This window comes from Robbsia betulipollinis (assembly GCF_026624755.1).
Classification (GTDB): domain Bacteria; phylum Pseudomonadota; class Gammaproteobacteria; order Burkholderiales; family Burkholderiaceae; genus Robbsia; species Robbsia betulipollinis.
Map to the genome: position 1 here is coordinate 1 of NZ_JAPMXC010000006.1, position 56,915 is coordinate 56,915.

47 protein-coding genes, 2 rRNA genes and 2 pseudogenes (1 of these 51 running past the window's edge) are annotated in these 56,915 nt (G+C 67.3%); 19 read left to right on the forward strand and 32 right to left on the reverse strand.

Features of this window, described 5'->3' with window-relative positions; translation table 11 throughout:
* From OVY01_RS16065 to OVY01_RS16075, 3 genes are all read left to right on the forward strand, one after another.
* Nucleotides 1–160 (forward strand): 23S ribosomal RNA (locus OVY01_RS16065); the annotation flags it as partial.
* A gap of 157 nt (nucleotides 161–317) precedes the next feature.
* Nucleotides 318–430 (forward strand): 5S ribosomal RNA (gene rrf / locus OVY01_RS16070).
* 290 nt (nucleotides 431–720) lie between these two features.
* Nucleotides 721–1,866 (forward strand): sensor histidine kinase, encoded by a 1,146-nt coding sequence (locus tag OVY01_RS16075; RefSeq protein ID WP_267848587.1) that lies wholly within the window; start codon nucleotides 721–723, stop codon nucleotides 1,864–1,866.
* Nucleotides 1,867–1,959: 93 nt separating this feature from the next.
* Here the strand turns inward: OVY01_RS16075 and OVY01_RS16080 are convergent, their stop codons facing one another.
* Complete coding sequence (locus tag OVY01_RS16080; RefSeq protein WP_267848588.1) at nucleotides 1,960–3,984, reverse strand: hypothetical protein; 2,025 nt, start codon at nucleotides 3,982–3,984, stop codon at nucleotides 1,960–1,962.
* 549 nt (nucleotides 3,985–4,533) lie between these two features.
* On the opposite strand from OVY01_RS16080, the gene OVY01_RS16085 reads away from it, so the two are divergent.
* The gene (locus OVY01_RS16085; RefSeq protein ID WP_267848589.1) at nucleotides 4,534–5,598 is read left to right on the forward strand and encodes an SDR family oxidoreductase; all 1,065 of its coding nucleotides are present in this window, start codon (nucleotides 4,534–4,536) and stop codon (nucleotides 5,596–5,598) included.
* Between the two features lie 45 nt (nucleotides 5,599–5,643).
* Here OVY01_RS16085 and OVY01_RS16090 read toward each other — a convergent pair whose 3' ends face one another.
* Nucleotides 5,644–6,264, reverse strand: coding sequence for a glutathione S-transferase N-terminal domain-containing protein (locus tag OVY01_RS16090; protein ID WP_267848590.1), 621 nt, complete (start codon nucleotides 6,262–6,264; stop codon nucleotides 5,644–5,646).
* Between the two features lie 37 nt (nucleotides 6,265–6,301).
* Between OVY01_RS16090 and OVY01_RS16095 the strand changes: the two genes are divergently transcribed.
* On the forward strand, nucleotides 6,302–6,757 hold the full coding sequence (locus OVY01_RS16095; RefSeq protein ID WP_267848591.1) for a GNAT family N-acetyltransferase: 456 nt from the start codon (nucleotides 6,302–6,304) through the stop codon (nucleotides 6,755–6,757).
* 36 nt (nucleotides 6,758–6,793) lie between these two features.
* On the opposite strand, the gene OVY01_RS16100 is transcribed toward OVY01_RS16095, so the two are convergent.
* From OVY01_RS16100 to OVY01_RS16160, 12 genes and pseudogenes are all read right to left on the reverse strand, one after another.
* Nucleotides 6,794–7,900, reverse strand: a complete 1,107-nt coding sequence (locus OVY01_RS16100; protein WP_267848592.1) for a catalase family protein — start codon at nucleotides 7,898–7,900, stop codon at nucleotides 6,794–6,796.
* Nucleotides 7,863–8,069 (reverse strand): hypothetical protein, encoded by a 207-nt coding sequence (locus OVY01_RS16105; protein WP_267848593.1) that lies wholly within the window; start codon nucleotides 8,067–8,069, stop codon nucleotides 7,863–7,865. Before OVY01_RS16105 ends, OVY01_RS16100 begins: the two co-directional genes overlap by 38 nt.
* Before the next feature lie 212 nt (nucleotides 8,070–8,281).
* Complete coding sequence (locus OVY01_RS16110) at nucleotides 8,282–9,139, reverse strand: ABC transporter permease (RefSeq protein WP_267848594.1); 858 nt, start codon at nucleotides 9,137–9,139, stop codon at nucleotides 8,282–8,284.
* Nucleotides 9,139–10,083 (reverse strand): ABC transporter permease, encoded by a 945-nt coding sequence (locus OVY01_RS16115; protein ID WP_267848595.1) that lies wholly within the window; start codon nucleotides 10,081–10,083, stop codon nucleotides 9,139–9,141. The genes OVY01_RS16110 and OVY01_RS16115 overlap by 1 nt, the downstream gene beginning before the upstream one ends.
* 16 nt (nucleotides 10,084–10,099) lie before the next feature.
* Nucleotides 10,100–11,626 carry an ABC transporter substrate-binding protein gene (locus OVY01_RS16120; protein WP_267848863.1) on the reverse strand — a complete coding sequence of 509 codons (1,527 nt, stop codon included), beginning with the start codon at nucleotides 11,624–11,626 and terminating at the stop codon, nucleotides 10,100–10,102.
* Between the two features lie 175 nt (nucleotides 11,627–11,801).
* Nucleotides 11,802–12,920 (reverse strand): ABC transporter ATP-binding protein, encoded by a 1,119-nt coding sequence (locus OVY01_RS16125; RefSeq protein ID WP_267848596.1) that lies wholly within the window; start codon nucleotides 12,918–12,920, stop codon nucleotides 11,802–11,804.
* Entirely contained in the window at nucleotides 12,920–13,933 is a 1,014-nt protein-coding gene (locus OVY01_RS16130) for an ABC transporter ATP-binding protein (RefSeq protein ID WP_267848597.1), read from the reverse strand. Before OVY01_RS16130 ends, OVY01_RS16125 begins: the two co-directional genes overlap by 1 nt.
* 277 nt (nucleotides 13,934–14,210) lie before the next feature.
* Nucleotides 14,211–14,738, reverse strand: a complete 528-nt coding sequence (locus tag OVY01_RS16135) for a chromate transporter (protein WP_267848598.1) — start codon at nucleotides 14,736–14,738, stop codon at nucleotides 14,211–14,213.
* A complete protein-coding gene (locus tag OVY01_RS16140; RefSeq protein WP_432422265.1) occupies nucleotides 14,735–15,316 on the reverse strand; it encodes a chromate transporter in 582 nt (193 codons plus the stop codon). The genes OVY01_RS16135 and OVY01_RS16140 overlap by 4 nt, the downstream gene beginning before the upstream one ends.
* A 147-nt stretch (nucleotides 15,317–15,463) precedes the next feature.
* The gene (locus OVY01_RS16145; protein ID WP_267848599.1) at nucleotides 15,464–15,799 is read right to left on the reverse strand and encodes a thioredoxin family protein; all 336 of its coding nucleotides are present in this window, start codon (nucleotides 15,797–15,799) and stop codon (nucleotides 15,464–15,466) included.
* Between the two features lie 119 nt (nucleotides 15,800–15,918).
* Nucleotides 15,919–18,153, reverse strand: a pseudogene (locus tag OVY01_RS16155) (TonB-dependent receptor).
* 503 nt (nucleotides 18,154–18,656) lie between these two features.
* Nucleotides 18,657–19,217 (reverse strand): glycine zipper family protein, encoded by a 561-nt coding sequence (locus OVY01_RS16160; protein WP_432422266.1) that lies wholly within the window; start codon nucleotides 19,215–19,217, stop codon nucleotides 18,657–18,659.
* Between the two features lie 199 nt (nucleotides 19,218–19,416).
* Between OVY01_RS16160 and OVY01_RS16165 the strand changes: the two genes are divergently transcribed.
* Nucleotides 19,417–19,575 (forward strand): hypothetical protein, encoded by a 159-nt coding sequence (locus OVY01_RS16165; protein WP_267848602.1) that lies wholly within the window; start codon nucleotides 19,417–19,419, stop codon nucleotides 19,573–19,575.
* Between the two features lie 130 nt (nucleotides 19,576–19,705).
* Nucleotides 19,706–21,241, forward strand: coding sequence for an amidase (locus OVY01_RS16170; RefSeq protein ID WP_267848603.1), 1,536 nt, complete (start codon nucleotides 19,706–19,708; stop codon nucleotides 21,239–21,241).
* Nucleotides 21,242–21,278: 37 nt separating this feature from the next.
* Here the strand turns inward: OVY01_RS16170 and OVY01_RS16175 are convergent, their stop codons facing one another.
* A complete protein-coding gene (locus OVY01_RS16175; RefSeq protein ID WP_267848604.1) occupies nucleotides 21,279–22,226 on the reverse strand; it encodes a LysR family transcriptional regulator in 948 nt (315 codons plus the stop codon).
* A gap of 149 nt (nucleotides 22,227–22,375) precedes the next feature.
* Here OVY01_RS16175 and OVY01_RS16180 point away from each other — a divergent pair, with 149 nt between their 5' ends.
* The 3 genes from OVY01_RS16180 to OVY01_RS16190 all read left to right on the forward strand — a co-directional run bounded on the left by OVY01_RS16180 (nucleotide 22,376) and on the right by OVY01_RS16190 (nucleotide 28,952).
* A complete protein-coding gene (locus tag OVY01_RS16180; protein ID WP_267848605.1) occupies nucleotides 22,376–23,095 on the forward strand; it encodes a pirin family protein in 720 nt (239 codons plus the stop codon).
* 126 nt (nucleotides 23,096–23,221) lie between these two features.
* Nucleotides 23,222–27,778 carry a DEAD/DEAH box helicase gene (locus OVY01_RS16185; protein WP_267848606.1) on the forward strand — a complete coding sequence of 1,519 codons (4,557 nt, stop codon included), beginning with the start codon at nucleotides 23,222–23,224 and terminating at the stop codon, nucleotides 27,776–27,778.
* A 121-nt stretch (nucleotides 27,779–27,899) separates the two neighbouring features.
* A complete protein-coding gene (locus OVY01_RS16190; protein ID WP_267848607.1) occupies nucleotides 27,900–28,952 on the forward strand; it encodes an NAD(P)-dependent alcohol dehydrogenase in 1,053 nt (350 codons plus the stop codon).
* Nucleotides 28,953–28,994: 42 nt separating this feature from the next.
* On the opposite strand, the gene OVY01_RS16195 is transcribed toward OVY01_RS16190, so the two are convergent.
* Nucleotides 28,995–29,342, reverse strand: coding sequence for a zinc ribbon domain-containing protein YjdM (locus OVY01_RS16195; protein WP_267848608.1), 348 nt, complete (start codon nucleotides 29,340–29,342; stop codon nucleotides 28,995–28,997).
* A gap of 138 nt (nucleotides 29,343–29,480) precedes the next feature.
* Between OVY01_RS16195 and OVY01_RS16200 the strand changes: the two genes are divergently transcribed.
* On the forward strand, nucleotides 29,481–30,506 hold the full coding sequence (locus OVY01_RS16200; RefSeq protein WP_267848609.1) for an aldo/keto reductase: 1,026 nt from the start codon (nucleotides 29,481–29,483) through the stop codon (nucleotides 30,504–30,506).
* 80 nt (nucleotides 30,507–30,586) lie between these two features.
* Here the strand turns inward: OVY01_RS16200 and OVY01_RS16205 are convergent, their stop codons facing one another.
* Entirely contained in the window at nucleotides 30,587–31,513 is a 927-nt protein-coding gene (locus tag OVY01_RS16205) for a 2-hydroxyacid dehydrogenase (protein ID WP_267848610.1), read from the reverse strand.
* 271 nt (nucleotides 31,514–31,784) lie between these two features.
* On the opposite strand from OVY01_RS16205, the gene OVY01_RS16210 reads away from it, so the two are divergent.
* A complete protein-coding gene (locus tag OVY01_RS16210) occupies nucleotides 31,785–32,753 on the forward strand; it encodes a sugar-binding transcriptional regulator (protein ID WP_267848611.1) in 969 nt (322 codons plus the stop codon).
* 55 nt (nucleotides 32,754–32,808) lie between these two features.
* On the opposite strand, the gene xylB is transcribed toward OVY01_RS16210, so the two are convergent.
* The 8 genes from xylB to OVY01_RS16250 all read right to left on the reverse strand — a co-directional run bounded on the left by xylB (nucleotide 32,809) and on the right by OVY01_RS16250 (nucleotide 42,554).
* Nucleotides 32,809–34,296, reverse strand: coding sequence for a xylulokinase (xylB, locus tag OVY01_RS16215; RefSeq protein WP_267848612.1), 1,488 nt, complete (start codon nucleotides 34,294–34,296; stop codon nucleotides 32,809–32,811).
* Nucleotides 34,297–34,345: 49 nt separating this feature from the next.
* Entirely contained in the window at nucleotides 34,346–35,749 is a 1,404-nt protein-coding gene (gene dalD, locus OVY01_RS16220) for a D-arabinitol 4-dehydrogenase (protein WP_267848613.1), read from the reverse strand.
* Nucleotides 35,750–35,844: 95 nt separating this feature from the next.
* Complete coding sequence (locus OVY01_RS16225) at nucleotides 35,845–36,975, reverse strand: ABC transporter ATP-binding protein (RefSeq protein ID WP_267848614.1); 1,131 nt, start codon at nucleotides 36,973–36,975, stop codon at nucleotides 35,845–35,847.
* Nucleotides 36,976–36,993: 18 nt separating this feature from the next.
* Entirely contained in the window at nucleotides 36,994–37,797 is an 804-nt protein-coding gene (locus OVY01_RS16230; RefSeq protein WP_267848615.1) for an HAD family hydrolase, read from the reverse strand.
* Nucleotides 37,794–38,735, reverse strand: a complete 942-nt coding sequence (locus OVY01_RS16235; RefSeq protein WP_267848616.1) for a carbohydrate ABC transporter permease — start codon at nucleotides 38,733–38,735, stop codon at nucleotides 37,794–37,796. Before OVY01_RS16235 ends, OVY01_RS16230 begins: the two co-directional genes overlap by 4 nt.
* Nucleotides 38,732–39,688 carry a carbohydrate ABC transporter permease gene (locus tag OVY01_RS16240; protein ID WP_267848617.1) on the reverse strand — a complete coding sequence of 319 codons (957 nt, stop codon included), beginning with the start codon at nucleotides 39,686–39,688 and terminating at the stop codon, nucleotides 38,732–38,734. The genes OVY01_RS16235 and OVY01_RS16240 overlap by 4 nt, the downstream gene beginning before the upstream one ends.
* Nucleotides 39,689–39,698: 10 nt before the next feature.
* Nucleotides 39,699–41,099, reverse strand: a complete 1,401-nt coding sequence (locus OVY01_RS16245; protein ID WP_267848618.1) for an ABC transporter substrate-binding protein — start codon at nucleotides 41,097–41,099, stop codon at nucleotides 39,699–39,701.
* A 159-nt stretch (nucleotides 41,100–41,258) separates the two neighbouring features.
* A complete protein-coding gene (locus tag OVY01_RS16250) occupies nucleotides 41,259–42,554 on the reverse strand; it encodes a solute carrier family 23 protein (RefSeq protein WP_267848619.1) in 1,296 nt (431 codons plus the stop codon).
* Between the two features lie 291 nt (nucleotides 42,555–42,845).
* Between OVY01_RS16250 and OVY01_RS16255 the strand changes: the two genes are divergently transcribed.
* Nucleotides 42,846–44,030: a class I SAM-dependent methyltransferase gene (locus OVY01_RS16255; RefSeq protein ID WP_267848620.1), complete on the forward strand. Its 1,185-nt coding sequence runs from the start codon at nucleotides 42,846–42,848 to the stop codon at nucleotides 44,028–44,030.
* On the opposite strand, the gene OVY01_RS16260 is transcribed toward OVY01_RS16255, so the two are convergent.
* Nucleotides 43,964–45,328 (reverse strand): TIGR03862 family flavoprotein, encoded by a 1,365-nt coding sequence (locus tag OVY01_RS16260; protein ID WP_267848621.1) that lies wholly within the window; start codon nucleotides 45,326–45,328, stop codon nucleotides 43,964–43,966. The two genes, OVY01_RS16255 and OVY01_RS16260, sit on opposite strands and share 67 nt — an antisense overlap.
* 283 nt (nucleotides 45,329–45,611) lie before the next feature.
* Between OVY01_RS16260 and OVY01_RS16265 the strand changes: the two genes are divergently transcribed.
* Nucleotides 45,612–46,223 (forward strand): superoxide dismutase, encoded by a 612-nt coding sequence (locus tag OVY01_RS16265; RefSeq protein WP_267848622.1) that lies wholly within the window; start codon nucleotides 45,612–45,614, stop codon nucleotides 46,221–46,223.
* Nucleotides 46,224–46,306: 83 nt separating this feature from the next.
* Here OVY01_RS16265 and OVY01_RS16270 read toward each other — a convergent pair whose 3' ends face one another.
* A complete protein-coding gene (locus OVY01_RS16270; RefSeq protein WP_267848623.1) occupies nucleotides 46,307–48,319 on the reverse strand; it encodes an ABC transporter ATP-binding protein/permease in 2,013 nt (670 codons plus the stop codon).
* Entirely contained in the window at nucleotides 48,320–49,147 is an 828-nt protein-coding gene (locus tag OVY01_RS16275; protein WP_267848624.1) for an extracellular solute-binding protein, read from the reverse strand. It abuts the gene before it with no gap.
* Between the two features lie 536 nt (nucleotides 49,148–49,683).
* Between OVY01_RS16275 and OVY01_RS16280 the strand changes: the two are divergent.
* The 3 genes and pseudogenes from OVY01_RS16280 to OVY01_RS16290 all read left to right on the forward strand — a co-directional run.
* Nucleotides 49,684–49,962, forward strand: a pseudogene (locus OVY01_RS16280) (IS30 family transposase); the annotation flags it as partial.
* On the forward strand, nucleotides 49,953–50,291 hold the full coding sequence (locus OVY01_RS16285; protein WP_349293532.1) for a cupin domain-containing protein: 339 nt from the start codon (nucleotides 49,953–49,955) through the stop codon (nucleotides 50,289–50,291). The pseudogene OVY01_RS16280 and the gene OVY01_RS16285, both read left to right, overlap by 10 nt.
* Nucleotides 50,292–50,522: 231 nt before the next feature.
* The gene (locus tag OVY01_RS16290) at nucleotides 50,523–50,729 is read left to right on the forward strand and encodes a hypothetical protein (RefSeq protein WP_267848894.1); all 207 of its coding nucleotides are present in this window, start codon (nucleotides 50,523–50,525) and stop codon (nucleotides 50,727–50,729) included.
* Nucleotides 50,730–50,765: 36 nt separating this feature from the next.
* Here OVY01_RS16290 and OVY01_RS16295 read toward each other — a convergent pair whose 3' ends face one another.
* The 4 genes from OVY01_RS16295 to OVY01_RS16310 all read right to left on the reverse strand — a co-directional run bounded on the left by OVY01_RS16295 (nucleotide 50,766) and on the right by OVY01_RS16310 (nucleotide 55,067).
* Nucleotides 50,766–51,302: a hypothetical protein gene (locus OVY01_RS16295; protein WP_267848625.1), complete on the reverse strand. Its 537-nt coding sequence runs from the start codon at nucleotides 51,300–51,302 to the stop codon at nucleotides 50,766–50,768.
* A gap of 18 nt (nucleotides 51,303–51,320) precedes the next feature.
* Nucleotides 51,321–52,079, reverse strand: coding sequence for a hypothetical protein (locus tag OVY01_RS16300; RefSeq protein ID WP_267848626.1), 759 nt, complete (start codon nucleotides 52,077–52,079; stop codon nucleotides 51,321–51,323).
* A gap of 136 nt (nucleotides 52,080–52,215) precedes the next feature.
* Nucleotides 52,216–53,595: a sigma-54-dependent transcriptional regulator gene (locus tag OVY01_RS16305; protein ID WP_267848627.1), complete on the reverse strand. Its 1,380-nt coding sequence runs from the start codon at nucleotides 53,593–53,595 to the stop codon at nucleotides 52,216–52,218.
* The gene (locus OVY01_RS16310) at nucleotides 53,580–55,067 is read right to left on the reverse strand and encodes a sensor histidine kinase (protein ID WP_267848628.1); all 1,488 of its coding nucleotides are present in this window, start codon (nucleotides 55,065–55,067) and stop codon (nucleotides 53,580–53,582) included. Before OVY01_RS16310 ends, OVY01_RS16305 begins: the two co-directional genes overlap by 16 nt.
* Nucleotides 55,068–55,391: 324 nt before the next feature.
* Here OVY01_RS16310 and OVY01_RS16315 point away from each other — a divergent pair, with 324 nt between their 5' ends.
* The gene (locus tag OVY01_RS16315; protein WP_267848629.1) at nucleotides 55,392–56,639 is read left to right on the forward strand and encodes an arsenic transporter; all 1,248 of its coding nucleotides are present in this window, start codon (nucleotides 55,392–55,394) and stop codon (nucleotides 56,637–56,639) included.
* 113 nt (nucleotides 56,640–56,752) lie between these two features.
* A protein-coding gene (locus OVY01_RS16320) for a thiamine pyrophosphate-dependent enzyme (RefSeq protein WP_267848630.1) crosses the window boundary here: on the forward strand, nucleotides 56,753–56,915 show its start. 1,553 nt of this gene lie beyond the right edge of the window; only the first 163 of its 1,716 coding nucleotides appear in the window; it begins with the start codon at nucleotides 56,753–56,755; its stop codon lies off the right edge, out of view.

Here is a 56,915-nt window from a genome sequence, read left to right on the forward strand (position 1 = left end):
CTGAAAGCATCTAAGCGGGAAACTCGCCTTGAGATGAGATATCCCTGGGAACTTGATTCCCCTGAAGGGTCGTTCGAGACCAGGACGTTGATAGGCTGGGTGTGGAAGCGCAGTAATGCGTTAAGCTAACCAGTACTAATTGCCCGTGAGGCTTGATCCTATAACCAGTACGTTTTAAGACTGCGTGCAATACCGCAGCCAACGTGTGCAGGTTATGCAGCATCGGTCGTGTGCCGATACACTCGCACCCCAGATTGAACTTCTTCCCAGATTCGTGACGCCGCACCGCTGCACCGCGCGCGCCACACCCCTCTTTGCCTGATGACCATAGCGAGTCGGTCCCACCCCTTCCCATCCCGAACAGGACCGTGAAACGACTCCACGCCAATGATAGTGCGGGTTCCCGTGTGAAAGTAGGTAATCGTCAGGCTCCCTAAGCCGTACCAAACGCCCCGCCCCTTAAAAGGCGGGGCGTTTGCGTTTGCGCGCGTCGTTTGCGAGCAGATTCGGACAATGGGGCAGATCCCGGCCGGTGTAGGTCGCCATCGTGGTCATCGGAAATACCATCATGATGTCGGCAACATGCATGCCCCTGGCGTCGATAAGAGAGTAGATTGGAAAGATCTGTGAACATACGCATCGATCAGGCCGCACGCGCAGCCTCGCATCGAAACCGACAATCGGTTAGCCAAGCGCAGCGCTCGAACGAGAGATCGCGCCATGTTGCACAATTTCCTTTCGAACAATCGCGAAGATCTGATTCGCCGGTGCCGGGTGAAGGTAGCCTCGCGGCCTGCTCGCGACGCTTCCGACGCGCAGTTGCAAAACGGCATTCCGCTTTTTATTGAACAGTTGATCCAGACGCTGAAGATCGAGCAAACCGCCGATCCCATGGACAGCCGACAGGTTTCCGGGCCGGTCAGCGGCGCGGCGGCACTGTCCGCGATCGGCATTTCGGCCGCGCAACATGGCAAGCAGCTTCTGGAGCTGGGATTTACCGTCGACCAGGTCGTTCACGACTACGGGGATTTGTGCCAGTCGATCACGGATTTGGCCGTGGAGCGCGATGCGCCGTTCGAAATGGACGAATTCCGCACGCTCAACCGCTGCCTGGACAACGCCATCGCCGATGCGGTCACGGAATTCAGCTACCAGCGAGACGCTGCATCCACCGCCCAGCATGAGCGCGCCATCAACGAGCGGCTTGGGTTCTTCTCGCATGAGTTACGCAACTTCCTGCAATCCGCGACCCTGGCTTTCTCCGCTCTGAAGTTGGGCAATTTGACGTTGTCCGGGGCAACGGGTGCGGTCCTGGGGCGCAGCCTCGCCAGGCTGGGTCTTCTCGTCGACCAGACCCTCGCGGAAGTCCGCTCGGACGAAGGCCAGGCGAACGCGCGTCAGACATTCTCGCTTGCCGACTTCATCGGTGAGGTGAAGGAAAACGCCGGTCTCGCCTCGCGGGTCCGAGGCTGCGCTCTGGCCGTATCGGACGTCGATGCGGAACTTGCGGTGGCCGCCAACCGTGACCTCCTGTTCGCGGCGCTGGTCAACCTGCTGCAGAACGCTTTCAAGTTCACCGAGAACCACACGCAGGTCCGCCTGGATGCCTACGCGTCGGGTGATCACATTCTGATCGACGTAAAGGACCATTGCGGGGGGCTGCCGGCGGGCATGGCCGAGACCCTGTTCAAGCCCTTTCACCAACATGGCGCGAATCGCACGGGACTCGGGTTGGGGTTGTCGATCGCACAGCGCAGCGTGGAAGCCAGCGGCGGCGATCTGACGGTGCGTGACCTTCCCGGGGTGGGTTGCGTGTTCACCATCAGCCTGCCGCGCTATGCGGTACGCGACAATGGTCCGCATTGAGACGATTCATTCCGGATCCCGCGCATGTGTTCGAGCGGGCCGGGAGTCGACCAGTGCGCGGAGCGCAGCGCCGAGGCGCACGCCATCGCCGGTCTACGTCGACGGTGTGGCAAGGCGGCCGCTGCCCGCATCGAAGTCGATCGTATTGGCGATCCTGATCGCCGTGCCCATGGCGACATGATGTACGCTCAAACCCCTGCCATCCGGCAAGCGACGAATCGTGACGGCGCTGGCCGTGGTCATCGCGCTTTTATTTGCCTGGCCCGCGGGCACGCGCATCGCGTCGGGTGCCGGGCCGAAGGCGACAACCGGCCAGCGGGCTTCCACCGACAACGTCACCATGCTGGCGTCGTGCGTCATCTTGAACCGGGTTTGGGGTTCCCTGCCGGCAAGCTGCACGAAGCCTTCGCCGGTACCGATCAGCGGCGGCCCGGTTTGCGGCGTGGCAAATCGCGCAAGCACGGCGGCGGCCATCGCGGAATGCGTGCCTGGGACGTCGAGATAGCGGGTGGCTTCCTGCATGATGCCTTCGTCGCGTCCGCAGGTATTGTAGAGCTGTGTCAGAAGTGCACTGCTATCGGCCGATAAAGTGTCGGTCCTGAAGCCGAGCATGCCCCAGCCGGTGTTCATGGCGGCCATGCCGCCGTTCCACGCCGCATCGGCATAGCCATATTCGCTGGCCGGTAACGACAGATCCAGCGCGTTGTGCTGCATGGCGAAAGCGCTGCCGACCTGGTAATTGCCCAGGAAAGTGGTGTCGCCAGGCAATTGCGCCAATCCGTCTTCGATCGCGCGATTCAGTGCGACGTCATTTGCCAACCAGCGATGACTGTTGGCCTCGATTTGGGTGAGCTGCCCCGTCAGCATCTTGACGACGGCGATGTCGCTGCGCTCGCCGAGCGGGGCGATCTGTTGCGGACTCAGCGTGTCCAGCAGTCGTTGGGTTTCATCGAAACGTTGCGGTGTTTCCTGCGCGATCTCGCGCAAACCGAGCCTGACCTGTGCCGCCGCCATCGCCATCGCCGCCGTCGTGGACGCGTCGGCGCGTTCGGGACGCGTCGTGCCCGATGCCGGATCGTCCGCGGCGCGTGCGACGACCAGTTGCGTAAGGTAGGCATCCGCAATCTGCCGGTCCTGGACATCCACGGGAAAGGACACGCTGGCGGATGACGCCGCGACGCCCGCGCGCGCGGCATGCGCGTTTGCCGCATAGGCCTCGTCCAGCATCCGGGGCTGGAGGCCTATTCCTGTCTTGGTCTGGATGGTGTGGAGCAGCGTGGGCACCGCTTCCTTGACCATATGCGCGGTATCGTTGACCGTCGCGCGCGCCTGGTCGATGCCCGCAGCGACGGTTCCGGCAAGCGCTTGCGTCGCTTGCCAGCCAGCGCTGGCCAGTTGCACGGCCGCGAACGACTTCGGTACATAGTCCTGCAAGCGCGCCAGCATGGCGTCACGGCTGCCACCCGTGACGCCGATGTGTGCAAGGTCCGCAAGGAGACGATACTCCGGGGACGCCTCCTGATTCATGCCCGGTTTTTTGATCACGGCAGGGTCGAGCACGCCCTTTATCTGCCGGATCAGAAAGCCTTTGCCGAAGGTGGTGCCCAATGCCTGCTTCAGACGGGTTTTTATGGGTGCCCAACCATGTCGTGCAACCATCGTGGCGAGGATTTTCTCACCGGCATGCGCGCCGAGATAGCTGTCCGCCAATTTGGTACTGATTGCCGCCGCTGCGTCTCCCAGGACATGCGCCAACGCGTGTTTGACACCGGACGGGGCTTCCCCGTGTGCATCCACCCCGAGTGCCCCGTCCATGCCGATGCGAATCAGCTCGGTGATGGCCTGGTGCATTTCTTCCTGGTTGCCCTTGATCAATGCCGTCGTCAGCAACGGCACCAGCGCCGCGCTGCGCTCGCCCAGACTCTTTGCGGCGATCGGCACGTCCTGCAGCAGGTCGAGGGCGGTATGCCATACCCGCTGTGCGATCACTTCCCGATTGACGCGGGATTTCGTGACCTTGTCGAGCAGGCGATTCAGTTTGCCGGATCCATTCAGCGCGTTGAGCGCGAGGCCATCGGAGATCAGATCGACCTTGGCGCCGAAGGTGAGAGCACGCATTGTGTTCGGGGCTCGATGGAATATGCGTGGGCCACAGGCGTTGTTGCGTACCTGTGGGGCGGCACGGACTCAGGCATCAGTAACCGGCGTGCCCGGCTGGTTCTCGTCATATCGGGAAGCCAGTCCGACGGGCCCGTCAGCCGGAGAACCCTACCGGGCACCTCCGCGGCGAACCCGATGAAACCCCATGTCCACGTGAAAATGCGTGCGGTCGGCGTGCCCGTGCCTGCGGCAGCCGTGCTACGCGGCCGGCGTCTGCACCACCACGCCGAACCACCCCATGCCCCGATACGTCTCGTAACCCGGCGTGGCCGCATAGGACACCACGCTGCTGTCCGGTAGCACGTGGGCTCCGCCGATCCGGACGAGAGGGGGCGAGCAGGCGGTGAGCGCGGGCCGAGACGGGAGATGTGGCCTGTGGTGCGCATGCACCGTATTGCCAGGCGCGTTACACTTTGTGCACTGTTTTCGTTATCGGGCCTGCCGCCGTCAGGCGTGCCACGCTGTCTGCCGCCGTGCCGGGGAAGGGCCCCTTCACCAGGATTCCCCATGCAAAAAGGTATCGCACTCATCGCCGGCGTCACCGGCATCTCCGGTCACAATCTCGCGAACGTGCTGGTCGCCAGCGGCTGGACCGTATATGGTCTGGCGCGCCAGCCGGTTGCGCAGGAAGGCGTGATTCCGGTGGCCGGCGATCTGCTCGATGCGGCATCGATGCAAAAGGCGCTGCACGGGCTGCCGATCACGCACGTGTTCTTCTGCACCTGGACGCGCCGCGCGACCGAGAAGGAAAACGTCGAAGCGAATGGCGCGATGATGCGCAATCTGTGCGATGCACTCACCGATGCGCCATTGCAGCACGTCGCGCTGGTGACGGGCACCAAACACTATCTCGGCTCGTTCGAGAACTACGGCAGCGGCAGGGCCGAAACGCCGTTTCGCGAGAGCGAACCGCGGCAGCCGGGCGAGAATTTCTACTACACGCTCGAAGACATTCTGTTCGCGGCCGCCCGGCAGCACGATTTCACATGGAGCGTGCACCGCTCGCATACGATGATCGGCAAGGCGAAGGGAACCAACGCGATGAACATGGGCGTGACGCTGGCCGTCTACGCCTCGATCTGCAAGGCGACCGGGCAGCCCTTCGTGTTCCCGGGTTCGCGCACGCAATGGGATGCGCTGACGGACCTGACCGATGCCGGTCTGCTGGGGCGTCAACTCGAATGGGCGGCGCTGTCGCCGGCGGCACGCAACGAGGCGTTCAATACCGTCAATGGCGACGTGTTTCGGTGGCGCTGGATGTGGGGCGAGATCGCCGCGTTCTTCGATCTGGAACCGGCGCCTCACCCCGGCACGCCGATGCCGCTCGAGGCACGCCTCAAGGACGTGGCACCGGCGCAGTGGCGGGAGATCGCCGCGGACCACGGCCTGGTGGAAGCCGATGTCGACAAGCTCGCGTCGTGGTGGCACACCGATGCCGATCTCGGTCGCGAGATCGAATGCGTCAACGACATGACGAAAAGCCGCGAACGCGGCTTCCTCGGGTTTCATGACAGCCGCGCGTCGTTTCTCGAGTTGTTCACCCGGCTGCGGGCGGAACGGCTGATTCCGTAACGCGTACGCGTTGCAGCGTGGCCGTCGCTCACCGCGGGCGAGGGCTCAGGCGGATGCCTGAATCTTCATGACCGCCTGTACCGGTTCCCGCTGCCAGAAGGTCGCGAACCACCCGGCGAGTTGCGTGCGGCCATCGCGCCAGCCGAGATCCGCGTAACGGAAATCGAGATAGGAAAGCGCGCAGGCCAGAGCGATCGTGCCGATATCGGCGCGCTCGTCATAGCCCGCTGCCTCGGTTTCGAGCAGGTCGAGCGTGCGGGTTATCTTTGCCATCTGTCCGGTGCGCCACTCGTCCCAGCGATACATCTCGGGGCGGACCATCGATTCGTAGCGTACCAGCAGCGCCGCGTCGAGAATGCCATCGCCAAGCGCCTGGTCGCGCAGCGCACGCCAGCGCGCCGGGCCGTTTTCCGGGAAGATCGCCTGGCCGGTCTGCAGCGAGGCCAGATATTCGCAGATCACGGGGGAGTCGAACAACACGGTGCCGTCGTCGAGGACCAATGCCGGCACCTTGGCGAGCGGATTCACCGCTGCCAGCGCGGTGTCCAGCTGTACCGGACTTGCCGCGCAGGGGAGCCGTTCGATGCGCGGCAGCAGGCCAAGCTCCTGGGCGACGATCATGACCTTGCGCACGTAGGGGGACGTCGCGGAATACATCAGTTGCATGGCACCTATTCCTTAAAAACTTGCATGGGGGACTTTCATGAGGATAGCGTTCGAAGATCCGACGCAGGCGGACGTGCTGACATTGCTGCGGCACGGCGAGGAGGAGTCCGCCAGACTCTATCCGGCGGAGAGCAATCATCACGTCAGCGCGGCGGACCTGCAGTCGCCCGATGTCCTGTTCCAGGTCGCGCGAGATCCGCAAGGGACCGCGCTGGCGACGGGCGCGGTGGTGATTCGGGGCGACTGGGCGGAGCTCAAGCGCATGTGGGTCGAGCCTCCCGCTCGCTGCCGGGGCGTTTCCCGCGCGATGCTGACGTCGCTGATGACGGCGGCGCGCGCGCGGGGCGTGCGCTGGCTGCGGCTGGAAACAGGGGTGGACAGCCATGCGGCGCTGACCCTGTACGCCAGGGCCGGCTTCACCGTCCGCGCGCCGTTCGCCGACTATCTTCCGGACCCGCTGAGCGTGTTCATGGAGCGCGACCTCTCGGCTTGAACGCATCCGTCCATTCCGGGCCGGGAGCGCGCATTCCTACACGGGCAGTTTTTCCTGCGACCGCGGCTCGTGCATCGGGCAGCCGCTGTGCTGGGCGCGGAAGCCCGAGGACATTTCGTAGGCCGGCTTGCGCGAACGCATCACGCCGCCCAACGGGCGATGCGCGGCCAGGCCATGCCACGGGCTGAACGCCAGGCCGTCGTCGACGGCGACCGCGCGCGCCTTGGTCCATGCCGGCTGCGCCGTCACCCTGACGCGTGCCACGGTGACATACGGGCTCTCGTCTTCCGGCCATTTCTTGGACGCGTCCTCGATCGGCATTTTCTCGCTGTCGGTGGCAAGCTGGATGCGGATGTCCCATTCGCCGCCGTGGGTGGCGAAGTAGGCGTTCGTCGCTTCGCGCAGGCCGTCCGGCTTGTCGTCGAGATCCACCGGCGCGTCGGTCAGCGCGGTCAGCGACGGCGACACCGGCACGACGCTCAACTTCGCGTAGTAGGGACCGTACAGGAAGGGCACGACCGTGTTGTACGTTTCGCCCAGCAGGTTCGTCAGCGGATGGCCGCCCAGGCTCTTGATCTTGCCGCTCTCGCCGCCCAATGCCTCGATGACCGATTCCGTACCGCGCAGGACGGCCGACAGCGCCTTCTTCATGCCGGGCATCTTGTCGGTGGTCTTGGCCAGCAGCTTGAGGTTCGCCAGAAAGGCTTTCGGCGTCGGCGCGGTGAACGCTACCGCGTTCTGCATCACGAAATCCTGCGTGACCTGATCCTCGGCGCCCGGCAGGCGCGCGCCTTCCACGCCGATGATCTTCAGCGCGAGGCCGCGCGGCGTGGAAACCTTGTCGTCGAGGATGTCGCCCGGGTTCGTCGAGAAGCGCATGACGACCGGCAATACGCCCGGCTTCGCGAACGCGCCTTGCGCCAGTTCCGGCGGCAGGTCCGCGAGGATCTCGATCTCGCCCTCGATCAACGCATGGCTCTTGGCATGCACGCTGCGGATCGCATGTCCGGAATCCTCGTAGGTCTTTTCTATAATCGAATGCATCGTTTCCACCAGCTCGCGGGTGGTCTCGGCTTCGTCGTCGGGGATCTGCTCGAACGCGGGATCAAAGGGCAAAGGCCGGATGGATAGCGTAGAAGACATGGAAACTCCAGGGGTAAGGTTCTCGCGGCGGATTTTCAAGGATATTTTTTGCGATTTCCGGCAAGGGGCGAGCCGGGAAATCGTTGCGCCCGGCCGTTTTTCCGTCGCGAGAAAAAGGGGATCGATGCAGGCGCCTTTCAGGATGGATTTCAAGCAATTTCCACACCATGCCGCTCTGATTTTTCGGATCGTTTGCGATGCCGTGTCGGGCGGCTCGTGCCGTTCGTCAGGCCGAAACGATTCGGTGCCGTGCGGCCTGGATCGTGGTGGCGCAGGCGCTGTGCGAGGGCGCGCCGCGCCTGACCGCGGATCCGAAACTTTGGCCCTGCCAGCCCACGTTGGTCATTCCCGCGTGACCTGCCTGCCTCCCGCCCGGTGCCCTCACTGCGTTTTCGGATCGAGCGCGTCGCGCAGCCCGTCGCCGAACAGATTGAAGCCGAGCACCGCGGCGAAGATCGCGCAGCCGGGCGCGACCGACATCCACGGCGCCTGATCCATGAAATTCTTCGCGGAATTGAGCATCGAACCCCACGACGGCGCGGGCGGCAATTGGCCGAGACCGAGGAAGGAGAGGCTGGATTCCGCGATGATCGCCATCGCGATCGTCAGACTGGCCTGCACGATGACCGGCGGCAGCGCATTGGGCAGCACGTAGCGCCAGAGGATCGCGCCATCGGTCAGGCCGATCGCGCGCGCGCTTTCGATATAGTCCTCGGACTTGATCGCGATCGCCTGCGCGCGCGTGATGCGCACGAACAGCGGCATCGCGGACAGGCCGATCGCAATCATCGCGTTCGTCAGGCTCGGGCCCAGAAAGGAGGCCAGCGCGATCGCCAGGATCAGGAACGGCACCGCCAGCATCGCGTCGGTACAGCGGCTGATCACGCCGTCGATCAGGCGGCCGTGATACCCGGCGAGCAGGCCCAGCGGCACGCCGGCGAGCATCGCGATGGCGACCGAGATCAGCCCGGCCATCAGCGACGCGCGCGCGCCGAAGAGCAGCCGGGACAGGATGTCGCGTCCCAGTTCATCGGTACCCAGCCAGTGCAGCGCCGATGGTGCCTGCCGCACCGTCATGAAGCTCGACTTCAGCGGATCCAGCGGGGCCAGCCACGGCGCGAAGACCGCCATGAGCACGAACAGCGCGATGATGACCGCGCCTGCCACACCGGCGCGGTTCGCCAGGAATTTGTGCCATGCGCGGCGGCCTCGTGCGGCGGCAATGGGCGTGGACGACATCAGCGGGCTCGCAGGCGGGGGTTGAGCGCCACCTGCAGCACATCGGCGAGCAGGTTGACCAGGATGAAGGCGCAGGCGGTGCACAGTACGACGCCCTGCACCACCGCGTAGTCGCGGCTGAAGACGGCGTCGACGACCAGCTTGCCGAAACCGGGAATCGTGAAGATCTGTTCGGTCAGCACCGCGCCGCCCAGCAACTCGCCGAACAGCAGCGCCAGCAGCGTGATCACCGGCCCCAGCGCATTGCGAAAGCCATGGTGGACGACCACGCGCGGGCCGAGCAGGCCCTTGGCGCGCGCGGTGCGGATATAGTCCTGGCGCAGCACGCCGAGCATCGCCGAGCGCGTGTGCCGCATCAGTTGCGCGCCCAGCGTCGTGCCGAGCACCAGCGAGGGCATCAGCATCGTTTTCAGGCTGAGCCAGAAATCCTCCGCCGGGGAGACATAGCCCGACGCAGGCAGCAGATGCCAGCGTACCGAAACCAGCAGGATCATCAGGATGCCCAGCCAGAAATGCGGCACCGACATGCCGGACAGGGCGAACAGATTCGCGCCATGGTCGAGCGACGTGCCTTTTTTGGCGGCGGCCAGGATACCTGCCGGAATGCCGATCAGCATCGCCAGCAGAAGCGCCATCGCGGCAAGTTGCAGCGTCACCGGCAGCTTCTGCGCGATCAGCGTGCGCACCGGCACGCTGGTGCGCAGGGATTCGCCCAGGTCGCCGTGCAGCACCCCGTTCATCCACAGCACGTACTGTTCGGGGACCGGATCGTCGAGGTGGTATTTGTCGCGCAACTGCGCGATCACGGCAGGGTCCTGGTCGTCTCCCGCGAGCAGGCTCGCCGGGTCGCCCGGCAGCATCTTCTGCAGCCCGAACACCAGCATCGATACCAGCAGCAGCGTGGGTATGGCGACCAGGAAACGGCTGGCGATGACCTTCAGCATAACGGGGGTCCCGGTCCTATTTGAGGCTGACGTCGCGCAGACGGATCAAACCGTCGGGAAACGGCGCGAAGCCGTGAACCTTGCGCGACAGCACGAAGGGGTACTGCTGATAGAAGAGATAGATGACCGGTTCGACGTTCTTCGCCATGGCTTCCTGCGCTTTGTCGTAGGTCGCCTTGCGCGCGGCCGGGTCGCTCTTCTGACGCGCGTCGCGCAGCATCGCGTCCACTTCCTTGTCGCAGTATTGGCCGTAGTTCAGCGGGCCGCCGCAGGCCGCCATGTTCAGCAGATTGCCGTCCGGGTCGGAACGCCCCGACCAGGCGAGCAGCATGACGTCGAAGCGTCCCGCCTTGCCTTCGGCCAGCAGCGTGGGGTTGTCGACCGGGCGCAGCTTGATGTCGATGTTCGCCTCGGCGGCCATCGCCTGGATCATTTCGCCGATCTGGCCCGAACTGGTGTCGTTGCCGATCAGCATGTCGAGGCCGACGCGCTCGTGCCCGGCGGCCTTGAGCAGGGCCTTGGCTTTTTCGGGATCGCGCTTCGGCGTCACGATCGACCTGTCGTGATAGGGGCTGCTGGACGGGACGCCCTGGTTGGCCGGCGGATAGGTACCGGCCCCGGCCACCTGGTTCAGGACGTCGCGGTCGATCGACAAGGCCAGCGCCTGACGTACCCGCACGTCTTTGAGCGGCCCGTTGGCGCGCGCGCCATTGCCGACGTTGAGCGTCAGCCCGCGATACCCCAGCCCACTCGCCACCACCAGCTGCAATGCCGGATCCTTGCGTACCGAAGCGACGTCGTTCGGCGAGAGCCGTTCGATCATGTCGAGATTGTTCGAGCGCAGGTTCGCAAGCCGCACGGTGCTGTCCGGGATCGGCGTGAAAACCAGCTTCTGCAACGGGTAATGCGCGCTGTCCCAATAACCGGCGAATTTCGACAGGACGATGCGATCGTTCTGCACGCGCTCGACGAACTGGTAGGGGCCGGCGCAGACCGGATGCCGCGCGACGCCGCCGGTGTCGGCGAGGGTCTTCGGCGCGAGCATCATGCCGGCGCGGTCGGTCAGTGTCGCGAGCAGCGCGGCATCGGGATTTTTCAGGATGAAGGCGACGGTCAGCGGATCGATGACGTCCACGCGCTGCACCGACGCGAGTTCGCTCTTGCGGCTGCTCTCGGGCAGCGTCATCGCGCGCTCGATGTTCGCCTTGACCGCGGCGGCGTCGAAGGGCTCGCCGTCCTGGAATTTGACGCCGGGGCGCAGCTTGAACGTCAGCGTCTTGCCGTCGGCGCTGGTGGCCCACGACAGCGCGAGCTTCGGGGTGATCTTCAGGTCGGCGGAGATATCGACCAGCGAATCGCACAGCGAGGCGAACACCAGCCGCGACACGTAGGTGTTGGCGCGATGCGGATCGAGCGAATCGACCTCCTCCAGCATGCCGACACGCAGCGATTGGCCGAAGGCGGTGCCGCTGCCCGCGCACAGCAGCGCCGCGCTCAGCACGGCGGCCGTGAAGGGGCGACGAGCGCTCGCCGCACGCTGCATGGGGAATCCGGACGGGGTCTTGCGCATGGCAACTCCTGGAGCAAAGCCGAAAGACGAAAAAGGCGCGCGGCAAAGCGGGGCGCGGAGAAGTGGGGCACAGGAAAGCGGAGCACGGACACAGGCCGCGCCAAACAGGAAGGCGACCCTTGAACGCCGCTGGCGGCCGTCGCGCGCATCACGCATCCGTGGCGCTCCCCTGACGGGCGCGAAAGAGCGCCAACCGCGCATTGAGCCGCGCGTTGTCGGCAGTGGCGGCCGGCGCGCTACCGCCCGCGTTCTGAATCTCCATCCAGAAGTGACAGGCCACCTGACGCCCGCCCGGCAGCGTCTGGCGCAGCGGCATTTCGGTCGCGCACATCGGGCGGGCATGCGGACAGCGCGGGTGAAAGTGGCATCCGGAGGGCGGGGACGTGGGGTCGGGCAAGTCGCCCAGCGGCAGCGCCCGGGCATGGCGCAGATGCGGCGTGCTGGCCGGAATCGCCTTCAGCAGGGCCTGCGTGTACGGGTGCAGCGGCATGTCGTACAACGCCTCCACCGGCGCGAGTTCGACGATCTGCCCGAGATACATGACGGCGACCCGGTCGCTCATGTGACGGATCACCGCGAGATCGTGCGCGATGATGACCAGCGTCAGGCCGAGGCGCTGTTTCAGCGTTTCGAGCAGATTGATCACCTGCGCCTGCACCGAGACGTCCAGCGCCGAGACCGGCTCGTCGCCGATAACCAGCCGCGGTTCGCCCGCCAGCGCGCGGGCGATGCCGATGCGCTGGCGCTGGCCGCCGGAGAATTCGTGGGGATAGCGGTTCGCGTGCGCGGCCTGCAGGCCGACGGTTTCCAGCAGTTCCGCGACTTTCGCCGCGGCGCTGCGCTTGCTGGCGAGCCGGTGCAGCAGCATCGGCTCGGCGAGCAGGCGTCCGACGCGCATGCTGGGGTTCAGCGACGAGAACGGGTCCTGGAAGATCAGCTGCATCTCGCGGCGCAGCGCGCGCAGTGGTTCGTCGCGCAGATGCGTGATGTCGCGGCCGCGATACAGCACGCGGCCTTCGCTCGATTCGATCAGGCGCAGCAGCAGACGGCCCAGCGTGGATTTGCCGCAGCCGGACTCGCCGACGATGGCGAAGGTCTCGCCGGCCTGCACGGCGAGCGAGACGCCATTGACCGCATGGACCCGCGCCGTCGGCGCTGCCAGCAGCCGCCGTTCGCCGCCGAAGTGCTTGCTCAGCTCGCGCGCTTCGAGAATCGGCGCGGTCCGCTCGGGGGCGTCCGGGTCGAGCATTTCCAGAGGGTCGCGCATCATGCGGCGGCGTGCGCGAGCTGTTCGATCGGCGCCCGCCAGCAGGCGGCGTCGTGGCCGAGGCCGAACGCGCGGCGCGGCGGAATCTCCACGATGCAGCGCGCATCGGCGAATGGGCAGCGCGGCGCGAAGCGACAGCCGCGCGGCATCTGCTCGGGGGCGGGCACGGCGCCGCGGATGCTCGCCAATGGCCCCCGACGTTTGCCCAGCGACGGAATCGCGCCCATCAGGCCGATCGTGTAGGGATGCTGCGGATCGTCGAAGAGCGTCGCGACCGGGCCGGATTCGACGATATGTCCGGCATACATCACGGCGACGTGGTCGGCCACTTCCGCCACCACGCCGAGGTCGTGCGTGATGAGGATCATCGCGGTGCCGGTGTCGCGCTGGATGTCGCGGATCAGCCCGAGCACCTGGGCCTGGATGGTCACGTCGAGCGCCGTCGTCGGCTCGTCGGCGATCAACAGTTCCGGCGCGTTGGCCAGCGCCATTGCGATCATCACGCGCTGACGCATGCCGCCCGACAACTGATGCGGATAGGCGTCGAGCCGCGTGTCGGCCGCCGGGATGCCGACGCGCCGCAGCATCGTCAATGCCTCGCCGCGCGCGTCGCGCCGGCTTATGCGCTGACCTGCGCGGCGGTGCCGCCACACGCACTCCGCGATCTGCGCCCCCACCGTATAGGCCGGATTGAGCGAGGTCATCGGTTCCTGGAAGATCATCGCCAGGCGATTGCCGCGCAGGTCGGCGAGTTCGCGCTGGCGGAGGGCGAAGAGATCGACGCCGTCGAACATCGCCCGACCGCCGGTGATGCGCGCCGCGGGCCGCGGCAGCAGCCCCATGAGCGCCAGCGATGTGACGCTTTTGCCGCAACCCGATTCGCCGACGATGCAGAGCGTCTCGCCGCGCCGTACCGAAAACGAGACATCGTCGACCAGCGCGGGGCCGACATCGGACTTCGAGAAACGTAGCGAGAACCCGCTGACTTGCAGGACTGGGGCGGAAGCGGGCATCGGGATCCAGGGTGAGCGGCCGGGGTGGAGGACGTGGCGCGAATCTGCGTACTGGCGACGAGCGCGACACCCATTTTTTCAGTGCAAGGCACATGCCAGGCAAAGCGTGCCGCGGGCAGGGTCGCGCGCACTTTTTCGGTGCCTGGTTGGCACGGGCGAGTCAGGTCTGCCCTCGAATGGGGTGCGCCGCCGTCGAGGATGGGGCGTGGGCGGCGCGGCGGCGGTCGTGATGGCACGCCGACGTGCCCCCACGGGCGTGCCTGTACCGGCCGTGCCGTTACTGGCCGATGCCGCTCAGGCCGATCAGGCTGCCGGCGGCCAGCAGCCACAGGGGGTGCAGGCGCGTGCGGCTCGCGCAGAGCGCGCAGGCGGCGGTGATCAGCCAGGGCATCCATGTATGGTCCGACGCCTCGGCGATCAGCAGCGCGCTGGCGGCCACCAGCCCGGCGGTGACCGGCAGCAGACCGCGCTGCGTGAGACCGCGCCATGGATGGTCCTTCGCACGGTCCCAGGCATGCAGCGCCACGATCGTCACCACCGAGGACGGCCCGAACTTCGCGACCGAGGTGACCAGCAGGCCGGCGAGGCCGGCCACGTGCCAGCCGATCAGCGTGACGATCATCATGTTCGGCCCGGGCGCCGCCTGGGCGAGCGCGAACAGCGCGCTGAATTCCCGGGCGGTCATCCAGTGGTGCACTTCCACGACCTGGCGCTGCATTTCCGGCAGCACCGTATTGCCGCCGCCAAAGGCGAGCAGCGACAATTGCGAAAAGATGAGCGCGAGTGCGCGCAGGGTGTCCATCATCGGGCGGACCTCCATGCGAGGAACATGCTGATCGGCGTGAGCACGAGCATCGTCGGCAGCAGCGGCCAGCGCAGCAGTGCGATCGCGACGAAGCCGAGCAGGACGATGGCGATGGCGGCGGGCTTTCTGCGCAGCGGCAGCACGATCTTGATGGCCATGGCGACCAGCAGGCCCGCGGCGGCGGCGGCCAGCCCGGTGAACAGGTGCCGCACGTAAGGGTTGTCCTGCGTGCGCTCGTAGAAGACGCCGAGCAGCACGACGATCAGCGAGGGGCAGGCGATCAGCCCGAGCAGGGCCGCCAGCGCGCCGCCGATGCCGCGAAAACGCATGCCCAGCGCGACCGACAGATTGATGATGTTGCCGCCCGGGAGAAACTGGCACAGGCCGAGCAGTTCGACGAATTCGTCCGGGGTCAGCCAGCGCCGTTCCTCGACCAGGACGCGCCGCGCATGCGGCAGCGCGCCGCCGAAGGAGATCAGGCCGAGCATCAGGAAGCCGGTGAACAGCTGCATGCGCGTGGGCGGCGGCGCGAGTTGTGACGACGTTCCTGGGGATTGCGGCGACGCGTGATCTTTCATGTTGCTGCCCGGCGGCATGATCAGGCGCATAGCGTACCGCTTTCCGGCGCGCGAGCAAAAAGGTTTGTGGCGGAAAGTGTCGCTGCGATTGCGACGCCCGCGACGCCCGCGGGCGCCCGGCGCGCGTCCCGCTTGCGCCGCGGGCGGCTAGCCGGCGTCGTGCGTGATCTGCGCGAGCGCCTGGCGGATCGCGTCCGCATCGCCGGGCCTGACCAGACGCGCGACCTCCTGGCCGTCGCGCAGGAAAACGAGCGTCGGCCAGAGTTTCACGCGGTAGGCACGGCCCAGCGGCCGGCCCGGGCCATCCTCCACCTTCAGGTGACGCAGGCCGTCGTACGGTGCCAGCGCGGCGGCGAGCGGCGTTTGGGCCGCGCGACAGTGGCCGCACCATGCCGTGCCGAATTCGAGCAGGGTCGGCCCGGGAAGGGCCAGCACGTCGGCGGGCGCCAGTGCGCCGGTAAGGTAGTCCTGGGTCGTCGTCATGGATGAGGTCTCCTTTGCAGCGCGCTCCTGCACACACGTTCAAAGCCAGTATCACACAAGGCGGTGGCGACCTGTGCCGTGCGCGGCGCCGCGCACGGCACCGCGTCCGGAAGCTGCGTTTAGAAGTCGGTCGTCACGGAGAGCCAGGCGGTGCGCGGCGACGCCTGCGTGAGGTAGCCGCCCAGCGCCGAGGACCAGTACGCGCGATTCGCGACGTTGGTGACCATCAGACGGAAAACGGTATCGTGCTTGTAGACCTGCATCTTGTAGCGCGCGCCTACGTCGAAACGCGTCCACGCGGCAACGGGCAGCGTGTTCGCCTCGTCCAGGTACTGCTTGCCGGTGTAGATCGCGCGTGCCGTGAGCGTGACGCCCGTGAGTTGCGGAATGTCGTATTCGACGCCGACATTGGCCGTCCAGGCGGGCACGCCGATCGGCCGGTTGCCGTCGGTCGTGCCGCCGCTGGTGTCGAGCAGCTTCGCATCGATGTAGGACACGCCACCCAGCAAGCGCACCCCTTTCAATGGTTCGCCATAACCCGACAGCTCCACGCCGCGGTGGCGCTGTATGCCGTCCGTGGCGTATTCCAGCGTCTGACTGTTGGTATAGGCGACCGGCTGCTTGATCTGATAGACGGCCAGCGCGGCGCCGTAGTGCGTGGCGTCGTACTTCACCCCGGCCTCGTACTGCTTCGCGCGGTACGGCGCGAGGATCGCCCCCGCGTTGGCCGCCGTGCTCGGCGCAGTGCCACCCTCGGTGAGACTTTCGGCGCGATTCGCGTACACCGACAGATTCTAGACGGCACCGAAGATCGGCGTGGTGGCCGATTCGTTGTAGGCCGAGTCCTGCTCGCCCGTACCATACGCATAGCCATTGGCGACGATGCTCTGATGGCGCATGCCGGCGGTGAGGAGGAGGCGGTCCTGGAAGAAGCCGAACGTGTCCGCGACCGACACGCTGCGCAGGAGCGTGCGTGCGGTCGTGCCCGGCGAGGCGAAATTCCCCGCACTGTAAGCGTCGCCCGGACGTGCCACTTGCGTCGTATTGTAGAGACTGGTCGCGTAAGTGGCACTGCCATCGTACGCCGCGTCGGTGACGATCCGGTTGACGAGCACGCCGACATTGACGGCGTTGCTGACCGGTCCCGTCATGAACTTGCCGCGCACGCCGACTTCGGCCGACGCGGCGTCTTCCTTGAGCGGCACGCCGAAACGGTAGCCCGTCGTGGCGCCATCCGTGCCGTAGGTGAGCGCTCCCGTATCGCTGTGTTCGTCGGTATGGCGCAGGCCGCCCGTCGCGTACACGGTCCAGTTCGGCGTCAGATCGTACTCCGCGCGCAACATGCCGACGGTGTCCTGGAGGTCGTAGTACGTCCAGGTCTGCGCGTAATTGGTGGTCGCCGACGGCACCGAGGGCACGCTGTCGCCGGTGACGTACACCACCGGCCGGCCGTCGGAGACGTGTTGTTTCTGGTAGATGAAATCGCCGCTCACGCGCCATTGGCTGCCGCGATAGTCCAGCGCGACCGAGGTCTGCTCGGTGCGGCGGTGTTCGCCGTCGACGCTCGTTTCCCCGCTTTCCACCGTCTGGTTCACGCGAATGCCGAACTGATCGTTGTCGCCGAAGCGGCGGCCGATGTCGATATGCGTGCCAAGCTGACCGGACGCGCTGCCTTCGACGGTGACGCGTGTCAGCGGCGTGTCGTCCGCGCGTTTCGTTTCCAGATTGATGTTGCCGCCGATGCCCGAACCGCCGGGCGCCGCGCCATTGACGAAGGTGTTCGCCCCCTTGAAGATGTCCACGCGCTCCAGCGTCTCGGTGGCGACCAGCTGTCGCGGCGTGATGCCGTACAGGCCGTTCAGCGAGATGTCGTCGCTGTACACCTCGAAACCCCGAATGATGTAGTTTTCGGCGAATGTGCCATACCCATAGGCGCTACGCACCGCGGGGTCGTTCGCCACCACGTCGGCCACCGTATGGGCCTGCTGATCCGCGATGGTTTGTGCGGTGTAGCTGGTCACCGAAAACGGTACGTCGATCAGTTTTTGCTGGCCCAGCACGCCGATCTGCGCGCCGCTGGCGACCTGTCCACCGGGCAGCGCGGGAGCCGGGTCGCCGGGCAGCACGTCCCGGTTCGCCTTCACGCTGACGCCGGGCAACCTCCCGTCCTGGCTGATCGCCGCACTCGCCGTGGCCGGCGTATCCTCGGCATAGGCATTCGATGCAAGGCTGGCGAGCGGCAGGGCGGCAAGCGGGAGGGCAAAAAGCGGCAGGCCCTGTGCCACTGCGCTGGCGATTTTTGACAGGCGTCGCTGGGGCGCGCGCAGGTGACGAAGGCGGTTCGTGGATGGCATGGATGGCGTAGGTCGGGAGCAAGAATCGATCGCGCCAGCGACGGACCGGGGGCACTGCCCTCGGATAGCAAGGCATTCCCCCGAAAGCCCGGCTGGCCAAATGTTTCAGGATGAAATCATATCGGTAAATGAGAATTAATTGCGTTATTCGGAAAAATTATCAAAAACGCGACACGTTCGTGCGCTGGCGCACAGAAGCCACTTTTTCGCGTGTGGGAATCGATGCGTCGGCCAGTGATCGGATAGACGGACGAGCGAGGTCCGATGCGCCGATGGAATGCGGGACCGGTGCCATGCGCATGGCGATGGGTGGCGGGACTTTGCGAAAAGCGAAGGGGAGGGGCGCTACGTGCAGGGCGACGGAAGGGAAAGGGCGAAAAAAACCGGATTGGCGGTACTCCCGTAGGCAGTAATGAAGGCGGCTGCGCCGTCGCGACGCCTTGCCGACAAGTCTCACCCTGCCCGGGATGCCCCGGCCTGCTGCCTGCCGGAGCGAAACCTGCCTACCACCAGTACGGATGCGGCGGCCCGTAATAAACGGGCGGGGGCGGTGCATAGTAGACCGGGGCCGGCGCGACATACGCGGGCGCCTGCTGCTGGATGGTGTTGCCCTTCGATGCCATGCACTGCGCGTAGGCCGCGTCGTACTGCGCCTGCAGGCCAGCCGACGAGTTCTGCGCGCCGCCGGCACCGGCCGCGCCGCCGAGCAGCAGCCCGGCACCCGCGCCGATCGCGGCGCCGGCGCCAGGGTTGCCGCCTGCCGCGCCGAGCAGGGCCCCTGCCGCCGCGCCACCCAGCGTGCCCACCGCCGCGCTCGATATGCCGTTGTTGGTGGCGGCCTGCGAGGCGCCCGAGGTGTTGATGCTGTTGTACGCGTAATTCCGGCAGCTGTAGTCGCTTTGCTGGAAGGTGCTCAGCGACTCGCCCCGGTTGGGCAATGCGACGACGCTTGGGCCGGTGGGCGGTGCGACGGCGCAGCCTGCCAGGCTCGCGAGCACGGCCGCGGCCAACATGCCGGAAGCGAGGCCCCTGACGGAAAACGCGTGCTTCAAATGAAGATTCATGACATTGGGTCCCGTGACGGTTCGGACAGCGTTAATGGAAATATAAGGATGCGGACCGGCGCCTGCATTACGGCTTGTTTACACATCGTTACCAACGCACGTAAACACCCCGGCACCGCTCCCGCGGGCGTCATCATCGTGTCATCGCGCGACGGCAGACTGCGCTGGTTCTCTTCTTTCTCGACTTGGAGAATCCATCATGCACCAAAAAGCCATTCTGCCGGCCTTCCGGACCGTGTTCGCCATCACCGCCGCGTCGTTGAACCTGCGCGCCACGCCAGGGCAGCAGGGGGGAGCCGGGCGGCGTTCCCACGCCGCCGCGCCGGCTTGTCAAATTCGCCTCCCTGCTCTAAAGTGAATCGCGCAACGGGGCCGCAGCGCCCTTTCCAGACACTCGGTACGGAAACGCGGCGCGCCGTACGCGGTTTACCAGCCGGGCGTGTCGGTCTGCACGACTGTCCGCCACACGGGTTCCCTGACGGACACGCATGAATACATCATTGCATTCCCTTTCCGCGGTTGCCGCGCGGCGTCTGATCGTCAGCAAGCAGATTTCGCCGGTGGCGTTGCTCGACGACTGCATCGCGCAGATCGAAGCGATCAATCCGGCGGTCAACGCGATCGCGGCGACGGATTTCGTGCGCGCGCGGGCGAGCGCCCGGATCGCGGAACAGGCGGTGATGCGTGGCGACACGCTCGGCCTGCTGCACGGGCTGCCGCTGGGCGTCAAGGATCTGGAAGCCACCGAAGGCCTGTTGACCACGTATGGTTCGCCGCTGTTTCGCGCGAACGTGCCGGCCGCCGACAACGTGCTGGTGGCGCGCCTGCGCGCCGCGGGCGCGATCGTCACCGCGAAGACCAATGTCCCGGAAATGGGCTCGGGCGCGAACACGCGCAATGTCGTCTGGGGCGCGACCGGCAATCCCTTCGACCCGATGCGCAACGCCGGCGGGTCGTCGGGCGGTTCGGCGGCGGCGCTCGCGACCGACATGCTGCCCTTGTGCACCGGCTCGGACACGGGCGGCTCGCTGCGCATTCCCGCCGCGTTGTGCGGCGTGGTCGGGTTCCGTCCCTCTCCCGGGCTGGTGCCCAGCGAGCGCAGGCCGCTGGGCTGGACGCCGATCTCGGTCGTCGGGCCGATGGGTCGCGATGTCGCCGACACGCGCCTGCAGTTCGCCGCCAGCGTCGGTCTGGATCGCGGCGATCCGCTCGGGCAGCGCGTCGATCCCGCGGCCTTTCTGCTTGCCGGCGAAATCGACCTGAGCCGCCTGCGCATCGGGTTCACCGAGGATTTCGGCGTCTGTGACGTGGACGACGCGTTGCGCGCCACGTTCCGCGAGAAAATCGCCGCCCTCTCGCGTGTCGTCCAGGTCTGCGAGCCGACGGGGTTCGAGATGGGGGAGGTGGACCGCTGCTTCGACGTGATCCGGGCGCAGAACTTCGTCGCCGGTTTCCATGAAGCCTACCAGCGCGATCCGAATTCGCTGGGGCCGAACACCCGGGCCAATTATGAGATGGGGCAGGCGATGACGCTCGCGGACGCGGTCTGGGCGCATGCCGAGCAGACGCGCCTGTTCCGGCTGTTCCAGCAGCAGTTCGACGAATACGATCTGATCATTTCGCCCTGTTCGCCGATCTCGCCGTTTCCCTGGCAGACCCCGTACCTCAACGAAATCAACGGCCGCCCGCTCGCGAACTATTATCGCTGGCTGAGTCTGACCTACATTGTGACGTTGATGACGAACCCGGCGCTGTCGCTGCCTTGCGGACGGGACCACGCAGGCATGCCGTTCGGATTGCAGATGGTCGGCCCGTTTCGCGGCGATGCGCGCCTGCTCGACATCGCGCAGGCATTCGAGACGGCTTTTCGCGACGATCCGCTGCTCGGACGGCCGCGCCCCGACCTGACGAAGCTGGCGCTGCCGGTGCCCGAGCTGCGCGCGATCGTCACCGATCCGCCGTTGCGGCAGTCGGCGTTCGGCGCTGCCGGCGGCGATGCGGGAACGGTTCGCCTCCCGGTCTGATACGGTCACGGCGACGTATCGCGGTACGGCCGGCGTATCACGCGCGCCAGTCCGCCCCGTCAAGCAGCGCCGGCACCAGGGGGCGCGCCAGACGGGTACGCCACCATTTCAGCGCCTCGCCGGGCTGCGCCGGTTTCCACGCCAGCCAGAAGGTTTCGCCCACGCGCTGCTCCTCGGTCGGCCGTTCCACGAGCGTGCCGCGCCGCAGTTCCGCCTCGACGCATGCGCGGGGCAGAAAGCCGTGGCCCAGGCCCGCCAGCTGGCAGACGATCTTCGCCGCCACCGACGGCACCGTGATGCGTTTCTGCCCGGACATCAGGCCCGCGGTGCGGGTCAGCGACGCGCGCGCGCTGTCGGCGACGACCACTGCGGTGTGGTCGAGCAGATCGTCGCGCGTCAGCGGCCGCGGCAGGCGCGCCAGCGGATGCGCGGGCGCCACGCAGAACACGAATTCCAGCGTACCGACCGGAATCGCCGTGTAGCCCCCGCCGGCGGGGCCGTCGCCGGTCGCGATCGCGATATCGGCACGCCCCTCGCGCAATGCTTCCCATGCACCCGACATGACCTCCGCGCTGATGCGCAGGCGCGTGCCGCAATTCAGCGCCTCGAAATCGCGGATATCGTCGACCAATCCGCTGAGCGGGATCAGCGAGTCGTGCACCAGCCGCAGCTCCGCTTCGAAGCCGGTGGCGACCTGGCGCATCCGCGACTCGAGATCCGTTGCCGCGCGCACCAGCCAGCGGCCCTCGCGCAGCATCTCCGCGCCTGCCGCGGTCAGCGTGACGCGGGGTCCGCGCCGCTCGAACAGCGCGATGCCGAGTTGTTCCTCGAGCTTGCCCACCGCGTACGAAATCGTCGACGGCACGCGGTGCAATTGCTCGGCGGCCGCCGCGAACGAACCATGCCGATCGATCGCATCGACCATCTCGATGGCGTCGAGCGAGAGTCGCAGCGGGGGTTTTTGAGAGGCGGCGGCGGGCGACATGCGGTTTCCATGATCGATATTTTCGATCGAAGGCGGCCAAAGGATTCAATCCGGGCGGCGTCGGTATCGCCGATACTGAACGATCGGGATTGCCGGGCCATGGCGCGGGATCCCTGGATTCTAACGAATTTGCCCTTTGGAGCCGAGCCATGCTGGAAATCCGCCACGCCAACGACCGCGGCCTCGCCGATCACGGCTGGTTGAAATCGCGTCACACCTTCTCCTTCGGTCATTACCACGACCCGAAGCAGCAGGGCTTCTCCGATCTGCTCGTGATCAACGACGACCGCGTGCACGCGCGGCAGGGTTTCGGCGCGCACCCGCACCGCGACATGGAGATCTTCTCCTATGTGCTCGAAGGCGCGCTCGCGCACCAGGACTCGATGGGCACGGGTTCGGTGATCCGCCCCGGGGACGTGCAGATGATGAGCGCGGGGACCGGCATCAAGCACAGCGAGTACAACGCCTCCGAAGTCGATCCGGTGCATTTCCTGCAGATCTGGATCGTGCCGGGCGTCAAGGGCGTGGCGCCGCGCTACCAGCAGGTGCATTTCGCGCCGGCCGAGAAACGGGGCCGCTTTCGCACGATCATCTCGCCGGACGGCGTCGACGGGTCGCTGTCGGTGTATCAGGACGCGCGGGTCTATGCCGGTTTGTTCGAGGGCGACGAGACGGCGACCGTGTCGCTGGATGCGAACCGCTACGCCTACGTGCACGTGGCGCGCGGTGGCGTGACGCTGAACGGACAGGTGCTGGAAGAGGGCGACGGCGTGCGGGTGCGCGACGAACGCGCGCTGCGCTTCGCCGACGGGCATGACGCGGAAGTGCTGGTGTTCGATATGCGGGCGCAGGAAGTGCCGAGGATGTAAATCGGGACGTACTGGCCCATTCGTCGCACGGCCATTGCGGAGGACGTCGTCTCGTCAGACCGATGACGACGTCCATCTGGCCGACGTCCCCTTGCAGCCTTCCCTGCTCGTCCCCATTTACGGGACATGACCCCTCTCGCCCCGGATGACGACGCGCTGGCGGATTTCCATCCGGCCGTGGCGCGCTGGTTCCATCGCACGTTTCCCGCGCCCACCGCCGCGCAGGCCGCCGCCTGGCCCCGCGTGCGCAGCGGGCAATCGACGCTGGTCGCCGCGCCGACCGGCTCGGGCAAGACGCTGACCGCGTTTCTCGCCGCGCTCGACGAACTGGTGGTGCGCGGCATCGCCGCCGGCGGCGTGCTGCCCGACGAGACCGCCGTCCTCTATATTTCCCCGCTGAAGGCACTGTCCAACGACATCCGCCTCAACCTCGACGCGCCGCTTGCCGGCATCGCGCGCGAACTGGACGCGCTCGGTCTGCCGGCGGTCGCGATCCGCACCGCCGTGCGTACCGGCGACACGCCGCAGCGCGAGCGGGCGGCGATGACCCGGCGCGCGCCGCATATCGTCGTCACCACGCCCGAATCGTTCTACGTGCTGCTCGGTTCGGATTCCGGGCGCCGCATGCTGGCGACGGTGCGCACGGTGATCGTCGACGAGATCCACGCGGTGGCGGGCAGCAAGCGCGGCAGCCATTTGTCGCTGAGCCTCGAACGGCTCGATGCGCTGTGCGAGCGGCCGCCGACGCGCATCGGCCTGTCGGCGACGCAAAAACCCATCGGGCAGGTGGCGCGTTTCCTGGTGGGTGCCGGCGACCAGCGCGGTACCGGGCGCGAGGATGGCGGCAACGCGGATGGCGCGCGCGCGCGGGGCGGGAACGCGGCGCCCCTGGTCGATCCGCCCGCCTGCGCGATCGTCGACATCGGCCATATCCGCGAACGGGATCTGGCGCTGGAAGTGCCGCCGGTGCCGCTCGACGCGGTCATGGCGAACGAGGTCTGGGAACGCGTATACGACCGGCTCGCCGAACTGGCGGTGCAGCATCGCACCACGCTGATCTTCGTGAATACGCGGCGCATGGCCGAGCGCACCGCGCGGCACCTGACCGATCGTCTCGGCAAGGAGGCGGTCGCCGCGCACCACGGCAGTCTCGCGAAAGAGCACCGGCTCGACGCCGAGCAACGGCTCAAGCGCGGCGCGTTGCAGGTACTGGTGGCTACCGCGTCCCTCGAACTCGGCATCGATATCGGCGACGTCGATCTGGTCTGCCAGCTGGGTTCGCCGCGCAGCATCGCGTCCTTTTTGCAACGCGTCGGACGTTCCGGCCACCAGGTGGGCGGCACGCCGAAAGGGCGTCTGTTTCCCACCTCGCGCGACGACCTCATCGAATGCGCGGCGCTGCTCGACTGCGTGCGCCGTGGCGAACTCGATATCCTGAAAATGCCCCGCGCGCCGCTCGACGTGCTGTCCCAGCAGATCGTCGCCGAGGTGTCGTGCCGGGAATGGGACGAGGACGCGCTGTTCGCGCTGGTCCGGCGCGCCACGCCCTACGCGGCGCTCGAGCGCGCGCAGTACGATGCGGTGCTGCGGATGCTGGCGGATGGCTACACGAGCCGTCACGGCCCGCGCGGCGCCTATGTGCACCGCGATATCGTCAGCGGCACGCTGCGCGGCCGGCGCGGCGCGAAGCTGACCGCCGTCAGTGCCGGCGGCACGATTCCCGAAAACGCCGATTTCACCGTCTCGCTCGAGCCGCAAAGCGTCACCATCGGCACGGTCAACGAGGACTTCGCGGTGGAGAGCCTCGCCGGCGATGTCTTCCAGCTCGGCAACGCGTCGTATCGGATCCTGAAAATCGAAACCGGCCGCGTGCGCGTGGAGAACGCGCAGGGGCAGCCGCCGAACATCCCGTTCTGGCTCGGCGAGGCGCCCGGGCGCAGCGACGAACTGTCGATCGGCGTCGCGCGCCTGCGCGGCGAGATCGACCGGCTGCTCGCCGAACGCGAGGGCGCCGCGGCGCTGGAGCACGCGATCGGCTGGTTGCGCGATGCGCTCGGTCTCGACGATGCCGCCGCGCGGCAGATCGTCGAGTATCTGGCGCGGGCCCGCGCGGCGCTTGGCGAACTGCCCACGCGCGACACGCTCGTCATGGAACGTTTCTTCGACGAATCGGGCGGCGCGCAACTGGTGATCCACACGCCGTTCGGCAGCCGCGTCAACCGCGCCTGGGGCCTCGCGCTGCGCAAGCGTTTCTGCCGTACCTTCAATTTCGAGCTGCAGGCCGCCGCGACCGAGGATGCCATCGTCCTGTCGCTGTCGACCAGCCACAGCTTCGCGCTCGACGAGGTCTGGCGCTATCTGCACAGCCGTACCGCCGAGGGCATTCTCGTGCAGGCGCTGCTCGACGCGCCGCTGTTCGGCGTGCGCTGGCGCTGGAACGCGACCACCGCGCTGGCCTTGCCGCGCTTCACCGGCGGGCGCAAGGTGGCGCCCCAATTGCAGCGGATGAAAAGCGACGACCTGCTGGCCACCGTGTTTCCCGATCAGGTCGCCTGTCTCGAAAATATCGTCGGCGAACGTGAGCTGCCGAGCCACCCGCTGGTCGACCAGACGCTCGACGATTGCCTGCACGAAGCGATGGACGCCGAAGGCTGGCTGGCGGTGTTGCGGCGCATGGAGTCGGGCGCGATCCGCCTGCTGACGCGCGACCTGCCCGCGCCGTCGCCGCTGGCGGCCGAGATCCTCAATGCGCGCCCCTATGCGTTTCTCGACGACGCGCCGCTGGAGGAGCGGCGCACGCGCGCGGTGCTGAACCGGCGCTGGTCAGATCCGGCCGCGGTGGACGATCTCGGCGCGCTCGACGCCGAGGCGATCGCCGGCGTGCGCGAGGAGGCCTGGCCGCGCGTGCGCAGCGCCGATGAAATGCACGAGGCGCTGGTCAGTCTGGCCTGCGTCACCGCGGCGGAAGCCGCCGTGCATGCGGGATGGGACGACTGGCTCGCGCAGCTGGCGCGCGCCGGGCGCGCCACCCGCATGCAGGTGGCGCGCGACGACGCGCTCTGGGTGCCGCTCGAACGGCTCGCCTGCCTGCGCGCGATTTTTCCGCAGGCGACGATGGCGCCGGTGCTGCGGGTGCCCGCCGCCGCGCCCGACAGGAACACCGGCGGCGATGCCGGAGCCACGGTCGCGACGGGCGTCGACGGCGAGACCGAAGCCGAGACCGAAGCCGCAGCGGTCGTCGAGGTCGTGCGCGCGCGCCTGGGCGGTGTCGGTCCGGTGCCGGTGGGCGCGCTCGCCCGGCCGCTGGCACTGCCCGCGTCGGCCGTCGCGCGGGCGCTCACGCAACTGGAGGCGCAGGGATATCTGCTGCGTGGCCGCTTCACGCCGGGCGCGCCGGAGGAGGAGTGGTGCGAGCGCCATTTGCTGGCGCGCATTCACCGCTACACCGTCAAGCGGTTGCGCCGCGAGATCGAACCGGTCGCGCCGCGCGATTTCATGCGTTTCCTGTTCGACTGGCAGCATCTGACGCCCGCGACCCAGGGCGAGGGACACGAAGCGTTGAACGCGGCGCTCGCGCAACTGGAAGGATTCCAGGGCGCGGCGGCGGCCTGGGAAGAAGACATCCTGCCGGCCCGGGTGCGCGACTACGAACGCGCCTGGCTCGACGATCTGTGCCGCGCCGGGCGTCTCGCCTGGGCCCGCCTGTCGAGCCGACCACGCCCGGACAACGGCCACGGCGGCGCGGCGCAGCCGGTGCGCGGCACGCCGGTCGTATTGCTGCCGCGGCGGCGGCTCGACACGTGGCGCGGGTTATTGCCGCAGGCCTCGGAGACGACGCGCTCGCCCCGCGCGCAGCCGGTGCATGCGCTGCTGGCCCGGGATGGGGCGATGTTCTTCGACGAACTGCTCGCCGAACTGCGCGTGCTGCCCGCCGAACTCGAAAGCGCGCTCGGCGAGCTCGTCGCCGCGGGCGACGTCACCTCCGACAGTTTTGCGGGGCTGCGCGCGCTGGTCGCGCCGCAGGTGCGGCGCAATCCGTGGGGCGGGCATGGGGGCGGGCCGCGCGGGCGCCGCGGGCACGGACGTTTCATCGGCGGCATGGCCGACGCGGGGCGCTGGGCGCTGGTGCGGCGGGCACCGGTCGTGCCGACCGCGACGCCCGACGCCGACGCGGTCGAACACGTGGCGATGACCCTGTTGCGCCGCTATGGCGTGGTCTTCTGGCGCTTGCTCGAACGCGAGGCCGACTGGCTGCCGCCGTGGCGCGATCTGTTGCGGGTCTATCACCGGCTGGAAGCGCGCGGCGATATCCGGGGCGGCCGTTTCGTCGACGGCCCCGTCGGCGAGCAGTTCGCGCTGCCCGAAGCCGTGCCGGTCCTGCGCGAGATCCGCCGGCGCGCGCCCGACGATGCCTGGCTGGTCGTATCGGGGGCGGACCCGCTGAACCTCGTCGGCACGCTGCTCGCGGGCGACAAGGTGCCCGCGCTGGCGGCAAACCGGCTGCTGTACCGGGACGGCGTGCCGGTGGCGAGCCTCGTCGCCGGAAAATTCCACTACGGGCGCGAACTCGACGCCGCGGCGCGCGAGCAGGCGCGTTTGCGTCTGGCGGGCCGGCTGGTGGATCTGCCGGGGGGGCGGCGGGAAAGCGCGCCGCGCGCATCGCCTGCAACAAAAACCAACTAGTGTTAATTTGGGGCGGTGACGCCGAAAACCTGGCCTGGTGCGATTTCCCACACCTTCCGGCCCGGGGCGGTCCGGTTCCACGATCCGACCGACGCGTTCATTTCCCCTTCTGGAGAGCTACATGACCACCACCCACGCCTATGCGGCGCAAAGCCCCACCACGCCCCTCGCACCCTTCGACCTGACGCACCGCGCGCTGCGCGATCACGATCTGGCGATCGACGTCATGTTCTGCGGCGTGTGCCATTCCGACCTACACATGGCGCGCAACGAGTGGGGCGTCACCCAGTACCCGATCGTTCCGGGTCACGAGATCGTCGGCCGCGTCACGCGGGTCGGCCCGGAAGTCACCCGCTACAAGGTGGGCGATCTGGTCGGCGTCGGCTGCATGGTCGATTCGTGCCGGACCTGCGTGAATTGTCGCGACGGCCTGGAACAATATTGCAACAACGGCTTCACCGGCACGTACAACGATCCGGACCGCCAGGACGGCAAGCGCACCACCGGCGGCTACTCGACCGACATGGTCGTCGACGAGGCCTTCACGCTGCGCGTGCCCGAGAATCTCGATCCGGCGGGCGTCGCGCCGCTGCTGTGCGCGGGCATCACCACCTACTCGCCGTTGAAGGAATGGGGCGTGAAGGCGGGCATGAAGGTCGGTATCGTCGGTCTCGGCGGCCTGGGCCACATGGGCGTCAAGCTCGCGCACGCGATGGGCGCGCACGTGGTGCTGTTCACCACGTCGCCGTCGAAAATCGACGATGCGAAGCGTCTGGGCGCCGATGAAGTCGTCGTCTCGAAGAATCCCGACGAATTCAAGCCGCACGTCAACACCTTCGATTTCATCCTGAACACGGTTGCCGCCAAGCACAACCTCGACCCGTTCATGGAACTGCTCAAGCGCGACGGCACGATGGCGCTGGTCGGCCTGCCGGACAGCCCGCACCCGTCGCCGTCGGTCGGCAACCTGATCTTCAAGCGCCGGCGCCTGGCGGGTTCGCTGATCGGCGGCATCGCCGAAACCCAGGAAATGCTGGATTTCTGCGCCGAGCACAATATCGTGTCGGATATCGAGATGATCTCGATCGATCAGATCAACGAGGCGTACGAGCGCATGCTGAAGAGCGACGTCAAATACCGTTTCGTGATCGACAGCAAGTCGCTGCGCAAGTAAAAAGGGCGCCAAACCGCGCGCGGGTCTTGTCCCGCGCGTGTTTCAGGCCTTGCGCAGGAAGCAGGCTTTCAGCATGTAGCTGCCGCTGTCGAGCTTGCAATCCACTTCGTGATCGCCGCTGGCGAGACGGATGCTCTTGACCTTGGTGCCTACCTTGAGGGTGATGGAAGACCCTTTCACCTTCAGGTCCTTGATCAGCACCACCGCGTCCCCGTTTTGCAGGGGCGTACCATTGGCATCGCGCACCACGGCGTCGGCCTCGGCCTCTCCCGCGTGCTCCGCGGCGGCCTGGGCCGACCATTCATATCCGCAATCCGCGCAGACGATGTTGTCCGCGTCCGGATAGGTGTTTTCCATTGCACATTGCGGGCAGGCAGGGGTGGTCGACATGGGGCACTCGCAGGAATAAGCAGGAATCAGCGGGAAGGAGCGGCAGTATAACCGCTTCGCTCCCGCTCCCGCTGCCGCCCGGCGCGGCTCCATCACCACCTTCTGCCGCTTTCACCGCATCCTCAAAGGAGCATTTCCATGGAATATCGTTATCTCGGCGCTTCCGGTTTTCAGGTACCCGTTCTGAGTCTCGGCACCGCCACCTTCGGCGGCAAGGGGGATTTCTTCGCCGCCTGGGGCGCGACCGACGTCGCCGAAGCGCGGCGGCTGGTGGACATCAGCCTGGATGCCGGCGTCACGCTGTTCGACAGCGCCGACATCTATTCCAGTGGCGCATCCGAATCGATCCTCGGCGAAGCGCTCAAGGGACGGCGCGACAAGGTGCTGATTTCGACGAAGGCGACGTTTCGCGTCGACGACACGCCCAACAACGTGGGGTCGTCGCGGTTTCATCTGACCAATGCGGTCAATGCCGCGCTCAAGCGTCTCGGCACCGATTACATCGATCTTTTCCAGTTGCACGGTTTCGATGCCCGCACGCCGGTTGCCGAAGTCCTGTCGACGCTCGACGATCTCGTGCGCGCGGGCAAGATCCGCTACACCGGCGTCTCGAATTTCTCCGGCTGGCATTTGCAGAAGTCGCTCGACACCGCGGATCGCTACGGTTATCCGCGCTACGTCGCGAACCAGGCGTATTACTCGCTGCTGCACCGCGACTACGAATGGGAACTGATGCCGCAGGGCATCGATCAGGGCGTGGGCGCGGTGATCTGGAGCCCGCTCGGCTGGGGACGTCTCACCGGCAAACTGCGGCGCGGGCAGCCGTTGCCTGCGAACAGCCGCCTGCACAAGACCGCCGAACAGGGCCCGCAGGTCGACGACGAGCACCTGTACAGGATCGTCGATGCGCTCGACGAGATCGCAACGCAGACCGGCAAGACGGTGCCGCAGATCGCGTTGAACTGGCTGTTGCAGCGGCCGACCGTCGCCACCGTGCTGATCGGCGCGCGCAACGAGGAACAGTTGCGGCAGAACCTGGGCGCGGTCGGCTGGAACCTCACGCCCGAGCAGGTGGCGCGACTCGACAAGGCGAGCGAGGTCACGCCGCCCTATCCGTACTGGCACCAGCGCGGTTTCGCCGAACGCAATCCATCGCCGGTCTGAGTCCGGCGGAGCCGCGCTGAAGGCCGCCGAACCAGCGTCGCGCGGCCGTCGGGTGGCCGTCGGGTGGTCCGCGCGAGTCGTCAGAGCGGCGTGCTGACCGCCTCGCCGGCGAGATGCCGGCGGGCGTTGTCGATGAAGAGATCGATCGACGCCTGTAGCGCCTCGGGCGAACGTCCCGCCAGGTGCGGCGTCAGTACCACCTGCTCGAAACCGAGCAGTGCGACGGGCGCGTCCGGCTCGCTCTCGTACACGTCGAGGCCGGCACCGGCGACGGTCCCCGCGCCGAGCGCGCTTGCCAGCGCCGCGGTATCGACGACGCTGCCCCGGGCGATGTTCACGAGAAACCCGCGCGGCCCCAGCGCACGCAGCACGTCCGCGTTCACCATGTGGCGGGTCGATGCACCGCCGGGAGTAGCCACCACCAGGAAATCGCTCCATTCGGCGAGCGACACGAGGTCGGCGAAATACCGGTAGGGGCTGTGGTCGCGGCGGGTGCGGCTGTAATAGCCTATCTCGCAATCGAACGCGCCGATGCGCCGCGCGATCTTCTCGCCGATGCGGCCCAGGCCGATGATGCCGGCCCGTTTGCCCGAGACGCTGGGGTCGAGCGGCAGCGCATCGCGCCAGATGCCGTTGCGCGTCGCCCGGTCGAGCACGGGAATGCGCCGCACTGTCGCCAGCAGCAGGGCGAGCGCGTGATCCGCGACATTGTCGTCGTTCGTTCCCGCGCCGTTCGAGACGACGATGCCGCGCGACCGGGCGTACGCGATATCGATATTTTCATATCCCGCGCCCATCGCGCTGACAAGGCGCAGGGCGGGCAGCAGATCCATGTCCGCCGCCGAGAGACCCGAAACGCCGTTCGTCAGCACGATGGCGATGTCCGCGCAGCGCGCACCCAGCGCGGCCACCGGCGCATCGGGTGCATAGACCACGTCGAAGGTTTTTTCGAGATCGGCAATGAAGGGGGGCTTGAGCGCAATCGTGACGAGCAGGACGGGTTTCATTGGCGAATGAAAGTGAAGGATCAAAGGGAGAGGGGGCAGCGGCAAGCATATCGCGGGATACCGGAATATTCGCGAGGATACCGCGTCCTGGCCCGGCATTCATCGCCTTTTGCCGTGCGCTGGCGTTACACTGAGGGCCGTATCCTGCCGTGCACGTGCGACTTTTCGCTTCGTGCGGACCATGCCGTACCCGTGATGCCGCACCCGTGATGCCGCACCCTTCATGCCGCGGTCCTTCTTTCCAGCGTCAGCTTAGCGTCTACTGAATCACGTGCCGAGATCCCAGGAAAAACTCGATGTCGCGGCGCGCGCGGCGTGGCTGTATTACGTTGCCGGCAGGACCCAGCACGAGATCGCGGAGGCGCTGGCCGTGTCGCGCCCGGTCGTGCAGCGGCTGATCGCGCTCGCGGTGGAGAAGAACCTCGTGCGCGTGCGGGTCGAGCATCGCGTCGCCGATTGCCTGTCGCTGGCCGCGGCGCTGTCCGAGCGTTTCGGGCTGGCCCTGTGCGAGGTGGTGCCGTTCGACGACGACAGCGAAGACGATCTCAAAAAGAAACTCGCCGTGGCCTCGGCCGACATGTTCGAGCGTTTCCTGGGCAGCGAGACGCCGATCGTCGTCAGCGTCAGCAGCGGCCGGACGTTGAAATCGGCGGTCGCCGAACTCTCGCCGCTGGAGCGCGTTCAGCACCGCCTGGTGTCGATGGTCGGCACGATCGCCCAGGACGGTTCGTCGAATCCCTACGACGTCGCCACCCTCATTTCGGAAAGACTCGGCTGCAAGCGTTTCCTGATGCCCGCGCCGCTGATGGCGGACAACGAGGAGGAATCGCGACAGTGGTGCAATCACCGTCTGTACCAGGTGGTCGAGCGTCTGAGCGCGGCGGCCGACGTCTCCTTCGTCGGCATCGGCGATATCGGGCCGGACTGCCCGCAGGAAGCCGACGGCTTCATCACGCGCGCCGAAGTGCTCGACCTGATGGCGCGCGGTGCGGTGGGGGAGTTGCTGGGCCGCTCGATCGACGCAGAGGGACGGATCGTCGACGCGCCCTGCCAGCGGCGTCTCACCAGCATCACGCTGCACGTGCCGCCGCGGATGCCGACGATCGGCTTCGCGGGCGGCGCGGCGAAGCATCGCGCGGTGGCGGCGGTGCTGCGGGGCGGCTGGCTGACGGGGCTCGTGACCGACGAGCGATGCGCGCGCGCGGTGCTGGAGCAGGGAAGCGCTGCCGTGGCGTTCTGAATCGCGGTCGTGTCGCCGCGGCCGGTGGCACCGGGGTCGTGCCCCGATCGGTGTTTCAGAGCGCGTCCTGCTCCGCCCCCGCGGCGGCGAACAGCGGCGCGTTGACGCGGTAGATCTCGCGAAACCGCGCAAGCCGGCTTTGCAGCGCCGCGCCCCGTTCGGCGTTCGGCAGGAACTCGGCGTGCACCGGCGGGCGCCGCAAGACGTCCTCCTCGCGCCCGCCCGCCGCCAGCCAGCCGAGCGTGGCCGCGCCAAGCGCCGCGCCCGCTTCCGCGCCGTCGTGCAGGCGGATGCGCAGGCCGAGCGCGTCGGCGATCAACTGCGCCCAATAGGGGCTGCGCGAACCGCCGCCCACCAGCGACAACGCCGTCACTTCGGTGCCCGCGCCGCGTAGAGCCGCCAGACCGTCGGCCAGCGAAAACGCCACGCCCTCGAGCACCGCGTAGCCCAACTGCGCGCGATTCGTCTCGTGCGTGATGCCGAACAGCAAACCCTGCGCGTACGGGTCGTTGTGCGGCGTGCGTTCGCCCGACAGGTAGGGGAGGAAGATCGGCGCGGCGCGGCGCGCGGCGGCGCCCAGCGGCGCGACTTCCGCAAGCAGCGTGGTTTCGTTCACGCCGGTCAGCTTGCACGCCCAGCGCAGGCAGCTGGCGGCCGAGAGCACCACGCTCATCTGATGCCAGCGTCCCGGTAGCGCGTGGCAGAACGCATGCACCGCGGAGGCGGGATTCGGCCGGAAACGGTCGTTGACGACGAACAGCACGCCCGACGTGCCGAGCGAGATGAACCCGTCGCCGGGCTGCGTCGCGCCGATGCCGATCGCGCTGCCCGCGTTGTCGCCCCCGCCGCCGGCGATCGCCACGTCCGGCGCGAGGCCGAGGCGCGCCGCGACGTCGGGCAGCAGCGCCCCGGACGCGGCACTGCCCTCCACAAGCCGGGGCATCTGCTCGCGCCGCATGCCGCATGCGGCCAGCATCCGGTCCGACCACTCGCGCCGGGCGACGTCGAGCCACAGCGTGCCGGCCGCGTCCGACGGGTCGGACACGTACTCGCCGGTCAGCCGCAACCGCAGATAGTCCTTGGGCAGCAGCACGTGCCGCACGCGAGCGAAGATCTCGGGCTCGTGCTTCGCCACCCAGAGCAGCTTCGGCGCGGTGAAGCCGGGCATCGCCAGGTTGCCGGTGATGGCGAGCGTCTCGGGCTCGCGCGCCAGCAGCAGCGCGCATTCGTCGACGCTGCGCATGTCGTTCCACAGAATCGCCGGGCGCAGCACCCGGTCCTCGGCGTCGAGCAGCGTCGCGCCATGCATCTGGCCGGTCAGGCCGAGGCCGCGGATGCCCGCGTACGCGTCGGGATGCGCGGCGCGCAGCGTGTCGAGCGCCGCGCAGGTTCCGGTCCACCAGTCTTCCGGATTCTGCTCGGCATAGCGCGGCTGCGGCCGCGACACGTCGAACGGCGCGCTCGCGGTGCCCACTACCTGAGCGCTGCCGTCGAGCAGCAAAACCTTTACCTCGGAGGTGCCGAGATCGATGCCGAGATACATAAACCTTCCTGGAAAGAGCGCCGCCGCCAGCATGCCGGCGTGCCGGGGATCAGGCGCGCTGCGCGAGCCACGCACGCACCGCGTCCACCTGCGCGCGCAGCGGCACGAGCAGATCCTCGCGCGCGGCCAGCGAACCCCACAGCAGGCGGTCGGCGGCAAACGCCGCGAGCGGATCCGGACCGTCGAACAGGGCGTGCGTGGTCGCGGGCGACATCACGCCGTCCTGATAGGCATAGGGTAGACGCCCGTGGTGCCATGCTTCGAGAAAGACGAAGAATAGCGCCGGAAGGCGTGCGGTGGCATCGACGGGTTTACCCGCAGCCAGACATTCGCGAATCGTCGGTGCGATGAATCCGGGGATTTTCGAGAAGCCGTCTGCGGCGACGCGCTGGTTGGTGTCGCGGATATTGGGATTGCCGAAGCGCTCCAGCACGGTGTCGCGATAGGCGGCGAGATCGATCGGACTCGGCGACAGGCAGGGAATGACGTCGGTGGTGACGTAGTCGTACGCCATCCCACGGATCGTGGCGTCGGCGGTGCCCTCGTGGATGAACTGCAGGCCGGCCAGCGTCCCGGCCCAGGCGATCGCGCTGTGACTGGCGTTCAGGATGCGGATCTTCGCTTCCTCGTAGGGCAGCACCGATTCGACCATCTGCGCGCCGACCCTCTCCCACGCGGGGCGCCCGGCGATGAATTCGTCCTCGATCACCCACTGGATGAAACTTTCGCCCATCACCGGCACGGTATCGGCAACGCCATCCGCGGTGAAACCGGCCGCGGCGACGCGCGTGCGCACGTCGTCGCCGGGACGCGGCACGATCCGGTCGACCATCGCGTTCGGGCTGGTGGTGTTGTCGAGGAACCAGTCGCGCAGCGCCGGGTCCCCGGTCAATTCGAGAAACTGCAACATGCCTTCGCGAAAGCGCTCGCCGTTGCTGCGCAGGTTGTCGCAATTCTGCAGGGTCAGCGGGCCGCCCTCGCGCGCGACGCGCGCGCGCAGGATCGCGGCGAGCGCGCCGTACAAGGTCGTGCGTCCGCCCGCGATGTCGGCCTGCAGATCCGCATGCGAGAGATCGAGCCGGTGATGCTCGTCGAGGTAATAGCCGCCTTCGGTGACGGTGAACGAAATGATGCGCGTCTCGGGCGCGGCGCCCACGTCGATCAGCGTGGCGAGGTCCGCTTCCCAGGGCAGTACCTGGCGGATCGAGCGGATCGTTTCGTACGCGCGTTCGCCGCGCGGCGTGACGGTTTCCAGCGTATAGACGCCCTGCTGCGCGGCCAGCGCGTCGAGCAACGCGTTGCCGTCGCCGCGGATATTGCCGACCGCAAGCGACCAGTCGGTGTCGCCGGCCTCGATCAGACGGTGCAGATACCAGGCCTGATGCGCCCGGTGAAAGGAGCCGGCGCCCAGGTGCAGGATGCGCTTCGGCGTGGGGGAGACGGGAGGGGTCATGGTGTCGGGGCGTGAACGTGAGCGGGAGCGGATCGGATCGGTCGGTCGGTCGGTCGGTCGGGGCGGTCGGTCGCAAGCAGTGGCGGGTGCGCCGCTCAGGCGGCCTGCCGGTGCGCGGGCTGCAGCCTGGCGTACGCGCGGCCGTCGGCGGCGAATACATGCACGTGGTGCGACGCGACGCTCAACGACAGCGTTGTATTGCGCGGCAGCACGGCAAGCGGCGGCACGCGCACGATGATGCCGTCCGTCGCATCGTCGGCATCGGCATACAGATAGGCGACGTCGCCGAGCGATTCGACGACCGATGCGCGCGCCTGGATGACCGCCGCCGGATTGATCGCGGCGCCGGCCTCGATCAGATGCAGGTGTTCGGGACGCACGCCCAACGTCACCGGCGCCCCGACGCGCGCATTCTCCGTCGTGACCGCCGCGCGCTGCACCGCGCCGGAGGCGAGGCGCACGAGCATGCCGTCGGCGTCGATGGCGGTGATCTCGCCGCTGAAGAAGTTCATCTTCGGCGAGCCGATGAATCCGGCGACGAAACGGTTGGCCGGCGCGTGATACAGCTCGGCCGGCGAGCCGACCTGTTCGATCCGGCCGGCGGAGAGCACGACGATCTTGTCGGCGAGCGTCATCGCCTCCACCTGATCGTGCGTGACGTAGATCATCGTGGTCTTCAACTCGTCGTGCAGACGCGCGAATTCGAGCCGCATCTTGACGCGCAGTTCGGCGTCGAGGTTCGACAGCGGCTCGTCGAACAGGAAGACATCGGGGCGCCGCGTGATGGCGCGGCCGATCGCGACGCGTTGCCGCTGGCCGCCCGACAACTGCCGCGGCTTGCGGTCGAGCAGATGGTCGATGTGCAGGATGCGCGCGGCGTCGCGCACCGCCTGATCGATGTCCGCCTTCGACTTGCCGGCCAGCTTCAGGCCGAACGCCATGTTGTCGTAGAGGTTCATGTGCGGGTACAGCGCGTACGACTGGAACACCATCGCGATGCCGCGTTTGGACGGCGGCAGGTCGTTGACGCGCCGCTCGCCGATGAACAGGTCACCCTCGCTGATCTCCTCGAGTCCGGCGATCATGCGCAGCAGGGTCGACTTGCCGCAGCCGCTGGGACCGACGAAGACCGTGAATTCGCCGTCGGCGATATCGAGATTGATGTCGCGCATCACTTCCGCGTCGCCATACGTCTTGCGCAGGTCGCGAATCTGGAGTTGGGCCATGGAATTTTCCTGGTGCGCTCAGGGCGCGGAATGATCGGGAGAGAGGGCGGCGTCCACATCCGAAAGCCGGATCCAGCCGTTGGCATCGCCCGGCATCTCGCCGCGCGACAGCGCGCGAACGATCGCCGGCAGGGCGCGCATGTCGTCGAAGACTTGCTGGGCGCCGGCCTGCCGCAGCCGGGCGATATGCCCGGCGAGGCGCGCCGCGCCCGCGGGGCCGGCGGTGATATGCGTGCCGCCGGCGAAACCCAGCACCCGCAACCCCGCGCGCGCGGCGGCGGTGACACCGGCGACGCTGTCCTCCACCGCCAGGCAGGCGCCGGGCGGCGCGCCGAAGCCCGCGCACGCCGCCAGGTAGACGCCGGGGGCCGGTTTCGCCGCGCCCACGACGTCGGCGGTGTAGATCCGCTCGCCCACCAGCTGGCCGATGCCGCAGCGCGCCACCGCTTCGCGTACGCGCGGCAGGCTGCTGTTGCTGGCGACCGCCACCGGCTGCGTGAGGGCGCCGAGCGCTGCCGCGATGCCCGGCACCGCGGTCTGATGATGCCGCACCGCGTCTTCGACGCTCTCGCGCAGTGTCGCGATGTCCACCGCCGAAAGCGTGTCGCCGGTCTCCGCCGCCACCTCCGCGATCAGGGTTTCGATGGTCAGGCCGAGCCGGTCCTGCACGGCCTCGGCGAGTGCGGGGTGATGCAGCCGGGCGCGCAGCGCATCGACCAGGGCCGCATAGGCGACCGCTTCGCTATCGACCAGCACACCGTCGCAGTCGCACACCACATGCGTGATCGGCCCGGGGCCGGTGGCCGTGGCGGTCGGCATCATTTGACCGCTCCGAACGTGAGGCCGCGCACCAGCTGTTTCTGCGATACCCAGCCGAGGATCAGCACCGGCGCGACCGCGAGCACCGACGCCGCCGACAGCTTCGCCCAGAACAGGCCCTCGGGGCTCGAGAACGAAGCGATGAACACCGTCAGCGGGGCTGCGTGCGAACTCGACAGATTGATGCTCCAGAACGCCTCGTTCCACGACAGGATCACCAGCAGCAAGGCGGTCGACGCGATGCCGGGCAGCGCCATCGGCAGCACCAGATAGACGATCTCGGTCCAGACCGTCGCGCCGTCGACGCGCGCCGCCTCGAGGATCTCGCGCGGAATTTCGCAGAAATACGTGTAGGCCATCCACACGGCGATCGGCAGGTTGATCAGCGTGTAGATGATCACCAGGCCGGTCACGGTATCGAGCAGGCCGGAAGACTTCCACAAGAGATAGATGGGCACCAGCACGCCCACCGACGGCATCATCTTCGTCGACAGCATCCACAGCAGCGTGGACTGCGTGCGTTTCGTCGGGAAGAAGGCCATCGCGTAGGCGGCCGGCACGGCGATCAGCAGGGACAGCACCGTCGAGCCCAGCGCGATCGCCACCGAATTCCACGCAAAGCCGAAATAGTTGCTGCCCAGCAGCACATCGCGAAAGCTTTGCAGCGTGGGCGTGAAAACGAAGGCGGTCGAGTACGCCTGCTGCTCGGACTTGATCGAGGTCAGCGCCATCCAGAAGATCGGAAAGAACAGCCCCAGCGCGATCAGCCAGGCGACCACGCCGGCCAGCGCGCGCAGCGGCCAGCCGCGCCGCCAGCCCTTGCGCACGGCGGGGCGGGGCGTGGCGCGCGTGCCGTCGCCGGCGCTGTCGGGGCGCGCAGCCGGCGCGATGGGCGCCACTGCCGCGTGCGGCGCCGCGGAAAGAGGATTCGGCGTGGTCATGAGGCGTGGTCTCCCTTCAGGTTCTTCGCCAGCATGCGCACCAGGAAGAACGAGACGACGTTCGCCAGCACCACCGCGAGAATGCCGCCCGCCGACGCGAGGCCGACGTCGAACTGCTGCAGGCCGAGCGAGAAGATGAGATAGGACAGGTTGGTGGTCGCGGTGCCGGGGCCGCCGCTCGTGGTCGTATAGATCTCGGCGAAGATCGACAGCAGGAAGATGGTCTCGATCATCACCACCACCGCGATCGCGCGCCGCAGGTGCGGCAGCGTGATGTGAAAGAACATGGCGAACGGGCCCACGCCGTCCAGATGTGCCGCTTCCTTTTGTTCCTGGTCCAGCGACTGGATCGCGGTGAACAGGATCAGAAAGGCGAACGGCAGCCATTGCCAGGCAACGATCATGATCACCCCGGCCATCGGCGCGGTCGCGAACCAGTCGATGGGCTGCAGACCCAGCCAGAGGAAGACCTTCGCCAGCACGCCGTAGACGGGATGCAGGATCATGTTCTTCCAGATCAGCGCGGCCACGGTCGGCATCACGAAAAACGGCGAGATCACCAGCAGCCGCGCGATGCCCTGACCCAGGAACTCCCGATCGAACAGGACCGCGAGAAGAATGCCGCCAACGACGGTGATCGCCAGCACCGAACCGATCAACACCAGCGTATTGATGATCGACGGCAGGAAGGCGGGATCGGTCGCCAGGAAAGTGTAGTTCGAGATGCCCGCGAAACCCTTGGTATCCGGGTTCAACAGGTTGTAGTGGATCAGCGAGAACCAGATGGTCATCGCCAGCGGCACCGCCATCCATACCAGCAGGAGGAGGATGGAAGGTTGCGCCAACCAGCGCGCCGGATGGCCGGCGCGTCGCCCGCCCCCCGGCGCAGGCGTACGCAGGGGCGTCGGTGGGGGCGCCGCTGGGGACGGAATTGCGCTCGGGGAGTGGGCCATGACTGTCTCCTTACTTCTGGTAGCCGCCCGCGCGTACCGCGCGGTCCGCCGTTGCCTGCGCCGCCGTGAGCGCCTGGTCGACCGTCAACTGGCCCGCCAGCGCGCCGGCGATGCTTTGTCCGACGACGGTGCCGAACGACTGGAATTCCGGAATGGCCACGAACTGGATGCCGGTGTAGGGGACCTTGTGCAGCGTCGCGTCGTTCGGATTGGCGGTTTCGATCGCCTGCAGGACGAATTTCGAGAACGGGGCGGCCTTCTGGTAGTCGGCGCTGGCGTACGTCGACTGACGCGTGCCGGCCGGTGCCGAGGCCCAGCCCTCATCCTTCGCCACCAGTTGCACATACTCCTTCGACGTCGCCCAGGTCACGAATTTCTTCGCGGCGTCCTGTGACTTGGAGCTTTTCGGAATGGCGAGCGACCACATCCACAACCAGTGGCTGCCCTTGGGCGTGACCGCCACCGGCGCGTTGGCGAAGCCGATCTTGTCCGCCACCTGCGACTGGCCCTTGTTGTACAGCAGGCCGGCGGCCACCGTGGCATCGATCCACATCGCGCACTTGCCCGAGGACATGAGCGTCAGGTTCTCGTTGAAGCCATTCGAGCTCGCGCCCGGGGGGCCGTATTTTTTCAGGATGTCGACATAGTAGGTCAGCGCCTTCTTCCACTCGGGCGTGTTGAGCGTCGCATGCCACTTCTCGTCGAACCACTGGCCGCCGTTCGTGTTCACCAGCGTCGAGAAGTAGGCCATGTTCTCGCCCCAGCCGGCCTTGCCGCGCAGGCAGATGCCGTACACGCCATGCGCGCGGTCGTCGACCTTCGCGGCGAAATCGGCGATCTGCGCGTAGGTGGGCGCATCCGGCATCGTCAGGCCCTTCGCGGCGAACAGGTCCTTGCGATAGAAGGTCATCGAGCTTTCGACGTAGAACGGCAGCGCGTACAGCTGACCCTGATAGGTCAGGCTTTCGCGTGCGGTCTTGACGATGTCGTCCACGTCGTAGGCCGCGCCCAGGTTCGTCAGGGGTGCAAGCCAGCCGCGCTTGGCCCACAGCGGCGTTTCATACGCGCCGATCGTCATCACGTCGAACTGGCCGCTGCCGGTGGTCACGTCGGTGGTCAGGCGCTGACGCAGCAGGTTCTCCTCGAGCGTCACCCAGTTCAGCTTGATGTCCGGGTTCGCTTTCTCGAATTGCGGCGCGAGCTTTTTCAGCTCGACCATGTCGGGGTTGTTGATCGTGCCGATCGTCACCGTGGTGGCTGCCGCCGCCGTGGGCGCGTAGAGCAGCGATGCCGACAGCGACAGAGCGGGGAGGATCGCCGCCGCCCCCAGCGGCAGCAACGCCCGCGCAACGGAGCGGGGCAGGGAACGGAAAGCACCAGAATTCCGCGATTGCGGGCGCCGCTTGATCATGACCTTGTCTCCTGATTGGACGATCCCAGCATATGGGCGGACATGAACCTGCCGCCGCCAGATGAATTTTTGATCGCTGGGTGGGCTAATGATCTATTTCGGGATGATGTCCTGTCAAGGGAGGCTTACCCGGAGAAGCGCGCCATGGTGGGTGATGTCCTACGGCCGACGTTCGAGCGAAAACACCGCGTTCAGCAGGATGGCGCCGAAGGTGGCGGTGCCGATGCCGCCGAGCGGAAAGCCCCACAGGTGGATCGTGAAATCGCCCGCGCCCAGGACCAGCGTCACCGCCGCGACGATCAGATTGCGGTTTCGGCTGAAATCCACCTGGTTCTGCATCCAGATGCGCGCCCCCGATACGGCGATCAACCCGAACACCACGATCGACACGCCGCCCAGCACGGGACCGGGGATCGTCTTGACCAGCGCGCCGAATTTCGGCGACAGCCCGAAGCCGATCGCGATCGCGGCCGCGGCGACGAAGACCAGCGTCGAATAGATCCGCGTCACGGCCATCACGCCGATGTTTTCGGCATAGGTGGTGACGCCGGTGCCGCCGACCGCGCCCGAGAGCATCGTCGCCAGGCCATCGCCGACGAAGGCGCGGCCCATGTAGCGGTCCAGGGGCCGACCCGCCATCGCGCCCACGGCCTTGATGTGGCCCAGGTTCTCGGCGATCAGGATGATCGCGACCGGCACGATCAGCAGGATGCCGTGGGTGGTGAAGCGCGGCGTGCTCAGGGGCGGCAGCCCGAACCAGGGCGCGGCGGCGAGGCCGGAGAAATCGACCGGCCTGCCCAGCCCCAGACCGTTGGTCAGGACGACATACAGCACGTAGGCGAGCAGCAGGCCCAGCAGGATCAGCAGGCGTTGCAGCGTGCCGCGCGCGAGGATCGCCACCGCGCCCACGCACAGCACCGTGAGGATTGCCATCGCGCTGTCGAATCCCGAGCCGGACACCGAGCGGATCGCCACCGGCGCGAGGTTCAGGCCGATCACCGCGACGATCGCCCCCGTGACCACGGGCGGCATCAGGGTCTCGATCCAGCGCGCGCCCGCGGCCATCACCAGCAGGCCGACGAGCGCGCACACGGCGCCGCAGGCGATGATCCCGCCCAGCGCCTCGCCGATGTCCGGATTGATGCCGTGCCCGGCATAGCCGGTGACCGCGATCACCACACCGATGAAACCGAAGCTCGATCCCAGATAGCTCGGCACGCGGCCGCCCACCACCAGGAAGAACAGCAGGGTGCCGATCCCCGACATCAGGATCGCGAGGTTCGGGTCGAACCCCATCAGCAGCGGCGCGAGCACCGTCGAGCCGAACATCGCCACCGTGTGCTGCGCGCCCATCAGCACCGTCTGGCCCAGGGGCAGGCGTTCATCGGGGGCGACGATCTGCCCCGGGCTCGAGGTCTGCGTCGGCCGCCATTGCGGAAACCAGGAATTCGCCATGTAATTTTCTCAAGACAGGAAAGAGGCGGCTTGCCGCGGTCGGGCAAGCCGTGCGTGACGATGCTAAAGGCACCACAAATAAAACGGCGATGCGTGCCGCAATAGGGAGGATATCGGTGCCCCTATCCGGCGGTCCCGCATCCGGCAGTCCCACATCTGGTAGTCCTATTGGGCCGCAGGCCTCAGAATACGCATTCGATCCCCCGTTTCGCGAGCCGCCATGCTTCTGGTCCGATTTTCCCGTGCGTCGAGTCTCTCGCCGCTTCCTTCCCATCGCGCGGGAGCCTGCGCATGACGGCCGCACCGCGTATTGAATGGCGGGAAGGCGATGCGCCGCGCGCCGCGCGCTGGCGTTCGGAAGCCGGCCTGCCGCCGCCCAAACGGGTCGTGGTCATCGACGACACGATGTCGGCGGACGATGCCTATCATCTGGCGTGCGAAGGCACGGCGCTGCTGTGGCGCGGGGACTTCCAGAACGCGCGGCAGATGCTCCAGGCGATGGCGCGGCGCGTCGAGCAGAAGCCGCGCCGTGCCCGCCAGCGGGCGGCCGATGCCGCGAAAACGACCGCGGCCGCGGCCGCGCCCGGCGACGCCTTTCACCGGCACCGCCTGATGCAGTCGCAACGGGCGCGCACGCTCGCCGCGCTGCTCCTGCCGCTCGAGGCCGACTACACGATTCCCTTGCGCCGCGCGCCGGACGTGCGCGCCGCCTGCGTGGAAGCCTATGGCCCGGCGAGCGCCGAGGCGTCGGCGTCCGTGGTGTCGCTGCGGGAAATCCTCGGTCTGGTGGGCGCGCACGAGTGGCGCAAGAAAGGCGTCGAGGTGCCCGCGGCCGGCGGACGCATTCATCCGCACTACGGCGTGTTCTCGCCGGTACGCGGGGAATACGTCGATCTGGTGGCGCGTGCGCCGCTGCCGGCGACCACCCTGGCGTTCGATATCGGCACCGGTACCGGGGTGCTCGCGGCGGTGCTGGCGCGGCGCGGCGTCGCGCGCATCGTCGCGACCGATACCGACGCGCGCGCGCGCGCCTGCGCCATCGAGAACCTGACGCGCCTGGGCGTCGCCGGTCAGGTCGAGGTGATCGCCGCCGACCTCTTTCCCGAAGGCCGGGCGCCATTGATCGTCTGCAACCCGCCATGGGTGCCGGCGCGGCCCAGTTCGCCGCTCGAGGCGGCGGTGTTCGACCCGGACAGCCGCATGCTGCTCGGCTTCCTGCGCGGGCTGGCCGCGCATCTCGCGCCAGGCGGCGAGGGCTGGCTGATCCTCTCGGATTTTGCCGAGCACCTGGGGCTGCGGCCGCGTGCCGATCTCGACGCGGCGATCGCCGCCGCGGGCCTGACGGTGATCGATCGCATCGACGTCAAACCGGTTCACCCGCGCGCGTCGGATCGCACGGACCCGTTGCATCAGGCCCGCTCCGCCGAACTGACCTCGCTCTGGCGGCTGGGTGCGGGCGTGCGGTTCGCGAGATAGGCCCGCGCGCCGTCGCCGGCGACCTGCCCGCTTGCGAAGCAGGCGCTGAGCAGATAGCCGCCGGTCGGTGCCTCCCAGTCCAGCATCTCGCCCGCGCAGAACAGGCCGGGATGGTCGACGACCATCAGCGCCGCGTCCAGGGCCTCGAAGGCGACGCCGCCCGCGCTGCTGATCGCCTCGGCGATCGGCCGGGGCCGGTGCAGCGTCACCGGCAGCGCCTTGATCGCCGCGGCCAATCGATGCGGGTCGAGCAACGTGTCCTTCGACAGGCATTCATGCAACAGCGCGGTCTTCACGCCCGTCAGCCCCAATGTGCTCTGTAGATGACTGCCGAGCGAACGCTTGCCGCGCGGGCGGGCGAGCGCCTCGCGTACCCGTTCGGGCGTATGGTTCGGCAGCAGATCGAGCTGGATCACCGCGCGGCCGTCGCGCTCGATGCGATCGCGGATCGCGGCGGAGAACGCATAGATCAGGCCGCCTTCCAGTCCGGTCGCGCTGACCATGCATTCGCCTCGACGGAAGCGCGCTTCGGTCCCGGCCTGTTCGATGTCGGAGGGTTCCTGCCCTTCTGCCATCGCCAACGCCACGGTTTTCAACGGCTGGCCGGCGAAACGGGTCGCGAAAAAGGGCGTCCAGTCCGCCTCGAAGCCGCCGTTCGCCGGACGGAAATCGGCGATCGGCAGTCCCGCGTCCCGCAGCGCCGGCACCCAGGCCGCATCGCTGCCCAGGCGGGGCCAGCTGGCCCCGCCCAGCGCCAGCACGAGCGCGTCGACGGTCTGCGTGCGTTCACCGTCGGGCGTCATGAAGCGTAGCGTGCGGCGGGGTGGCGAGGCCGCCGGCCCTGAATCGACATCGCCGTCGCCCGCCGGCGACGGCAGCCAGCGATGCCGCATATGCAGGGTCACGCCCTGGCCGCGCAGCCGTTGCAGCCATGCACGCAAGAGCGGCGCCGCCTTCATGTCCGCCGGAAAGACGCGCCCGGAACTGCCGACGAAGGTCTCGATTCCCAACGCGTGGACCCATGCGCGCAGCGCCGCGGGCGGGAAGGCGTCGAGCAGCGGCGCGATCCGTTCGCGACGGATGCCATAGCGCGCCGTGAAGGCCGGCGGCGGTTCCGAGTGCGTAAGGTTCATGCCGCCCTTGCCGGCCATCAAAAACTTGCGTCCCGCCGACGGCATCGCGTCGTAGACGCTGACGCGCACGCCCGTACCCGCCAGCCGCTCCGCGGCCATGAGTCCGGCAGGCCCGGCACCGATCACGGCCACGTGCGGTGGCGCCGTCTCAGCTTCGTTGGCCATGCAGGGCGACGGCTCCGGCAGGAGAGAGGGCGCGTGGGGCGCAGCGGCGGCGGAGGGCGGAAAGGGCACGGAAAGCGTTCGGTTGGCGGGCGGCATGCGCATTCTTGCACCCGGCGCGCCGAGCCGCAATCGGCGATGCGACGTCATTGCGACATCGTGGTGACGTCTTCATGACGGCGAATACCCATAAACCCGTCAGGGATTAGGGAAAAGGCCGGATGCAGGCAAAGCGTCTATGATCAAGGGAAGTTGTTTCCATCCCCCTTACGAAAGAGAGGTTTTCATGGCCTATACCCTGCCGCCGCTGCCTTATGCCTATGACGCGCTCGAGCCGCATATCGACGCGCAAACGATGGAAGTCCACTACACCAAGCATCACCAGACCTATGTCAACGGTCTGAATGCCGCGGTCGAAGGCACCGATCTGGGCGAGCAGCCGGTCGAGGAACTGGTTCGCAAGCTCGAGACGTTGCCCGAGAAGGTGCGTCCGGCCGTGCGTAACCATGGTGGCGGACATGCGAACCACTCGCTGTTCTGGCAGGTTCTGTCGAAGGACGGCGGCGGCGCGCCCAAGGGCGCGGTTGCCCAGGCGATCGACAATGAACTGGGTGGTTTCGAAGCCTTCAAGGACCATTTCACGCGCGCCGCGCTGACCCGGTTCGGCAGCGGCTGGGCCTGGCTGAGCGTCACGCCCGAGAAGAAGCTGGTGGTGGAAAGCAGTGCGAACCAGGATTCGCCGCTGTCGCACGGCAACACGCCGATCCTCGGCCTGGACGTCTGGGAGCACGCGTATTACCTGAAGTACCAGAGCCGCCGCCCGGAATACATTGCCGCGTTCTACAACGTCGTCAATTGGGACGAAGTCGAGCGCCGCTATCAGGCCGCGATTGCCTGATCCAGCGCATTTGGCGGAACGGGCCTGACGACAGGCCTGAACGAGCGGACCCGGCCAAACGGGCCGAATCGAACGGGCCGGTTTCAGCGCATGCTGGCGTCGGGGTCGGTTTCGCCGCCGAAGCACTGCTCGGGCCACACGTCGATCCCTTCCGGATCGATCGTCACCGGGTATGGGGCGCCTGTCTTACGCGCCGGCGCCTCGCCTTCTGTCCCCTGCGCGCACCGGTCGCGCAACAGGACGCGGGCGCCTCCCAGGCGAAGCGCCAGATAAGGCCGTCCATCCTGTAAGACCGTTCCCTCGACCGTTGCCGCCAGACCGTCGGCACCCGCCGGGTGAACCCGTTCCGCGTCCACGCGCCACATCCAGCGGCTTCCCTGCGCGAGTTGGCGGCGCGCCTGCGCGCCGACGTCCAGCCGTATCCCTGCGCCGATATCCAGCCATCCCGCCGCATCCGCCACCCCGACGCCGATTGCCGACAGTCCCAGCAGCTGCGCGACCGTCAAGCTGGCGGGGCGCGCGAAAACCGCTTCTGTCGGCCCCGCCTGCAGGACCTGACCGCGGTCGATCACCAGCAACTCGTCGGCGAGCAGTGCCGCCTCGTCCGGGTCGTGCGTGACCAGGATGGTGGTCGCGGAGATCTGTTTTTGCAGTTCGCGCAGGCTCTCGCGCAATTGGCGTCGGCGCGGCGTGTCGAGCGCCGAGAAGGGTTCGTCCAGCAGGATCAGCCGGGCGGGGCGCGCCAGCGCGCGGACGATCGCGACACGCTGACGCTGGCCCAGCGACAGCGCCGCCGGCAGCCGGTGCTCGAGGCCGGCCAGCCCGAGATGATCGCCCCACGAGCGGGCGTCTTCGCGCTGCGCGTCGCGGGCGAACACCCATTGCTCCCATACCGTCAGATGCGGAAACAGCCCGTAGTCCTGCGGTACATAGGCGATATGCCGCGTTTCGGCGTCACGCTGCGCGTAGGACTCGCCATCCAGCGCGAAACGGGCGGTATCGGCCGCGTCCAGGCCGGCGAGCAAGCGCAGCAGCATCGATTTGCCCGAACCCGATGCGCCCAGGATGGCAAGGCGGCGCGCCTGCGGTGCCCAGGCGATGTCGAGTCTGAAGCCCCCCAACTGCTTGCCGAAAGCGAACTGCACCAACGCATGGCGCGGTGGCGGCGATGGCGGATCGCGCAAGAGAGCGGGAGCAGGACAGAGGGGGAAGAGGGGCAACGCCGGCCCGCCCGGCGAGGTTGCCGGCAGGAGACCGCGTTCAGCGCGCGCTGCGGCAACCGCGTGCCGTGCAGGGCCATCCGATTTCCCGCCGCCCATCGGTTCGCGGGTCGCGCGCCACGGCGACAGACGCGCCGACCATGCCGCCAGCAAAGCGGCGACCAGCGCCACGGCCAGCGTCGGCAGCACGATCGGCATCATCACCGGCAGGCCCTGGCTGCCGAACGCGACATAGGTGTACACCGGCAGCGAATACGGATGGTAGGCCACCATCACCGTCGCGCCGAACTCCCCGAACGCGCGCAACCAGGACAGCAGCAGTCCGGCGCGGATCGCCGGCCACGCCAGCGGCAACGCGACGCGGAAGAAGCGCGCATGGGCGCGATGTCCAAGCGTGGCGGCCACGTCTTCCAGCAGCGGGTCGACGCTCGCGAAGGCCGAACGCGCGGCCACGATCAGGAACGGCGCGGCCACGAACACGCCGGCGAGCAGGATGCCGATGAAGGAATCGGTGAGCGCGCCGTTCGTCAGGCGCCCGGCGGCGCTGTAGGGGCCGAACAGGAACAAAAGCAGGATGCCGCTGGTCAGCGGCGGCAGGGCCAGCGGCAACTGCACGAGAAACCCGATGACCGACGCCGCACGCGACGAACGGCGTGTCAGCCAATAGCCAAGCGGAATGCCGCCGAGGGCGATGAGCAGGGCGGCCAGCGTCGCGCTTGCGGCGGACACGCCTGCGGCGCTGCCGAGCGTGCGCCAGTCCACCGCGCCCCAGTCCGAGGCCGCGATGCGCGGCAGACTCGCCAGCAGGGGCGCGCAGAGATAGATCGCGAGCAGTCCGCCCAGCCAGGCGAGCGGCGTGGCTGGGCGGCGCCGCATCTATCGGCTGGCGTCGAAGCGCGCGCGCAGGCTGGCGGGCACGGCGGTGGCGTCGCCCGATAGCTTCGGCGTGACGATGTCGATGCCATGTTCCTTGAGCAATGCCTGCCCCTGCGCGCCCAGCAGGAAGTCCACGAAACGCGCGGCGCCGTCCGCGTCCGGGGCTTGCTGAAGGACCGTCAGCGTGTACTGCGCCTTTTCCTTCAATTCATCGGGCAGCGCGATCGCCGGAATCTTCAGATCCGAGGTCTCCGTGGAATAGAAGAAGCCCGCATCCAGCTGACCGGATTGCAGACGTCCGACCAATGCTTCCTCGGGCAGCACCTGCTGCGGGTTCTCGGCCGACCCCAGCGTGCGTTCCAGCAGATCCGGCTGCTTGTAGACGATGGCGGCGTGTTCGAGCAGGCTCACCGTGAAATGGCCTTTCGGATCGAGCTTCGGATCGGTGCGGCCGATGCGGATGCCCGGTGCCTGCAGCGCGATGTCCCAGCGGCGCGTCCTCAGATCGTTCGCGAAACGGCTCGCCGGGTTGTAGCCGATGACGAGCGGCGACTCGCCGAACGTCGCGTACCACCGGACCCAATCGCCATTGGCGCTGCCGCTCAGACCGTCATTGACCTTCGGGCTGGCGCTGATGAAGACATCGCCGCGCCGCAGTCCACCTTTGATCTCGTTGGCGATCTTGTTCGAACCTGCGCCATAGCCCTGGAACGACAGACCGGTCGCCTTTTCGAAGGCCGGGCCGATGCTGCGTTCCATCACATTGACGAGGGAGCCGGCGTACAGCACGCGGACCACCTTGTCCTGCGCCATCGCGGGCTTCATCATGCCGACACTCGCGCACGCCACAAGGGCGGCGAGGCCGGAAAGGCACCAACTACGTCGGGACGGTTTGACCACGTCGAACTCCTGGGATCGTTATATCGCGTGTTATACAGCGAGTCGAAGTGTAGCGGGATTTACCGCGCTTGGGCGCTGCGCGCGACAGGCGCGGGGACGCGTTTCGACGCCGCAGCGCAGACCGCTGGCGGCGCTTCGCTCCAGGCGTTTTCTGGTTTTCACGTTTTTTTCGAAAACCGCTTGCACGGATGGCGGAACGGATCTAATATTCGCCTCCCCGCTGCAGAAACAGGCCAGCGAGTGCCGCGAAAGCGGCGCGGCGCAGGCGGTGAAAGCGAGGCGGGACGGGGGTTTGGCAACGGTGGAGCGGGTGTTTGACGCTTGACCGGCAGGACGCCGAACCCGCCGGGTCGAACAGGATGTTGCAGCGAAAGCCGAAACAAAATGCTTGACGAAATTGCAGAAGCGGTACATAATCTCGCTTCTCTGCTGCACGGTACTTAACCGGCAGCAAGCAGTAGGNGATGACCTGTCATGTCGAATTGGCCCGGCAATTGAACTTGGATATCTGGTTCGCTGATCCGTACGCGCCATGGCAACGCGGCAGCAATGAAAACACGAATGGTCTGCTACGTCAGTTCTTGCCCAAAGGGATCGACCTGTCGGGAGTGAGCCAGATGCAACTCAACGACATTGCCAGATTGCTCAATGGCCGTCCTCGTCAGACACTGGGCTGGAAAACCCCGGAAGAAGTCATGGCAATGGAGTTGGCCGCCGAAGGATTCGCTAACCGTTGCACTTGACTGTTGAGACCGCCCAGTATTACATCAAGGGCAAGGGTCGCATGACGGTGTTCAACACGGGCCCGCAGGCGCAGACGGCGGATTTCAATCCGGGCGACATCGGCTACGTGAAGAAGGGCCTGGGCCATTACGTGCAGAACGTGGGCACCGACGATCTGGTGTTCCTGGAACTGTTCAAGGCGGAACGCTTCGAGGAGGTGTCCCTGTCGGAGTGGTTGGCCAATTCGCCGCCGCAGATGGTCATGGAACTCCTGAACCTGGACGCAGAGACGGTGTCGAAGTTCAAAAAGGTTCGTCAGGACATCCTTCCGGCGAATCCGGCGGCGTAAGCGCCTGGATTCAGCACCGGATGCAAAAAAGCCCGCTTCGGCGGGCTTTTTTTCGTGCATCGTTCTTCGGCGGCGGGAGTGGACCGGGACACGCGTCGATTTTGTTCGCTTGCTGAAAGTACTGTATGATTATACAGTCAATCGCCGGCCAAGCCCGAAGCGTCGGGTCGCCGGCTCTCGCCAATGGCCGATGGATGGTGGCAGGTCTTTCACATCGAACGGAGATGTCGCATGCAAACGCTGACCGTGGATCCCGAACGCATCCAGGCCATCATTCAATCCGCACTGCGGGCGGCGGCGACGGCACCGACGATTTTCGACGCGCTCGACGTCACGGGCGCCGCCTTGCGCTCGATCCAGGAATTGTCCTACCAGACGACCGGTGACGACGCGGAGCGCGGGAACGCCATGGCGTTCTCGATCGCATCGGCGATCTAGTCCCGGGAAAGACCGAGAATCGGCGATGCGTGCGGCCTAGACGGCGTCGACCAGGTGGGCGATATGCTCGACATCGACGACCGTGCCGAACGGCGACGTCGTGCCCTGCCCCCACGCCTGGACATGCGCGCCCGGGGCAAGATAATCATGCAACGCGAGAGCCGCATGCGGGGCCATGCGCAGTGACGTGCCGTCTTCCAGCAAGGCCCCGCGCACGTCGCCCCTGGGTCCATACAGCTGGCGCACCACCGCGCCTTGCACGTCCATGGGCTTGCCCGCGCGTCGGGTCGCGGGCTCGGAGCGCGGCGGCCCATCGTCGACGATGGCCTCATCGCGTGTCGGGATCAGAGCGACCGCGGCGATCAGGTCGATGCCGCGTGGCCGCACGCCGCGCACGCCGATACGGTCGCCGATGCCGATGTGCCGGGCGACCCGTTCCGACAAATGCGGCGGGAAATGGACCTGCAGGGCATCGTCGAGCAGAAGGCCGTCGAGTTCGCCATGCGGATTCATCAGAAACCGCGTGACGATGCCGCGCGTTTCCGGAAGATGGGAGGGATCGATCCAGTGCATGAGGACTCCAAACCGGGGTTATTGGGGGACGGCGTCGTAGAGCGGCGTCACATGGCCGGGGGTACCGAAAGCGGTTGCTTGCAGTGATTCGCCGTAGCGATTGCGCGTGCCATAGCCTTTCGCCGCGACGCGGGCGCCGGGACGCAGCAGGTTTGCGAATCGCGCCGCGGCCGACGGCGTGAGCTTGACGATCGTGCCGTCGGACAGCAGCACGCCGTCCGGTTCTCCAAGCGGCGCGCTCGTCACGTGCGTCACGCTGCCGCTCGCCTCGAGTTCGACGAGGCGTGCGCCGCGCTGCGGCTCGCGTGGCGGCGATGCGCCCGGCGGTACGTCAGCCATGGTGCTTCCGGTTTTGGCGATCGTGATCCGCTCGGCGCGCACGGTGCCGTTGTCGAAGCGACGACCGACGACGCTCACGCGGTCGCCCGGCGCGGCCGTGGACGTCAATTGCGCGCCGAGCGGTGGCGCGAACACGACGATCGCGTCGTTGGCGAGCAGCAGGCCGTCGACATCGCCCGCGGGGTTGATGAGATAGCGCTCGATCGCGCCGGCGGTGGTGGCGGAAGCGTCGTTCGGCGCGGGCGACGTGGGCGGCGGCGGCGCGGCGGACCCCGCTCCTGGCCGCGGTGGCGGAACGGCGGACGCCGTGTGCGGTGGCGGCGGAGGAAAGGCCGCTTCCGGTCGCGGCGGCGGGGGCATGTCGGGCGGTTCCTGGGCGATGGCGGTCATCGACACGAGCAGCGCGCCGAGCGTTGTGGCGAGTTTGATTGGTCGCATGGTGGTGGTTCCTGTTCGACGGTAATGTCGTGACCTGCCAATGCAAATCGGGTGCCATGCGCCGCGCGCACGGCGCGCCGGAAGGGTTGGGTTCGGCGAGGCACGTCGGCATGTCCAGTACCTGGACGGATGCTGTCTATGATTCCGACACCCTGCCCACACCGTAGGCGGCCAGCTTGGTGTACAGCGCCTGCCGGCTGATGCCCAGCCTGCGCGCTGCCTCGGCGCGGTTGCCCGCGCTTTCGGCGAGCGCGGCATGGAGCGCGGCGCGTTCGAGCCGTTCGATCGCTTCGGGCAGGGTCAGCGCGAGCAGGGCCGCCGGAATGCCGGCGCCCGTGTGCGCGGGCGGCGCATGGTGCAGGAACGCAAGGTCGTCACGCGTGACTTGCGGCCCGCGCGCGAGCACCGCCACGCGTTCCATCGCATTGCGCAGCTCGCGCACGTTGCCCGGCCATGCGTGGCCGCGCAGCCGCGCCTCGGCCGTCGCGCCCAATACCCGCAGCGGTCCGCCGCTCGCCGCGGTGACGGCGAGAAAATGCGCGGCGAGGGGGACGATGTCGTCGGGGCGCTCGCGCAGCGCCGGCAACGCGATCGGGATGACGTTGAGCCGGTAGAACAGATCTTCGCGAAACGTTTGCGCGGCGACGTCCCGCGCGATGTCCCGGTGCGTGGCGGCCACGATGCGTACGTCGAACGCCACGGTGCGCTCACTGCCCACTGGCGTGATCACGCGCTCCTGGAGCGCGCGCAGGAGTTTCGCCTGCATGGCCAGGGGCAGATCGCCGACCTCGTCGAGGAAGAGCGTGCCCCCATGGGCCTGGACGAACCGTCCGGGCCGGTCCGCCACGGCGCCGGTGAATGCCCCCCGGACATGCCCGAAAAGTTCGCTCTCGAGCAGGTCCTCGGGAATCGCCGCGCAGTTGATCGCGACGAACGCGCCACCCTTGCGGGCGGAGGCGTTGTGCAGCACGCGCGCGGCCACCTCCTTGCCGGTGCCGGTTTCGCCGGTGAAGAACACGGTGGCGTTGCTCATGGCGGCGCGGCCTATCTGCTTTTGGACCTCGCGCAACGCCTCGCTTCGCCCCAATAGCCGGGGCGCATCGCCCATGTCGAAGTCGGTCAGGTCGGGAAGCGCCGGTTCGGGTCCCGCCGACGCATCGATCTTCGTCAGCAACTGCGCGATCGCCTCGCGCCCGACGGGCTTGGTCAGGTGCTCGAACGCGCCAAGCCGCATCGCATGAATGGTGTTGTCGCTGGTGGCGAATCCGGTCAGCATCACGACCGCGACGCCGGCCCGCGCCGGCATCGCGCGCAGGCGTTCGAGCACCGCGAGCCCATCGATGTCGGGCAGACGGAAATCGAGGAACACGCAGTCGATGATGCCGTCGCGCGCCAGGCGCGCGAGCGCGTCGACACCGTCGACGCTTTGCAAAACCGCGTGACCGAGGTCCATGAGGGTTTCGGCGAGGCTTTCCCGAAAAGCGTCGTCGTCGTCGACGATCAGGATGACTGACATGGCACCTCGATGACGAAACGCGCGCCGCGCTCGCTCGGCGCGATGAACGCGCGGCCGCCGTGCGCGATCGCGATCTCGCGTACCACCGCGAGTCCCAGCCCGGTGCCCGCGGCATGGCCCGTCACGAATGGATCGAATACGGTCTTGTGCTCCGTCACCGCCACGCCGGGCCCCGTGTCCAGCACTTCGATGCGCAATGTCTCCCGGGACACCGTCGCGCACAATGTCACCTCGCCAAGCGCCGGCGTGTGCCGGAGCGCGTTGACGAGCAGATTATCCACGGCACGCGCGAGCTGCTCGGCGTCGATGCACACGCGCACCGTGTCCTCCCCTGCATAAACGCACGTGAGCGTCACCCGGGCGCGTTGCGCGCGCTCGCCGTGCAGCTCGACGCGCGCACGCAGCCACGCCGGGAGCGCGACCGGTTCGGCGCTGATGCGTATCGGGCGGGTCAAGGCGAGCAACGCGGCGAGTTGCGTCTCCACCCGGGCGATTTGCTCGAGAATCGCGGCAAGGGCGCGGTCCTTGCGGTCACGCTCGCCCACGAGCGCGTTCTCGGCTTTCAGCCGCATCGCGCCGATGGGGTTGCGGATTTCGTGCGCCACCTCGGCGGCGAGCCGCCCCAGGGCCGCGAATCGCTCCGCCGCCCCGAGGCGTTCCCGCAGGGCGAGGCTTTGCCGTTCGAGTGCGGCGGCTTGCTCTCCATACGCGTTGAACGCGAACACGATCCGGTCGAGGTCGGGCGTGCCGACCGCGCTCATCGGCGCGAAACGCGCGTCGCGCGTGGCGAGGGCCACCTCGATGCGGGCAAGACCGGCGCGCCATCGACGCAGGTGAACGCCCAGCCACACGGCGCTGGCGACAAGCAGCGCGAGCAACCCCGCCAGGCCCCCGAGCAGGATGAGACCGTTGGCGCCGAGCGGCGCGTGGGCGCGGGCGAGCGACCAGACGAACAATCCCGCATGGTGCGCGACCGGGCACGCGGCCACCACGATCGCATCGTTCTGCACCGCGACGGTCGCGCTGGTCGCACGGCCCGCCATGCTGGCCTTTTGCAGCGTGCGCAGGATGAGCGGCGTCTCGGCTTCGGGAATGTCCCGTTTGACGCCGCTGCCCGGATAGGTGGGAAACGCATAGACCTCGAACGTGCCGCGCGCCGTGGGATGAACGCCGTGTTCGAGGTCGATGCGCCAAAATCCGCCCTCCACCCCTTCCATGTGCGCGAGGACGATGTCGAGGATGGCATGCATGAGATCGCTGCTGGCGGGCTGCGACGGCTCGGCGGACGCGTCGTAACGGGACGCGACCGACTGACAGCCCGCGAGGCTCGATTGCCGCGCGAGATCGAGCTGGCGCGCGCCGTTCGCGTTGGCCATGAAGCCGAGGAGGCCGAGCAGGACCGCGCATAGGGCCGCCACCAGCACCCAGAAGATGGCGAGCTGGCCGGCAAACGAGAGACGCCGAGAGGGCATGACGGGGGGACCGAGAGGGAGGATGGCGTTACCTAGCAAAAGGCTCGCCTAGCTTATCGCATGTCGGCACTGCAGGAGGTGAGCGTAACCGCGTACGCCGATACGGTCCGCGACGCGCCGGACCCACCGTGTCGGGTGTCCGGTTATTGGACACCCGATGTACTGCGATCAGACACGCGCGCGGCACGCGACTCACCGCCGGCAGCCCGTCCCGCGGGGCGGCACATGGCATACACCTTGCAAACCGTGTCGTGCCGGCGCCCGGCCGACGTCGTGGACGATTCACGGAATGGTCCACATCCACCTTTTTTGAGTACCTCGTTCGTGAATCCAGTTTTCCTATCGTGGGGCATTGCGGCGGCCGCCACCGCGGGCGTGATCACGCGCCCCTTCAAGTGGCCCGAGGCGGTCTGGTCCGTGTCGGGCGCCGCCCTTCTGGTCATACTCGGACTGCTGCCCGCGTCCCAGGCATGGCAGGCGGTGGTCCAGGGGACCGACGTCTATCTGTTCCTTTTCGGGATGATGGCGTTATCCGAGATCGCGCGGCGCGAAGGCTTGTTCGATTGGGTCGCCGTGCTGGCGGTGAACCACGCCAAGGGTTCGCCCCGACGTCTTTTTCTGCTCGTGTACCTGATCGGCGTGGCCGTCACGACCTTCCTCTCGAACGATGCCGCCGCCGTCGTGCTCACGCCCGCGGTGTTCGCCGCGGCGAAGAAGGCGGGATCGAAGCCCCTGCCACTGCTCTTCGCATGCGCCCTCATCGCGAATGCGGCCAGCTTCGTCCTGCCGATATCGAATCCCGCGAACCTCGTTCTCTACGGCAACCATACGCCCGCGCTGGTCAAATGGATGGGGCGCTTCATCGTGCCGTCGATCCTCTCCATCGTCGCCACGTATTTCATGCTGCGCTGGACGCAGCGGGACGATCTGCAGGGCGAATGCGAATCGGATCCCGAACAGGCGGATTTGTCACCGAGCGGGCGCATCGCGCTCGGCGGCATCGCGGTCACCGCGATCGTGCTGTTGGTCGTGTCCGCATTCGACATTCAGTTGGGTTTGCCGACGGCCATCCTGGGCGCGTTGACGGCGGCCCTCGTGCTGGCGCAAAAGCGCGCTTCTCCCGTGCCGGTGCTGAAGGACATCTCGTGGAGCGTCATGCCGCTGGTCGCGGGGCTGTTCGTGCTGGTCGAAATGCTGCAGCGAACGGGCGTCATCGCGCACCTCGCGCAGATCGCGCAGGCTGCCGTTCGGCACCACGCGGCCGCCAGCGCCGCGATATCGGGCGGGGTCATCGCGGTGGCCGCCAACTTCATGAACAACCTGCCCGCGGGTCTGATCGCCAGCTCGACGGTGATGCAGGCGCACAGCCCCGAGAAGATGATCGACGCATTGTTGATCGGCGTGGATTTGGGGCCGAATCTTTCGATCACCGGCTCCCTGGCGACGATCCTCTGGCTCAACGCCATACGGCGCGAAGGAGAAGACGTGAGCTTCATGAAGTTTTTGCGCGTGGGTGTGGTCGTGATGCCACCCGCCCTGCTGCTGGCGATCGCCGCGCGCGTACTGATCTGAATTTTCACTACGGCGAACCGACGAGGCAGTGTCTGCCGGCAAACACGGTCCCCGGGATTTTAGGATAGGCTGAAAAGGAGCCGGTTCCGGCATTCCCCTTTCAGGAGCAAACCATGGCAAAACTCGTTGCCGACGTCGTGATCGAAACGCTTCAGAACGCGGGCGCGAAGCACTGTTGGGGCGTACCGGGCGATACGTTGAATTACGTGACCGACGCCATCCGGCGCAGCGAAATCGACTGGGTGCACGTGCGTCACGAGGAAGTCGGCGGCTTCG

Excerpts from the sequence above, each read along its gene's own strand:
- OVY01_RS16310 (WP_267848628.1), bottom strand. The coding sequence starts at position 55,067 with ATGCCCTCTCGGCGTCTCTCGTTTGCCGGCCAGCTCGCCATCTTCTGG.
- OVY01_RS16205 (WP_267848610.1), bottom strand. The coding sequence starts at position 31,513 with ATGAAACCCGTCCTGCTCGTCACGATTGCGCTCAAGCCCCCCTTCATT.
- OVY01_RS16105 (WP_267848593.1), bottom strand. The coding sequence starts at position 8,069 with ATGGTGTGGAAATTGCTTGAAATCCATCCTGAAAGGCGCCTGCATCGA.
- OVY01_RS16190 (WP_267848607.1), top strand. The coding sequence starts at position 27,900 with ATGACCACCACCCACGCCTATGCGGCGCAAAGCCCCACCACGCCCCTC.
- OVY01_RS16170 (WP_267848603.1), top strand. The coding sequence starts at position 19,706 with ATGAATACATCATTGCATTCCCTTTCCGCGGTTGCCGCGCGGCGTCTG.
- OVY01_RS16130 (WP_267848597.1), bottom strand. The coding sequence starts at position 13,933 with ATGCCCGCTTCCGCCCCAGTCCTGCAAGTCAGCGGGTTCTCGCTACGT.
- OVY01_RS16265 (WP_267848622.1), top strand. The coding sequence starts at position 45,612 with ATGGCCTATACCCTGCCGCCGCTGCCTTATGCCTATGACGCGCTCGAG.
- OVY01_RS16225 (WP_267848614.1), bottom strand. The coding sequence starts at position 36,975 with ATGGCCCAACTCCAGATTCGCGACCTGCGCAAGACGTATGGCGACGCG.
- OVY01_RS16255 (WP_267848620.1), top strand. The coding sequence starts at position 42,846 with ATGACGGCCGCACCGCGTATTGAATGGCGGGAAGGCGATGCGCCGCGC.
- OVY01_RS16125 (WP_267848596.1), bottom strand. The coding sequence starts at position 12,920 with ATGCGCGACCCTCTGGAAATGCTCGACCCGGACGCCCCCGAGCGGACC.
- OVY01_RS16100 (WP_267848592.1), bottom strand. The coding sequence starts at position 7,900 with ATGTCTTCTACGCTATCCATCCGGCCTTTGCCCTTTGATCCCGCGTTC.
- OVY01_RS16145 (WP_267848599.1), bottom strand. The coding sequence starts at position 15,799 with ATGACGACGACCCAGGACTACCTTACCGGCGCACTGGCGCCCGCCGAC.
- OVY01_RS16305 (WP_267848627.1), bottom strand. The coding sequence starts at position 53,595 with ATGTCAGTCATCCTGATCGTCGACGACGACGACGCTTTTCGGGAAAGC.
- OVY01_RS16090 (WP_267848590.1), bottom strand. The coding sequence starts at position 6,264 with ATGCAACTGATGTATTCCGCGACGTCCCCCTACGTGCGCAAGGTCATG.
- OVY01_RS16180 (WP_267848605.1), top strand. The coding sequence starts at position 22,376 with ATGCTGGAAATCCGCCACGCCAACGACCGCGGCCTCGCCGATCACGGC.
- OVY01_RS16270 (WP_267848623.1), bottom strand. The coding sequence starts at position 48,319 with ATGCGGCGCCGCCCAGCCACGCCGCTCGCCTGGCTGGGCGGACTGCTC.
- OVY01_RS16165 (WP_267848602.1), top strand. The coding sequence starts at position 19,417 with ATGCACCAAAAAGCCATTCTGCCGGCCTTCCGGACCGTGTTCGCCATC.
- OVY01_RS16160 (WP_432422266.1), bottom strand. The coding sequence starts at position 19,217 with ATGAATCTTCATTTGAAGCACGCGTTTTCCGTCAGGGGCCTCGCTTCC.
- xylB (WP_267848612.1), bottom strand. The coding sequence starts at position 34,296 with ATGTATCTCGGCATCGATCTCGGCACCTCCGAGGTAAAGGTTTTGCTG.
- OVY01_RS16250 (WP_267848619.1), bottom strand. The coding sequence starts at position 42,554 with ATGGCGAATTCCTGGTTTCCGCAATGGCGGCCGACGCAGACCTCGAGC.
- OVY01_RS16075 (WP_267848587.1), top strand. The coding sequence starts at position 721 with ATGTTGCACAATTTCCTTTCGAACAATCGCGAAGATCTGATTCGCCGG.
- OVY01_RS16195 (WP_267848608.1), bottom strand. The coding sequence starts at position 29,342 with ATGTCGACCACCCCTGCCTGCCCGCAATGTGCAATGGAAAACACCTAT.
- OVY01_RS16110 (WP_267848594.1), bottom strand. The coding sequence starts at position 9,139 with ATGTCGTCCACGCCCATTGCCGCCGCACGAGGCCGCCGCGCATGGCAC.
- OVY01_RS16240 (WP_267848617.1), bottom strand. The coding sequence starts at position 39,688 with ATGGCCCACTCCCCGAGCGCAATTCCGTCCCCAGCGGCGCCCCCACCG.
- OVY01_RS16200 (WP_267848609.1), top strand. The coding sequence starts at position 29,481 with ATGGAATATCGTTATCTCGGCGCTTCCGGTTTTCAGGTACCCGTTCTG.
- OVY01_RS16095 (WP_267848591.1), top strand. The coding sequence starts at position 6,302 with ATGAGGATAGCGTTCGAAGATCCGACGCAGGCGGACGTGCTGACATTG.
- dalD (WP_267848613.1), bottom strand. The coding sequence starts at position 35,749 with ATGACCCCTCCCGTCTCCCCCACGCCGAAGCGCATCCTGCACCTGGGC.
- OVY01_RS16275 (WP_267848624.1), bottom strand. The coding sequence starts at position 49,147 with ATGATGAAGCCCGCGATGGCGCAGGACAAGGTGGTCCGCGTGCTGTAC.
- OVY01_RS16260 (WP_267848621.1), bottom strand. The coding sequence starts at position 45,328 with ATGGCCAACGAAGCTGAGACGGCGCCACCGCACGTGGCCGTGATCGGT.
- OVY01_RS16135 (WP_267848598.1), bottom strand. The coding sequence starts at position 14,738 with ATGATGGACACCCTGCGCGCACTCGCGCTCATCTTTTCGCAATTGTCG.
- OVY01_RS16245 (WP_267848618.1), bottom strand. The coding sequence starts at position 41,099 with ATGATCAAGCGGCGCCCGCAATCGCGGAATTCTGGTGCTTTCCGTTCC.
- OVY01_RS16290 (WP_267848894.1), top strand. The coding sequence starts at position 50,523 with ATGCAAACGCTGACCGTGGATCCCGAACGCATCCAGGCCATCATTCAA.
- OVY01_RS16080 (WP_267848588.1), bottom strand. The coding sequence starts at position 3,984 with ATGCGTGCTCTCACCTTCGGCGCCAAGGTCGATCTGATCTCCGATGGC.
- OVY01_RS16140 (WP_432422265.1), bottom strand. The coding sequence starts at position 15,316 with ATGAAAGATCACGCGTCGCCGCAATCCCCAGGAACGTCGTCACAACTC.
- OVY01_RS16230 (WP_267848615.1), bottom strand. The coding sequence starts at position 37,797 with ATGATGCCGACCGCCACGGCCACCGGCCCCGGGCCGATCACGCATGTG.
- OVY01_RS16115 (WP_267848595.1), bottom strand. The coding sequence starts at position 10,083 with ATGCTGAAGGTCATCGCCAGCCGTTTCCTGGTCGCCATACCCACGCTG.
- OVY01_RS16300 (WP_267848626.1), bottom strand. The coding sequence starts at position 52,079 with ATGCGACCAATCAAACTCGCCACAACGCTCGGCGCGCTGCTCGTGTCG.
- OVY01_RS16235 (WP_267848616.1), bottom strand. The coding sequence starts at position 38,735 with ATGACCACGCCGAATCCTCTTTCCGCGGCGCCGCACGCGGCAGTGGCG.
- OVY01_RS16175 (WP_267848604.1), bottom strand. The coding sequence starts at position 22,226 with ATGTCGCCCGCCGCCGCCTCTCAAAAACCCCCGCTGCGACTCTCGCTC.
- OVY01_RS16085 (WP_267848589.1), top strand. The coding sequence starts at position 4,534 with ATGCAAAAAGGTATCGCACTCATCGCCGGCGTCACCGGCATCTCCGGT.
- OVY01_RS16120 (WP_267848863.1), bottom strand. The coding sequence starts at position 11,626 with ATGCAGCGTGCGGCGAGCGCTCGTCGCCCCTTCACGGCCGCCGTGCTG.
- OVY01_RS16185 (WP_267848606.1), top strand. The coding sequence starts at position 23,222 with ATGACCCCTCTCGCCCCGGATGACGACGCGCTGGCGGATTTCCATCCG.
- OVY01_RS16295 (WP_267848625.1), bottom strand. The coding sequence starts at position 51,302 with ATGCACTGGATCGATCCCTCCCATCTTCCGGAAACGCGCGGCATCGTC.